Genomic DNA, 49,670 nt, shown 5'->3' with positions numbered 1-49,670 from the left:
GCCGGGCCGATCGGCGGGCGGCCGCAGCGGCTGTTCGTCCAACCGCTGCGGCCTTGGTCCGGCGACGCCCGGGCGTCGTCTTGGACCCGTCGTGGGTGGTTGTGCGCGGGGGCGGATCGGTGCGACCAGCGGGCTGCGGGCAGGTTAGCCTGTCGGCGCTGCTCCCGGATCGTGCCTCACCGCGTGGGGGTGGTGCGGTCACGGGTGGGGTTTGCGTCCGACAGCGCGGCGCCCGGTGTGCAGAACGCTGCACACCGGTGTCGTCGTCGTGGAGGTCGGGCATGGACACATCGGGTGGGAGCGCCGCGCCGCCTGATGGCCGTCGCGACGGACGTGACGTCGCACTGGAGCTGCAGGTGCTGCTGCTCGGTGCGCCCGGGGTCGAAGCGTTCCTGGTCGAGGTCACCCGCCTCGCCGCCGGGGCGGTGCAGCGCGCGCAGTCCTGCGGCGTGACCGTGCAGCGCACCTCGCACTCGCGGATGCTGGCCGCCACCAGCGACGAGTTCGCGACGCGGATGGACGAGGTGCAGTACGCCGTCGACGACGGCCCCTGCCTGCACTGCCTCCGGGAGGGCGAGACGGTCCTCGTCGACGACATCGCCTCGGACGGCCGGTGGCCCTCCTTCAGCCGGCGCGGCGTGGCCGTGGGAGCGGGCTCCTCGCTGTCCGTGCTCCTGCTGGTGGAGGGTGCCCCCGTCGGGGCGTTGAACCTCTACAGCCGCCTGGCCCGCGGTCTCGACCACGCGGACCAGGCGCGTGCGCGGCAGTTCGCCGACCAGGCGGCAGGGGCGGTGGCGCTCGCGGCGCGGCTGGCCGAGCAGGAGCGCCGCGAGCAGCACCTGGAGACCGCGCTGACCTCGAGGTCGATCATCGACCAGCCATCGGGGTGGTCATGGCCAGGGCCGGGGTGGCAGCGGACGAAGCCTTCGCGATCCTGCGTCGGCGCTCGCAGCACTCCAACGTGAAGCTGCGCGACGTCGCGGCGGCCCTGCTGGCCGAGTTCGACCGGGGCGGACCGGCCGGCCCGCGGTGATCGCGCCGCGGTCGGGTCCCGGCGTGGTCGCAGCACCGGGCTGCGCCGGAGGGGGACGGCCTGTAGGCTCGACGACGGTTGGACTTACAGCCGCCGCGTCGAGGCGCGTGCAGGCACCAGCCCTCCCGCCCGCTCCTGACGCGCAGGCATTCCGCCCGTCGCCCGCAGGAGCACCCATGTCGGCATCGAACCCGGAGCCCGCGCCCCGTCCCGACGACGAGGCGCGGCGCAGGGCCGTCCTCGACCGTCCCGCGCCGCCTCCGCACACGATGTTGCTGACCGCCTCCCCATGCGAGGACCGCCACGCCGTCGACCTGTGGGTCACCGCCGCCCTGCGGCGGGGCGAGCGGGCGGTGTGCCTGTTCGACCCCGCCGCCACCTCGGTCGAGCAGCTGTCGACCGAGCTGGCCGGCGCGGCGATCGGGGCCGGGAGGGTGCTGCTCCTCGACGCCGCGGCAGTGGCCGCCGACACCGGCGGCTCGAGCGATGGGTTGTGGGAGTGCCTGGCCGAGCTGGCGGCGCGGTCCGGCACCGGCGAGGGCCGGCCGGTGAACGTCACGGCCGACGAGGCGGCGCTGCGCAGGTGCCTCGGCGGTGGCGACGATCAGCTGGACGAGTTCGAGCGGACCCTGGACCGGCTGACCGAGGGGCCGTCGGTGCGGGTGCTGTGCCGGTACCCGGAGCGGGACGGGGCCGGCCGGCTGCGCGACTCGGCCGTGGCCCACCACCGGGCCGTGCTCGACCACATGGCCGCGATCGAGCGGACCGGGGACACCCTGCGGCTCAGCGGGGCGGTCGACCTGCGGAACCTGGCCAGGGTGCGGGCGCTGCTCGACACCGCCCACGCCGCGGGTGTGCGCCGGGTGGACCTGTCCGGCCTGCGGTTCTGCTGCGCGGCCGGGGTGGCTGCCCTCGCCGGGATCGATTCGAGGTCGGCCGGGGCGGAGGACGGCCCGGGGGAGCCGGACGGCGTCGTGCTGATCGAGCCCACGCCCGCCGTGCGCCGGGTCCTCGCGGTGGTCCGGCGGGGCTGACCCGGGCTGATAGGGCTGACGGGGGCCCCTACCGGCTCCCGCGGGCGATGAGGTGGATGGCGGCGTCGACCGTGTCGGTGAGGATGACGGTGTCGGCGAGCCCGGTGATCGCCAGGACCCGCCCGACGAGCGACCCGGCGCCGGCGAGCGCCAGCGGCGCTCCGGCGCGGGTGAGCCGGTCGCGCAGCTCGGCCAGCTCGCGCGCTCCCGCCGCGGACATCAGTTGCACCCCCGACAGCTCCATGACGGTGCTGTCGCCGGGCAGGGCCCGCAGGTGGTCGCGCAGCGTCACGACGGATGCGATGTCGATGTCGCCGGCCACGGTGACCACCGTCGGCGGTGCCTGCGTGAAGGAGGACCGGACCTGCAGGGGGAACACGGACCACCTCGGCCACTTCTCGGGGCATGGATCGGAGGTGGCCGCGCTGCGGGACCGTCCACGAGAATACGGCAGCCGACCGGCCGCCACCACGGTCCGGGTGTGCGACCCTGGCGGGGTCGGAGGCATTCCGCGCCCGTCAACCCTGTGGCGAGCCGTCTTTGATTCGCCGCAACCCGCAGCCCGGCTCCCACGGGCCGGCTGCCGGATCGGTCGTGTTCCGTGTCCGACCAGACGCCTCCCGGCACGCCCGGACCCGAGCCGGATCCCGGCGGCCCCGCGCCGATCGAGGCCGGCCAGGCGGTCGCCGAGCTGCAGCAGCTGCTGCTGGCGACCGAGAACATCACGGGCTTCCTCGAGCAGGTCGCCGCGCTCGCGGTCAAGATGCTGCCCGGTGACGTGTCGTGCGGCATCACCCTGCGCCGCGACCGCGGCACGACCACCGTGGCCAGCAGCGACAGCCGGGCCAGCCAGGTCGACGAGGTCCAGTACGGCCACGGCGACGGCCCGTGCCTGCGCTCCCTCGTCACCGGGCAGGTGGTGGTGGTCGAGGACCTCGTCGACGACGACCGGTGGGGCGGCTACCGGGTACCGGCGCTGGGCCACGGCGTCCGGTCGTCGTTGTCGCTGCCGCTGCACGCCGGCGACGCGGTGATCGGAGCGCTCAACCTCTACGCGGCACAGCCGCGGGCGTTCGGGCCGGCCGAGCAGCTCGTCGCCCAGCGCTTCGCCGGTGAGGCGTCCCGGGCGCTGGAGCTGGCGGTGCGGATGGCCGAGCGCAGCGAGATGTCGGCCCACCTGCAGGCCGCGCTGGCGTCCCGGGCGGTGATCGACCAGGCGCTGGGCGTCATCATGGGGCAGAACAGGTGCACCGCGCACGAGGCGTTCGAGCTGCTGCGCGGCATCTCGCAGAACCGCAACGTCAAGCTCCGCGACATCGCCACGGAGATCGTCACCGCGGTCAGCGGGCAGGCCCCCTCCGACCGGCCCCGCTTCCCCTGAACGCGACCGACCTCCCCGTGCGGTCCCCCGGCGCGGCGAGGAAGCTTGCTCCTGGTCCAGCGGGGTAGCCACCAGCGCGTGGGCTGTCGACGCGATGGGCGGAGGGGGATGAGCGACGAGATCCGGGAGCCGTCCCACCGCGCGCAACGGCTGGATCTCGTGTTCGACGCGGACCCCACCGAGCTGGCGTCCCTGCGCGCCCGCGTGACCGACTGGCTGCGGGAACACCGGTGGCCGGAGCCGCGCATCGACGACGTGGTCCTCGCGCTGAACGAGGCCGTCACCAACAGCGTCGAGCACGCCTACGCCGGCACCGGTGGCCGGATCGTCGTGACCGCTGAGGTCGCGGTTCCGTTCCCGGGGCTGGGGACGGCGACCTTCGCCGTCCGGGACCGGGGACGGTGGCGGCACCGGCCCCCCGAGGAGTCGGGGCACGGCCTGGCCGTCATGCGCGACGTGATGGACGAGGTGCGCATCGAGACCGGTGCGGCCGGCACGACCGTCACGCTGTCCACCCCGGTCGTCGCGTTGCGGACGTGACCAGCTCACGGTGTTCGTCCAGGCGGATCGGGTACTGATGGGCATGGACCGAGACCGCACCGTCGAGCTGATCCGGACCGGCTACCCGTGGGCGGCCCGGCTGCGCCGCGGCGCGGCGGCCGTGCCCACCCGGCTGCTGGGCCGCCGCGCGGTGGTGGTGGGTGGGCCGGAGGGGGTGCGCCGCTTCTACGACCCCCGGTTGCGCCGGCGGGGTGCGTTCCCGGCGCCGGTGAAGCTGGTGCTGTTCGGTCCGGGCACGGTGCACGGTCTGGACGACGGCGAGCACCACCTGCGCAAGGCGCTGTTCCTCGGGGTGATCACCCCGGAGACCGTCGCCGACCTGGGTGAGCGGGCCGGGCGAGAGTGGGCGTCGCGGATCGAGCGCTGGGCCGACCGGGATCGCGTCGTGCTGTTCGACGAGGCGGTCGAGGTGCTCACCGCGTCCGTGCTGCCGTGGGCGGGGGTCCCGGTGGACGCGCAGGAGCTGCCCCGGTTGGCGCAGCAGCTGGCGACGGTGCTCGACGGGTTCGCCCGCCCGGGCCCGGCCTACGCCCGGGCCGTGCGGGCCCGTCTGCAGGTGGGGCGGTGGGCCAAGGGGCTGGTGCGCGGCACCCGTGCCGGGCGGATCCAGCCCCCGCCGGGCACCGCGCTGCACGCCGCGGCCGCGGCGCGGGACCCGAAGGGGAAGCTGCTGCCCGAGCGGGTCGCGGCGACGACACTGCTCAACGTGGTGCGCCCGACGGTGGCCGTGGCCTGGTTCGTGGCGTTCGCCGGCAAGGCGCTCGACGAGCACCCCGAATGGCGCGAGCGCATCGCGGGCGGGGACGAGGCCGCGCTGGACGCCTTCGCCCAGGAGGTGCGCAGGCTCTACCCCTTCGTCCCGGTGCTGGCAGCCCGGGCACGCGCCGCGCAGGACGTGCTCGGCGTGCCGCTGCCGCGCGGCGGGCTGGTGGTCCTCGACGTGCACGGCACCGACCACGATCCCGCCCACTGGCCCGACCCCGACCGCTTCGACCCGACCCGGTTCCTGCGGGGCGCCGTCGAGCCCGACGCGCTCGTCCCGCAGGGCGGTGGCGACGTCGCCACCGGACACCGCTGCCCCGGCGAGGGGGTCACCCTGACGATGATCGCTGTCGCGGCCCGCGCGCTGGCCGCGCTCCCGGCCCGGTTCCCGTCCCAGGACCTCGACTACGACCTGTCCCGGATCCCGACCCGGCCGCGCGGCGGTGTGGTCCTCCGCCACCCCGGCACAATGCGTCGGTGGTCCATCTGACCGGCAGGTACTGGCAACTCCGCGTAGGGCACCGGGGCCTCGCCGTCCTGGCACCGGAGAGGATCCCGGGCGGCGACCCCGAGGGAAGGGAGCGGCACCTGCCCAATCCGTTGCGGGAGCGCGGGTCCTGGGGGTGGGCGGAGATCGACCGGATGTTCTTCGACCGGCCCGACGGCGTCTGGCGGCTGTACGTCCGGCCGGCGTCGGGCCTCGCCCCCACGCCGACCGCGTCGTTCCTGGACCGACCCGTCTACTTGCCCCATGTCAACGCCTGGATGGTCTGCCACCGCGGCAACTTCACCTGGGTCGGTTGGCGGCGGGTGGCGCGGGCGATCGACCGCTACAGCGTCGGCGAGGTGGCGTTCGACTCCTCGGCCCTGCCCCTCGTCGCGCGACGGCTGATCGGCGACGGCCGCAGGAACTCCGTGTGGGACCGGTCGCGCGGGCGTGCCGGGCAGGACTGACTACGACCCCGGGCCGTTCGCGTGGGCGTCTATCTCGGCGAGGATCCGCGACTTCACGGTGTCCTCGGCGAACGAGGCGCGGACCGCGGCGCGGGCGAGCTCGGCGAGCCCGGCCTCGTCGAGGTCGAGCAGCTCGGCGGCGATCTCGTACTCGCGGTTCAGGGTGGTGCCGAACATCGGCGGGTCGTCGGAGTTGACCGTCACCGTCACGCCCGCGTCGCGGAACACCCGAAGCGGGTGCTCCGCGAGCGCCGCGACCGCCCGGGTGGCGAGGTTGGAGGACGGGCACACTTCAAGCGGCACGCCGGTGGCGGCCAGGTGGGCCAGCAGTTCGGGGTCCCGCGCGGCGGAGGTGCCGTGGCCGATCCGCTCCGCGCCGAGCACGCGCAGGGCGTCCCAGACGGTCTGCGGCCCGGTGGTCTCGCCGGCGTGGGGCACGCAGTGCAGGCCGGCCGCCCGCGCGGCGTCGAAGTGCGGCTGGAACTGCGGGCGCGCCACCCCGATCTCGGGACCGCCGAGGCCGAACGCGACCAGCCCGTCGGGCCGGTGGTTCAGGGCGTAGTCGAGGGTGGCGTCGGCCGCCGGCAGGCCGGACTCGCCCGGGATGTCGTAGATCCAGCGCAGCACCAGCCCGAAGTCGCGCTCGGCCGCGACCCTGGCATCCTCCAGCGCTTCGGTGTAGGCCTCGATCGGCATGCCGACGCCGTCCTCGTGCGGGCGCACCGAGGTGTAGGGCGTGCAGGTCAGCTCGGCGTAGCGCAGCCGCTGGTCCACCGCCATCTCCCGGGCCACCTCGTAGGTGAGGTAGTGGATGTCCTCCGGCGTGCGGATGAGCGCGACCACGGCGAGGTACACCTCGATGAAGTGGGCGAAGTCGCGGAACTCGTAGAAGCGCCGCAGCTCGACGGGATCGCTGGGCACGATGCCGGGGTGGCGGGCGGCCAGCTCGCCGACGATCCGCGGCGAGGCGGATCCGACGTGGTGGACGTGCAGCTCGGCCTTGGGCAGACCGGCGATGAAAGCGGACATCCTCGCCCTCCACTGGTTCGGACTCGGGTGCGGCACGCGGATCATCGTGCCCGGCCGACGCGGCGGCCGCCCCACCGCGGTGCACCGCACTGACATGATCGGGCCATGACCCGCTACGAGACGATCCGCGACGGCTTCGACGGCTACCTGGCGGTCCCCGAGTCCGGTGGCGGGCCCGGGGTGGTCGTCTTCCAGGAGATCTTCGGGATCAACGACAACATCCGCGGGATCTGCGACCGGCTGGCCGGCGAGGGCTACGTCGCGCTGGCCCCGGACGTCTTCTGGCGGCTGGAGCGGCGCTTCGAGCGCAAGGACGAGTCGGGCATGCCGGACGGCATGGCGCTGGTGCAGAAGCTCGACTTCGGGCTCGCCGCGCAGGACGCGGCGGCCGCGGTCGCGCACCTGCGCGGCCTCCCCGAGACGACCGGGCGGGTAGGGGCCATCGGGTTCTGCCTCGGCGGCACCCTGACCTACCTGTGCGCCACCTCGACCGACGTCGATGCCGCCGTCCCGTACTACGGCTCGGGCATCCACGGGATGCTCGACCGCGCCGACCGGCTCACCTGCCCGACCCTGTTCCACTACGGCGACCACGACCCGTACATCCCGGCCGAGCAGATCGAGCAGGTCGAGAAGGCGATGGCGGACAAGGCGAACGTCACGGTCCAGCGCCACGACGCCGGGCACGCCTTCTCCAACTGGGACGCCCCGTCGATGTACGACGAGCGCGCCGCCGCCGAGGCGTGGGAGCAGACCCGGGCCTTCCTGGCGCGGAACCTGGCCTGACGGGACACCGGCCACGCCGCCCACGTCGACGGGTGGTTCCGACACGACCGCTCGGGTACCGCTGAGCCGGGTGGACATCCGTCCGACCCGGGGAAGAGGAGCGGAGCACCGCATGGCCGTCGACGACACCGCGCTCGCATCGAGCCTGGTCGCCCTGCTCGTCGGGGCGGACGTCCCGTTCGCCACCGGTGCGGAGGGGGTGCGGGCCCGGCTCGCGGACGTGCTCTCGGCGGCCGCCGACGTGCTCGGCGTCGACGGTGTCGGGCTGATGATGCTGGGCGACGACGACGAGCTGCGGGTGGTCGGGGCGACCGACGACGCCGCGGCCGCGCTGGAGACCGCGCAGCGGCGCTCGCAGGTCGGCCCCGGAATCGACTGCGTGCGATTCGGGCGGACGGTCACCGTCGACGACCTGTCCCGGGCGGCGGAGTACGCCGTCGTCTGGCAGCGTGTCCGGGATGCGCCGGGGCGGTCGTCGGGGAGCGGGGCGGAGGTGGGGGCGGTGATCTCGGCGCCGGTCCGCATCCGGGGCGACACGGTCGGCACGCTCAACGCGCTGCACCACGCCCCGTGGCGCTGGCACGCGAGCCAGGTCCGCGCCATCGAGGCGTACGCCGCCGTCATCGCGATCCTGTTGCGGTTGGAGGCCCGTTCGCTGAGCGACGGCGGCCCTCGCGCCCAACCCGGCCCACCCGAGGAGCGTTGAGATGCCCAACATCGATCCGCAGAACCTGGCGGCGAGCCTGCGGCGCATCGGCGCGACCGATGACGACTTCACCGGGGCCATCGACCGCGCGGTCGAGACGTGCGTGGAGCTGTTCGGCGTCGACGGCAGCGGCTTGATGATCGCCGACGAGCAGAACACCCTGCACTACGTGGCCTCCAGCGACGGGCCCAGCCGGGCGCTCGAGGAGGTGCAGTCCGAGACGGGCCAGGGGCCGTGCGTCGACACCTTCGTGCACGGCGCGCCGGTGCTGACCATCGACCTGGCCCGGGAGACGCGGTGGCCGGCCAGCCGGGACGCCATCGTCGCGCACGGCGTGCGCTCCGTGCTGGGCGTGCCGGTCCACCTGGGCGGGATCGTGGTGGGGTCGCTGGACGCCTACCGCGCCCACCCCCACGAGTGGGACGAGTCCGAGAAGGAGGCGCTGGTCAGCTACAGCACCGTGGTGGAGGCCATCCTGCGCGCGGCGCTCGCCGGGCACCACGCCACCCGGCTGACCGGCCAGCTCCAGTACGCACTGGACAACCGGGTGCTCATCGAGCGCGCCGTCGGCTTCGTCATGGGCCGCACCGGCACGGACGCCGTCACCGCCTTCAACACCCTGCGCTCGACCGCGCGCACCCAGCGGCGCAAGGTCGCCGACGTCGCCCGCGAGGTGCTCGGCGGCGGGAACGGGCAGCCGGTGCGGCGCGACTAGCCCGTCAGCTCGCTGCGCAGCCGCGCCAGCGTGGCGGAGAGCAACCGCGAGACGTGCATCTGGGAGATCCCCAGCGCCTTGGCGATCTCGGACTGGGTCTGGTTGCCGAAGAAGCGCAGGAGCACGATCCGGCGTTCGCGTTCGGGTAGCGCGTCGAGCAGCGGGGCGAGCGACTCGCGGTCGTCGACCATGCCCAGGGCGGGCTCCTCGACGCTCAGCGCGCCGGCGTGGCGGGCGGAGCCGTCCGCGCCGTCCTGCTCGCCGGGGAACGGCTCGTCGAGGAAGGAGCACGATGCGCGGTGGTTGGCCTCCAGCGCTTCGAGGACCTCGGCGACGTCGATCCCGAGCCGCCGGGCGATGTCGGTGGGCCGCGGCGCGGCGCCACCGGGGCGGTGCAGCTCCTCGACCGCGCGGGTGACCTCGGCCTGCAGCTGCCGGATGCGCCGCGGCACCCGGATCGTGGAGGTGCGGTCGCGGTAGTGGCGCTGCACCTCGCCGGTGATGGTGGGCACGGCGAAGGCCAGGAAGCCGGTGCCGCGCTCGGGCTCGAACCGGTCGACGGCGTTGATCAGGCCGACCGCGGCGACCTGCTCCAGGTCGCCGAGGTTCTCCCCGCGGCGGCGGAACCGGCGGGCGATGTGCTGGGCGACCGGCAGGTAGCCGGTGATCAGCGCGGCGCGCACGGCCGGCCGCCGGGGGTCGTCGGCGGGCAGCCGGGCGTGCTCGGCCAGCAGTGGTTCGAGGTGCTCGTACTCCGACGGGGTCTCGTCGCGGCCGGCCGGTGGCGCGGGGCGCGGCGTCGGCACGAGCTCGATCGCGCCCGAACCGGCGGTGACGTCCGTCCGGTCGCCGAGGAGCGCGACGATCTCGCGGACGGCCACACCGGTGAGCAGGCGCAGGTGCACGCCGCGCGCCGAGGCCAGCTCGGCGGCGCGCGCGAGGACCCGGACGCTGCCGGCGTCCGTGAAGGTCACCTCGCGGAGGTCGACCTCCAGCTCGGCCGGGCCGGTGCGGTCGTCGGGGTCGGCGGCCGCCGCGATGGCCGCGGTGAGGGCGTCGGAGAACCGGGACCGGCCGGCGAGGTCGAGCTCGCCACTGGCCCGCAGCAGCCGCGGGCGGTCCCCCTCGGCGGCCTCGACCTGGATCCGCAGCAGGCCCGGGAACGCGGTCCCTGGTGGAGCGGCGTCGGCGGTACGACGGGTGCGCGTCGGGTGCATGGGTCCCCTTGAAGGTCGGTGGTGCACCGCGGGGACAGGGCGGCCGGTGAGGCCATGCTATCCGCGCCTCGCACGGTCGGTCACCCCTGAGCCACGAGAGCGGTCACGAACTCCGCCGTTGCGGTACCCGGTCGGGCCCGATCCGGAAACCCGTCGTGGCGGTGATCCGCAGGCGCGGCCGTTTCGCCCCCACGCCGATGGGGACCCCGACCGCACGTCCCGCTCGACGACCCGACTCCCGGAGGAGCACGTCATGGACGCCACCACCCGTCGCGCCGGAGCTCGCCGCGACCCCGTGCAGACCGCCGCCGCCGTCGTGGGCGCGGTGTTCCTGCTGGTCGGGATCCTCGGCTTCATCCCGGGCGTCACCACGAACTACGACCAGCTCGACGGCCTCGGGCACGACTCCGGCGCCCTGCTGCTGGGCGTCTTCCAGGTGTCGGTCCTGCACAACCTCGTGCACGCCGCCTTCGGCGTCGCCGGGCTGCTGCTGGCGCGCACGCGGGCCGGGGCCCGCGCGTTCCTGATCTGGGGCGGCGTCGTCTACGCGGTGCTGTGGCTCTACGGCCTGCTGATCGACCACGACAGCGACTACAACTTCGTCCCGGTCAACAACGCCGACAACTGGCTGCACCTGGTGCTGGCCGTGGGCATGATCGCCCTCGGCCTGCTGCTGGGCCGGTCGCCCGCCCGGCACTCCTCGGACCGGACGGTCTGACCGGGGGTCGTCCCACCGCGCGTCGGGCGCCGCGCAGCCAACCGCGGACCGCGCAGGTTCCGTCCTGCGTCCGTGACGACTACGGCCATCGCGACGACGATCCGGGCGCTCGTGGCCCCACTGGTCCTGGTGCTGCTCGGGCTGCCGGGATGCGCGGGAGCCGCGGCGGGGGAGGGCGAGCTCGTCGCCTTCGAGGCACTGGGCACGCCGTTCCCCGGCGGGGCGGGGTTCGACGAGCTCGGCGACGGCCTCGACCCCGGGTTCGCCGGTCCGCTGACCGCCTACCCGACGGCGGCCGCCGCTCTGCGCCGTCCCGTGCCGGCCGGTGCCCGGACCTTCGCGTTCGTGCTGGTCGGCTGCCAGGACACGACGGCCGTGCTGCACGTCCGGCCAGATCGGATCTCCGCCGAGGCCACCGGCCCCGACGAGGTCGACTGCGGCGCCCCGGAGTTCTTCTTCGCCGCCTTCGACGTCCCGGCCGACCGCGTTCCCCCGGGCGCGGTCCTGGGTTGGTGAGCGGAACGGCGCCCGGCGCTCAGCGACCCCGGTAGGTGGCCTTGCCCGGGCCGTCGGCGAGGAAGGAGTCGACGGCGCCGCGCAGGTCCTCGGTGGCGAACAGCGCCCCCGAGACCTGGGCGACGATCGCGTCGGCGGCCCGGACGCCGTCGCGCACCGCGGTGCCGACCAGCTGCTTGGTGGCGCTGTGCGCGGCGGTCGGGCCGGTGGCCAGGCGGTGGGTGAACGCGCGTGCGGCCCCGGCGAAGCCGTCCTCGGGCAGCACGCGGTTGACCACGCCCCACTCGTGCAGCGCGGCGGCGGGGTAGCGCTCGCCGGTGTAGATCAGCTCCTTGGCCCGGGCGGGGCCGGCGCGTTCGGCCAGCCGCTGCGGGCCGCCCATGGACGGGGTGAGGCCGACGACGGTCTCGACCAGGCCGAAGGTGGCGCGCTCGGTGGCCAGCAGCAGGTCGCAGGCCAGCGCGAGCTCGAAGGCCGCGGTGAGGGTGAGGCCGTGGGCGGCGAACACGGTGGGGACCGGGAGGTCCTCGATGGTCTGCGCGAGGCGGATCAGCCGGCTCCACAGCGCGGTGCCGCGCCCGACCGGGTCGGGCCCGTGGGCGATGTCGTGGAAGGCGTGCACGTCGACACCGGCGGAGACGACCTTCCCGCGGGCTTCGAGCAGGACGGCGCGGGCGCGGTCGGGCCGACCCGGTGCGGTGATCTCGACCAGCCGGGCCAGTGCCCGCTCGTAGCCGGCGAAGACGTCCTCGTCGAACAGGTTCAGCGGGGGACGGTCCAGGACGAGCACGGCGATGTCGCCGTCCCGCTCGACACCGACGGGGCCGCCACCCGCACTGCCGATCACACTGCCACTTGCACTGCCACTCGCACTGCCACTGCCTGCGCTCATCCGGCCATCCTCGTCGACCCCGGCCGGGACCCGCTGTGAGCTTGGCCCCTGCACCGGCCCGCGCGAGGGGCCGCCAGGTGCCGATGGCGCCGGCCGGTGGCCGGCCGGTCACCGTGCCGTTGACCGCATGAGCGTTGCCCCTCGTCTCCTATCGTTACCGCTTCGTCGCCGACCGCTGATCGTCGTGCCACTGTGCCGCCGCAAGGTCTTCGTCACACGGTCGGGGGATTCGGCGTGACCAGGAGTAGCAGTGGGGAGCCCTCCTTAGGGCGCTACAACCCCTCGAACTGGCCTTTGGCTGGCAAGCTCGTGGCGATCGGGCTACTTCCGGCGCTGTTCATCGTTGCTCTGGGTGTGCTCCGCGTGAGCGACCAGATGGGGGCCACCGCCGATCTGGGCGCGGCGAACCGGTTGCTGCAGGTCCGCCAGCACGTCGCGGACGCGGCCACCGCGCTGCGCGAGGAGCGCGACCGCGCCACCCTCTTCGTCGCCGGTCGCCGCCGCGGTGACCGGGATCCGCTGGACGAGGCGGTCCGGCGCACGGACGCGGCCGTCGCCCGGGCCCGGGCCGGCATCGCCGAGGTCGACGACATCATCGACGCCCCCACCCGGGCGGCGCTGCGGCAGGCCGACAGCAGGTTCGGCCAGCTCTCGGCGATCCGCACCAGCGTGACCGGCACCGCGCTGCTGCTGCCCGGTCAGGTCCTGCAGCGCTACACGTTCATCGTCAACCGCGCGGACGGGCTCGACCGCGCGGTGGTGCAGCAGGTGCAGCAGGCCCGGGAGCCGACGACCGTCGGGCTCGCCGACGCGCTCGTCGCGGTCTCCAGCGCGGCCGAGGCGATCGAGCTCGAGCACACCGTCGTCGGTATCCCGTTGATCGCCGACGCGGTCACCCCGGACGACCGCAACGCGGCCGCCGCCGCGGACAGCACCTTCATCGCCGCCTACGTCAGCTACGAGATCGCCCTGCCCGAGGGCGTGGAGCCGGTCAACTTCGTCACGGCGGACGCGAACTCCGCGCGGGGCGCGGTCAGGTCCGCCGTGCTGCTCGGGCCGACCGACGGTCCCATCACCGTCTCGCCGGCGGAGTGGGACGAGGCGAGCTACGGGGCGCGGGACGTCGTCCTCGACGCGGAGCGACGGGTGGTGGCCGCGCTCGCCGACGCCGGCGCCGCCGCGGAGAGCCGCTCGACCGGCCTCGCCTGGCTCAACTCGGCGGTCCTGCTGCTCGGCCTCCTGCTCACCGCGACGGTCGTCGCGGTCGTGACGCGGTCGCTGACCGGCTCGTTGCGGCTGCTGCGCGCGTCCGCCCTCGACATCGCCTACGAACGCCTGCCGCGGGCGGTGAACACCATGCGGGCCGAGGGCACGTCGGACGCCACCGTCGAGCCGGTGCCGCTGCGCAGCACCGACGAGGTGGGGCAGGTGGCCCGCGCGTTCGACGTGGTGCACGGGGAGGCCGTGCGGCTGGCCGGGGAGGCCGTCCGGCTGGCCGCCGACCAGGCCGCCCTGCAGGCCAGCGTCAACGACATGTTCGCGAACCTGTCGCGGCGCAGCACGGGCCTGGTCGACCGGCAGCTGCGGCTCATCGAGCAGCTGGAGGACCACGAGGAGGACCCCGACCAGCTCGCGGACCTGGTCCAGCTCGACCACCTGGCCGTGCGCATGCGGCGCACCAGCCAGAACCTGCTGGTGCTGGCCGGCACGGACACCGCGAGACCGAGCACGGCGCCGACGCCGCTGGCGGACGTGCTGCGCGCCGCGGTGTCGGAGGTGGAGCGCGACGACCGGATCCGGCTGGAGGCGGCCCCGGGGGCCACCGTGCTCGGCCACGTGATCAACGACCTCGTCCACGTCCTCGCCGAACTGCTCGACAACGCGACGAACTTCTCACCGCCCGACACTCCCGTGGTGGTGCGCAGCAGCCGGGCGGCGGACGGCTCGGTCCTCATCCGGATCGTCGACCTCGGCGTGGGGATGAAGGCGGGCGAGCTCGCCGACGCCAACCGGCGGGTGTCCACGCCGTCCGCGGTGGACGTGGCGACGTCGCGGCGGATGGGCCTGTTCGTCGTCGGGCGGCTCGCCGGGCGGCACGGCATCACCGTCGGTCTCGACAGCGCGCGGACCGACGGGGACGGCGACGGCCTGACGGCCTCGGTGACGCTGCCCGCGCGGTTCGTCGCGTCGGACGACGACCTCGACCACCCCGACCGGCAACCGGCGTGGCCGGCCAGGCCGGCCGGGGGAGCGGACCCCGACGCCGGCGATCCGGACGTCGCCCCGCTCTTCGACCCCGGCGACGAGAGCGGATCCGCGACCGCGGGATGGACGGAGCCCGACGAGTGGGTGGCCGAACCGGTCGCCGTCGTGGAGGCGTCCGCCGACCGCGCCACGCCGGCCACCGACCCGTTCCCCGTCGTCGTGGACCACCGGTCGCCGCGGACCACCGTCGAGGAGCGGACGAGCACGCCGATCCTCCCCTCGGCGGTGTCGGCCTGGTTCGAGGCGCAGCACCCGGCACCGGCGGAACTCCCGCCGGACGAGCCGCCCGATCCGCCCGCCGAGCCGGTGCAACACGGCCCACCGACCGGGGAGGACCCGGACCGGCCGCTGCCCACCCGGGTGTTCGCCACCGCGGCGGACGCGGGATGGCGGGCGTCGGCCGGCGCCGCCGCACCGCGCGACCGGGTCGAGACGACCGCGGCCGGGCTCCCGAAGCGGCGCCCGCACGCCCGGCTCGTGCCCGGCAGCGCGGGAACCGCGGTGCGGACGGCGGAGCCGCCGCCCAGGCGCGACGCCGACGACGTCCGCGACCGGCTCGCCAGCCACCAGCAGGGCATCCGGCAGGGGCGCCGGACCCCCGTCCGCGACGACCCGGAGGGCCAGGGCGGCCACCCGGGGACCAGCGAGGAGGGCACGTGACAGCACTGCAGACCCAGCGCAGCCGGTTCGGCTGGCTGATCTCGAACTTCGCCGAGCGGGTGTCGGGGGTCGCCCACGCCGTCGTGGTCTCCGCGGACGGCCTGCTCCTGACCAGCTCGGCCAAGCTGCCGCCGGACAGCGCCGAGCAGCTCGCGGCCCTGTCGTCCGGGATCGTCAGCCTGGTCCACGGCGGGGCGCGCTTCTTCGACTCGGGCGAGGTCGTGCGGACCGTGGTGGAGATGAAGCGCGGCATCGTGCTGCTGATGGCCATCAGCGACGGCTCCTGCCTGGCCGTGATGGCCTCGCCGAAGTGCGACATCGGGGTGGTCGGCTACGAGATGACCCTGTTGGTCGAACGGGCCGGCGAGCTGCTCACCCCGGAGCTGCGGTCGGAGCTGCAGGGCTCCTTCGTGTCATGACGGCATCCGCGAGCGGGGTGGGCGATGCGGGCGGTGCGCCGCACCGGATCGCGACGGCGGCGACGATCTCGGCCAAGATCGTCGTGGCGGGCGGCTTCGGGGTCGGCAAGACCACGTTCGTCGGAGCGGTCTCCGAGATCGTGCCGCTGACCACCGAGGCCGTCATGACCGAGGCGAGCGCCGGGCACGACGACCTGTCGGCCACCCCGGACAAGGTCACCACCACGGTCGCCATGGACTTCGGCCGGGTCTCGCTGGACTCCGAGCTGGTCCTCTACGTGTTCGGCACGCCGGGCCAGCACCGGTTCTGGTTCATGTGGGACGACCTGGTGCGCGGCGCCATCGGTGCCGTCGTGCTGGTCGACACCCGCCGACTGGCCGACTCGTTCGCCGCCATCGACTTCTTCGAGGACCGCGGTCTGCCCTACGTCGTCGGCCTCAACCGCTTCCACGGGCAGCTCCAGCACCGCGTCGAGGACGTCCGCGAGGCGATGTCGATCGACGAGTCGGTGCCGATCGCCGTCTGCGACGCCCGCGACCGGGAGTCGGTCAAGCAGACCCTGATCGACCTGGTCGAGCTGGCGATCCGGGAACGGCGCCGGTCGGCGTCGAACGGGACCGACCGCGATGGGTGAGGGGGACGTGGTGCTCCGACGGGGATGGCGTTCGGCCCGCCTGACGGCGGGAGCGCTCGCGTTCGCCCTGGTCGCGGCCGGGTGCGCCGGCGCGGACGGCGTCGACGACGGGGCGGGGGAGGACCGGGAGCTGACCGTTCTCATGGTCGACAACCCGCAGATGCAGGACATCCAGAAGCTGACCGCGGCCAACTTCACCGCCCGCACCGGGATCGAGGTCAACTTCACGATCCTGCCGGAGAACGAGCTGCGCTCGAAGGTCACCCAGGACATCGCCACCGGCACGGGCCAGTACGACGTCGCCACCATCGGCGCCTACGAGGTGCCGATCTGGGCCAGCAACGGCTGGCTGCACGAGGTGAGCAGCTACGCGGAGGCCGACGAGGGCTTCGACTCGGCCGACCTGCTGCCGTCCATGACAGAGCTGCTGTCCAGCGACGACGGCCTGATGTACGGCATGCCGTTCTACGGCGAGTCGTCGATGCTGATGTACCGCAAGGACGTCTTCGAGCAACGGGGCCTGACGATGCCGGAGCGCCCGACCTGGGACCAGGTCGCGCAGCTCGCGACGCAGGTCGACGGCGCCCAGCCGGGCATGCGGGGCATCTGCCTGCGCGGCCTGCCGGGCTGGGGCGAGATGTTCGCGCCGCTGACCACGGTGATCAACACCTACGGCGGCACCTGGTACACCGAGGACTGGCGGGCGCAGGTCAACTCGCCGGAGTTCGCCCAGGCCACCCAGTTCTACGTCGACCTGGTCCGCGCCCACGGCGAGCCGGACGCCGCGACCTCCGGGTTCACCGAGTGCCTCGACGCGATGAGCACCGGCAAGGTCGCCATGTGGTACGACGCGACCTCGGGCGCCGGCACGCTGGAGGACCCGGCGGCGAGCCAGGTCGCCGGCCGCATCGGCTACGCCTACGCGCCGGTCAGCCGGACCGAGTCGGCCGGCTGGCTGTGGGCCTGGTCGTGGGGCATGCCGGCGGACTCCAAGAACGCCGACAACGCCGCGAAGTTCATCCTGTGGGCCTCCAGCAAGGAGTACGAGAACCTCGTCGGCGAGCAGCTCGGGTGGTCGCGGGTCCCCGCGGGCAAGCGCGCCTCGACCTACGAGAACCCCGACTACCAGGCGGCGGCCTCGGCGTTCGCCGACATCACCCTGGAGTCCATCCAGCGGGCCGACCCGGTCAGCCCCGGCCTGCAGCCGCGCCCGACGGTGGGCATCCAGTACGTCGCCGTCCCCGAGTTCGCCGACCTGGCCACCACGATCTCCCAGGACATCAGCGCGGCGATCGCCGGCGACGGCAACATCGGCCCGGCCCTGGAGAACGGCCAGAAGCTGGCCCAGCAGACGGGCGACAAGTACCAGGGCTTCTGACGCGGTCCGCACCGGGGTGCGGTGTTGCGCCCGCCCCGGCAGCGGCCCCGGGCCCACCTCGCAGCCCTGAGCGTGTTCTCGCAACCCGCCGGCCCGCTGCGACAACACCCCCCGCGCTGCGCGCCCCATTCCGCGCTGCGCGCCCCACTCCGCGCTGCGCGCCCCACTCCGCGCTGCGCGCCCCGCCCGCGCTGCGCGCCCGCCCCAGCGCGTCCTCGCAGACTCAGCTGCGCCTCGCAGCGCACGGTGGGTCGTCGCAGCCCGCCGGCGGGCTGCGACAACCCACCTGAAGCTGCGCGACGCACCCAGGGTTGCGAGGACGCACCCGGGCGGCTCGCAGCGCTGGATGTGCCTCGCAGCTCGGGCGGTGTGGTCGCAGCCGGCCGGCGGGCTGCGACGACTCACGGGAGGCTGCGCGACGCACCCAGGGTTGCGAGGGTCCGCGTCGGGCGCACCGGGGTGGTTCGCAGCGCTGAGCGCGTCTCGCAGCGCGGGCTGTGTGGTCGCAGCCGGCCGGCGGGCTGCGAGAACCCGCATGACGCTGCGGGGACGCCAGCACCTCTGCGAGTCACCGTGCACACGTTGCGGCCGGCGCGGCAGGCGCACGCCGTTCACCTGCGCTGAGTAACGTCCTGGCTACCGCACCGAGGTCTTGGCGTGGATCATCCGGTTCTGGTCAAGGGCGCCAACATCTCGCTGCTCCCGGAGTCGGAGGTCGCGGGGGCCCAGCTGCAGGTCGTGGTGGAGTGGGCCGACCCGAAGTCGGCGGCCGACGTGGACGTCTCCGCGCTGCTGCTCGGCGGTGACGGCCGGGTCCGGTCGGACGAGGACTTCGTCTTCTACAACGCGCCGGTCGGTGGCGAGGGCGCGGTGCGGTTGGTGGGCAAGCGGTCCGCCGACGACCGGGGTGACGACCGGGTGGCGGTGGACCTCGAAGCGCTGCCCGACGCAGTGTCGACAGTGGTCATCGCGGCCAGCCTGGACGCGGAGCCGGGACTGGGGTTCGGCACGCTCGCACAGCTGAGCCTCACCGTGACCGACTCCGCCGGCGCGACGCGGCTGAGCTACGACGTCACCGACGCCGGTCCGGAGACCGCGATGGTCATCGGCGAGCTGTACCTGCGCGCGGGGCACTGGAAGTTCCGCGCGATCGGCCAGGGTTGGGCCTCTGGCCTGGCCGGGCTGGCCACCGACTACGGGATCACCGTCGACAACGAGCCCGACGTCGACGCCGAGCCGGCGCCCGACCACGAGCCGGCACCCGCCGCGTTGACGGCCACCGTCGCGTCGGAACCCCACACGGTGGCCGCCGAGCCCGGTCCCGGTGGTGAGCCGACGGGGATCGTCGGCGTCGCGGCGGACGAGCCGGCCGGCCCGGACGACATCGTCGTGGTCGCCGCCGAGCAGCTCCCGGACGGGGACGCGGCGTCCGGGCAGATCGTCGACGCCGGGGTACCGGACGTCGCCGTCGTGCCGCCCGGCGCCGATGCGGTGCCCGACCCCCGTGGCGCGGGGCGGAGCAGGGCACCCAGGCGCGGGGTCGCGACGCGCAAGCGCCGGACGACAGCAGCGACCCTGGCGAGACCGACGCTGGCGGAGCAGGACACGTGGCAGCCCGCGCGGCTGTTCTCGATATCCGGCGTCGGCGCGGCCGCGGAGCAGGAGAAGAGGGCGACCTCGACGCTGCTGTCGACGATGGTGGCCGTCCGCGACTTCGGTCGGGCTCTGGTGTCCCGGTTCGGCGGCCCGGCCGGCACGATCGAGACCTACCTGGAGGTCCAGTACAAGCTCGACGACCGCACGGTCATCCCGGACGGGGTGATCCGGGTGGCCCGGGCCGGTCGGATCTGGACCGCGCTGCTGGAGGTCAAGACCGGGACGAGTTCGTTGCGCACCGAGCAGGTCGAGCAGTACCTCGACGTCGCGCAGCGCCGCAAGTACGACGCGGTGATCACGCTGTCCAACGACATCGCGCCGGTGGGCGGGGCGCACCCGGTCGCCGTCGACGGCCGCAAGCTCCGCAAGGTCGCGCTGCACCACATCTCGTGGTCCGAGGTGCTGCACGAGGCCCAGATGCAACTGGCGCACCGCGGCCTCGACGACCGGCTGCAGGCGTGGGTGCTGGCCGAGCTGATCCGCTACCTGGAGCACCCCAAGTCCGGCGCCGCCGGGTTCGACGACATGGGCACCGCCTGGGTGGCGGTCCGTGAAGCGGTGGTGGCCCGCACGCTACGCGCGACCGACCGCAAGACGGAGTCCGTGGCGGCTGCCTGGGAGAAGCTCGTCCGCCACCTGAGCATGCGACTGACCAGCCAGCTCGGCGTCGCCGTCGGGCTGGCGCTGCCGCGCAAGCAGGCCACGGACCACAACGCCCGGCTGCAGGAGGCCATCAACGGTCTGGCCGCGGACGGGGTCCTGCGCACGACCTTGCGGATCCCGGACGCCGTCGGCCCGGTGACCGTGATCGCCGACCTGCGCACCAGCCAGATCCGGACCAGCATCGAGATCGACGCGCCCCGGGAGGGGACCGCGAAGCGCCGCGTCGCCTGGCTGCTGCGCCAGCTCGGCGAGGCACCCGACCAGCTCAGCGTCGAGGTGCTCTTCGCCCGGCGGGACCAGACCTCCTGCGAGCTGCTCAAGGACGTCCGCACCGACGAGGTGACGCTGCTGCCCGACCCGTCCGCGGAGGTCCGCGCCTTCCGGCTCACGCTGTCCGCTCCGATGGGCACCAAGCGCAACGGCCTGAGCAAGGCCTTCATCCCCAGCGTGCACGCCGCCGTGGACACCTTCTACGCCCACGTCGTCCAGGGGCTGCGTCCCTGGCCGGCCGTGGCGCCGAAGCTGCCGACCGCGGTCGCGGACGAGGCCGCGGAAGTGGTCGAGGACCTCGCCCGCTCTGCCGCCGGCCAGCCGTAGGCGCCGGTTCGGGCCCGCGTCCCCGGCGGGCCGTTCCACCCGGGTACCACCACATCCGGTCGCGTCGGCGGCAACTGCGCGACCACCCCCGACGTCGCCGACGTGGCGGGCGCGCGTTCGCGGGGTGCGGAGATCGGCGAGAATGCCGCGGTGGTGAGCCAGCGGGAGCGCAGCGAGCGCACGATCGCCGCGATCCTCGGGGCGGGGCGGGAGTTGATGACCGACGGCGGGTACGCCGCGGTGACCATCGACGACGTGGTGGCGCGGGCGCGGGTGGCCAAGGGCGCCTTCTACCACCACTTCCCCTCCAAGAAGGCGCTGCTCGACGCGGTGGTGGACCGGTTGCAGGGGGAGATCGCCGACGAGCTGCGGGCCGACCGGCGTCCGGCGCCGCTGTCGAGCGATGACCTGGCCGCCGCGCTGGAGGGCTACCTGAGGCGGGCGGCGCATCCCGCGCGTCGGCGGCTGGTGCTCGTCGAGGGCCCGGAGGTGCTGGGCTGGGAGCGCTGGCGCGAGATCGACGACGCCCACTTCGCCGGCATGACGCGCGCCGCCCTGGAGGCCATCCTGCCGGCGGGCACCGATCCGCGGCGGGTGGCGTCGGCGACGCGCCTGCTGCTGGGTGCGGTGATGGAGGCCGCGCTGGCCACCGGGCGCGCGCCGGAGCCGGATCGTGCGGCGTCCGAGTACGGCGAGGTGCTGCGGGACCTCCTCTCCGGGCTCGTCGCCAAAACCGACTCGTAGTCGGTAAGCTTCCCGGGACGGTCCACCCAGGTCCAGGAGGTCCCGATGTCCGCAGTGCTGGCCCAGCCCGAGGTCGCCGTGCAGCGCGAGGTGCTGCAGCGGGTGTTCGACCGGTACCACGCGGCGTGGGAGGCGAAGGACCCCGACGCGATCGTCGCGCTGCACACCGAGGACTCCACCTTCGCCCTGCGCGGCGGTGGCGACCGGGTCCGGGGTCGGGCCGCGCTGCGGCAGCGCTTCGCCCAGGTCTTCCTGGACTTCCCGGGTTACCGGGCCGAGGTCGACCGGTTGCTGCTCGGCGACGGCCACTGGGTCCTGGAGTGGACCATGGTGGTCGATCTGCCCGCCGTCGACGGTGGCGCGTTCACCGCCCGCATCGCCCTGGTCGACGTGGTCGACGTCGACGCGGCCGGGCTGGTCACCCGCAAGGACGTCTGGGTCGACGGCGCCCAGCAGGCCGCCGCCTACCGGCGCGCGGGGCGGACCCCGTAGTCCCCCTCGGTCCCTTCACTACCGACTGACAGTCGGTACCTTGTCCCTCATGCCGTTCGCCACCCTCGCCACGCTGGTGCACGACCGCGCGGACGCCTCCCCGGTGGGCCTCGCCCTGCGCCACCGCGAGGGCGGCGCCTGGACCGACGTGACCTGGGCGCAGCTGCGGGACCGCGTCGACCGCGTCGCCGCCGGGCTGCTGACCGGTCCGGCGCCCCTGCGGCCCGGCGACCGGGTCGGCCTGTTGGCCGAGACGTCCGCGGCGTGGATCGCCTGCGACTTCGCGGCGCTGTCGATCGCGGCCCGGACCGTGCCGATCTACACCAGCCTGCTGGCGCCCGAGATCGGCTACGCGCACGTGGACACCGGGATCCGCGTCCTGGTCGTCGGCGACGCCGCGCTCTACCGGAAGGCCGTCGCCATCCGGGAGGGCTTCCGGTTCTTCGGCCGCGACCACGAGCCGTCCGAGCTCCTCCTGGAGCACGTGGTCGTCATCGACCCGACCGGTCTGGAACCCGGCGACGACTGGGAGTCGCTGAGCGCGCTGGAGGAGCGCGGGCGGGCGCACCTGGAGTCCGTCCGCGCCGACCTCGCGGCGCGGCGCACCTCGGTCTCGGCGGAGGACCTCGCGACGTTCACCTACACCTCGGGCACCACCGGGCCCCCGAAGGCGGTCACCCAGACCAGCGCCAACCACCTGGCGATCGTCGCCGGGACCGCCGAGGTCGGCATCCTGACCGACTCGATGCGCGGGGCCGGGCTGTTCCTGTTCCTGCCGCTGGCCCATTCGTTCGGGCGGCTCGTCCAGTTCGCCGCCCCGGTGCACGACCTGCCACTGGTGCTGTCGTCGGTGCCGACGCTGGTCGCCGACCTCGTCGAGACCCGGCCGGGCTTCGTCCCGGCTGCCCCCCGCGTCTACGAGAAGCTGCGGGCCGGGGTGCTGCGTCGCGTCGAGGGATCGCCCGCTCCCCGGCGCGCACTGGCGAGGTGGGCGCTGGGCGTGGGGGAGGAGATCGCGGCGACGCGGCTGCGGGGTGGGGCGCCGTCGGGGTTCGCGCGCGTGCGTTGGGCGGTGGCCGACCGCGTGGTCCTCGCCCGGATCCGCGCCGGCCTCGGGCTGGACCGGGCGGACGGTCTGCTCAGCGGGTCCGCGCCGCTGCAGCCGGACGTCCTGCTGTTCCTGTGGTCGCTGGGGCTGCGGGTCTACGAGGCCTACGGCCTCACCGAGACCTGCCCGGGGCTGACCGCCAACCGCCCGGGCCGGGTGCGCCCGGGGACCGTGGGGCAGGCGCTGCCGGGCGTGGAGCTGCGGATCGCCGCGGACGGGGAGGTCCTCGCCCGAGGTCGGAACATCACCGCCGGCTACCACGGCCGGGAGGAGGAGACCCGCGCCGCGATCGACGGGGACGGCTGGTTCCACACCGGCGACCTGGGCAGCCTGGACGACGAGGGCTACCTCACGATCACCGGGCGCAAGAAGGAGCTGATCAAGACCTCGGGCGGCAAGTACGTCGCCCCGGCCAAGATCGAGGGGGCGCTGAAGCTCTCGCCCCTCGTCTCCGAGGCGGTGGTCGTCGGCGACGGGCGGCCGTACTGCGTGGCGCTGCTGGCGCTCGACCCCGACTCGGTCGCCGACCACCTGGCCCGCGCGGACGGCCCTACCCGCGAGGACGCCGTCGTCGACGCGCTCGACGCCCACGTCCGCGCGACGAACGCCGAGCTGGCGTCCTTCGAGACCGTGAAGCACTGGCGGACGATCGACCCGCCCGCCGTCGAGTCCGGCGAGCTGACCGCCTCGCTCAAGATCCGGCGCGACAAGGTCGAGCAGCGCTGGGCGGAGCGGATCGAGGACATGTACGCCGCCGTCCGGCGGCCCTGACCCGACCGGCAGCGCTCACCCGCGCGGCCTGACCTCGCGGGGCGCGCAGCCGTAGCGGGCCCGGAAGGCGCGGCTGAAGTGCGAGGCGTCGACGAAGCCCCACCCGAACGCCAGGTCGCTGATCGTGCGGTGGCGCAGGGCGGGGTCGCACAGGTCGGCGCGCACGGCCTCCAGCCGCCGGGCCCAGATCCACTCGGCGATCGTGTACGGCTCACCCGCGAACGCGCGGTGCAGCGTGCTGACCGACGTGTGCAGTTGCGCGGCGATCGCGGCGACGGTCAGCCCCGGGTCCCGCAGTCGGGCCCGCGCACAGGCCTTCACCTGCTCGCGGCGGGCCGCCGCGGACGGTTCCGGGACGGCGCCGACCAGGGAGCTGAGCCCTGCGACGACGATGTGTTCGACGCCGTGGGCCACCGCGGCGGCGGCCGCCGGCTCCAGCACGGCGGCGTCCGCCGCCAGCGTCCGGATCATCTCGATCATCAGGTGGCCGGCGCCGCGGGAACCGTGCACGCCGCGCGCGGTCAGCTCCGGTGCCGCGCGCAGCCGGGAGCGCAGCGCGGGACCGGGCAGCATCAGCACGTACTGCTGGAAGCCGCCGGTGAAGTCGAGCTCGTAGGGGCGGGTGGAGTCGTAGAGCGCGAAGTCGCCGGGGTGCAGGACCGCGGTGCGCCCGTCCTGGGTGACCCGCCCGGTCCCCCGGGTCTGGATCGACACCAGGAAGTAGTCCTCGGCGGCGCGGGCGATCAGCGACGGGGTCCGGGTGACCCGCTGCGCCGTGGCGGTCACCCGGGACAGCGCCAGGGTGGCCAGCGAGTCGACGTGGATGTCGCCGACGACGTCGTCGGCGGGGGCCGTGCAGGACAGCTGGACGTAGGCGTCGGACACCGCCTCGTTCCAGTAGGCGAGCCGCTCGCGCGGCCCGACCGCGTCGGTGGTGAGCACCCGCGCCATGCGATGACGGTAGGGACGCCGCGCTGACCCGGCAAGACTTCTGCACGGCAGCGGCGGGCGGTGACGCGCAGAGTCAACAAGCCCGCCACTCACAGACCAGCGGCGCGCCGCCGGCGCCGTCACGCTCCTCCCATGAGCATCGAGCACCCCCGGTTCCGCGCCGCGGTGGTCCAGGCCGCCCCGGAGTTCCTCGACCTCGACGCCGGGGTGGACAAGGCGGTCGCGCTGATCGCCGAGGCCGCGGGCAACGGGGCCTCGCTGATCGGCTTCCCGGAGACCTGGCTGCCGGGCTACCCGTGGTTCATCTGGCTCGACTCCCCGGCGTGGGGCCTGCAGTTCTTCGGCCGCTACCACGACAACTCCCTGGTGTACGGCTCGCCGCAGGCCGAGCGGCTGGCCGCGGCCGCCCGCGAGCACGCGATCACCGTGGTGCTGGGCATCTCCGAGCGCCAGGCCGGCAGCCTCTACATCGCGCAGTGGATCATCGGTCCGGACGGGGCGACGATCGCCCGGCGCCGCAAGCTCAAGCCGACCCACGTCGAGCGCACCGTGTTCGGCGAGGGCGACGGCTCCGACCTGTCGGTGTACCAGACGCCGCTGGGCCGGCTCGGCGGGCTGTGCTGCTGGGAGCACCTGCAGCCGCTGTCGAAGTACGCGATGTACGCCCAGGACGAGCAGGTCCACGTCGGCGCGTGGCCGAGCTTCTCGCTCTACAAGGGTGGCGCCTACGCCCTCGGTCCGGAGGTGAACACGGCCGCCAGCCGCGTCTACGCGGTCGAGGGGCAGTGCTTCGTGCTCGCGCCGTGCGCCACCGTGTCGGCGGAGATGGTGGAGCTGCTGTGCACCGACGACACCAAGCGCGCGCTGCTGCAGCCCGGCGGCGGGTACGCGGGCATCTACGCCCCCGACGGGCAGCTGCTGACCGAGCCGCTGCCCGAGGACGTCGAGGGCCTGCTCTACGCCGAGATCGACCTCGGCCTCATCTCGCTGGCCAAGGCCGCGGCCGACCCGTCGGGCCACTACTCCCGCCCGGACGTCACCCGGCTGCTGCTCAACAAGACCCCGGGCGACCGGGTGGTGTCGTTCGCCGCCCCGGGGGTCGAGGTGGGGGGAGACGCGGGGCCCGTCGCGCCCGAGCGGGCGGACGTGCTCACCTGAGCGGGTCCGGTTCCGAACCGGCCGACGGCGGGCGGCTCACCGCTTCCAGAGCGCGGCGTACTTCTTGCGGTACTTGACGTCCGACTCGCTGTCGATCAGCTGCTCGGCCGTCGCGCGCAGGGTCTCGTCGCCGGTGGCGTCGTAGGCGTTGCGCAGGCTCTGGGCGATGTCGTGGCGGATGAGCGACCAGTTCTTCTCCTCGCGGCAGTCCGCGAAGCGGGCGACGAGCCCGTCGCGGTACGCGGCGCGCTGCGGCGCTCCGGCGGCACCGACCTTCCACAGCGCCTGCAAGCAGTGCCGGGCGGTGACGAAGCGGGGGTCGCGGGTGAGGTCCAGCAGGGCCGGGAGGGCGGTGAGGATGCGCTGCTCGGGGTCGCTCTTCGCGAGGTTGCACAGCAGTTGGGCGGCGATGGAGCGGACGTGGTTGTCCGCGTGCCCGAGATCGGCGACGACGTCGTCCCACACGTCGTAGGCCCACTCCACGGGGGTGTCGGTGGCCTCGATGACGGCCCGGTAGGCCTCGTTGCGCTCGTCGCGGTCGGATGAGCGCACCGCGTCGACGAGTGCGCGGCCGGTGGTCTGCATGGGGTGTCCGTCCCTGTCGTGGATCGGCGGACATGGTCGCACGACGGCCGTCACGGTCCGTGCGCGCCCCGACCGTGTGACTTGTCGCCCCCGCGAAATTGCCGGAACCTTTCGGGGCGGCCGGAAGTCATTCCGGCCCGCTTTCCGACTCCGTTGTGCACAATTCTGGAGAGGATTCCGCGATGCGCAATTCCGTTCGGGCGACCGTGCTCGGCGTCGTGTCCGTGGCCGCTCTCACGCTGGGCGCCGGTGCCGCCTCGGCGGAGGCGCGGGCCGGCACCCCCGGCGACGACACCTTCTCCGGGACCCCGGACAACGACTACTACCTCGGCCTCGCGGGCAACGACACGCTGATCGGCGAGGCCGGCAACGACCTCCTCAACGGTGGCATCGGCGACGACGTCCTGCGGGGGCGGGCCGGCAACGACTACCTCGACGGCGGCGACGGGGACGACGCGCTGCGCGCCGGGCAGGGCAACGACCTGCTCCACGGCGGCGCCGGGAACGACCTGCTGCGCGGCCAGGACGGCGTCGACATCATGGACGGCGGTCCGGGCAACGACGACCTCCGCTCCAACGACGGCGCGGCGGGCGACTGGGTGGTCTGCGGGGCGGGGGTCGACACGGTGCGCAAGGACGCGGGCGACTTCATCGCCGCGGACTGCGAGGTCGTCCTGGAGACCGCCCCGGAGACCGGGGACTGATCGCACGCGTGGCGGCCTCATGCGGTGACCGGGGCCGTCGCGTAGCCGTCGTCGATGCCGACGAAGCGGCGCCACGGCCCGGCGTGCGCGAGCGCCGGGCAGCGCCCGGCCAGCGCGGTCACCGCGGCCTCGGCGACCGCGCGGGCGTGCCGCACCCCGCCGCAGGTGTGGTAGCCCGAGCCCCAGCCGAGGTGCGCGGACGCGTCGCGGGTCGGGTCGAAGCGGTCCAGGGGCTCGCGGTGCACCCCGGGGAGGCCGCGGTTGGCCGCCGTCAACCACATCAGCACCTGGTCGCCGGGCTCGACGGGGACGTCCCCGAGGGTGAACGGCTCGCGGACGAACCGGCTGGACTGCGGGAAAGGGCTGCCCAGGCGGACGGCCTCCTCGATCGCGCCGGCGGCGAACGCGTCGTCGGCCATGCGGGACCACGAGCCGTGCTCGACGCCCAGCCCGGCGGCTAACGTGATCGAGGTGGCGGTGGCCACGGCGCTGACCGCGAGCGCGTAGACGACGGCCCACGCCTCCCGCTCGGTGAGCACCCCGCGGTCGCGCAGGTCGCGGGCGGCACCGGCGACGCCGCCGAGGCCCGGTCGGGCCATCAGGTCCCGGTAGTGCGCGTCGAGCTCGTCGGTGCTCGGGGGTGGCCAGGCCGCGAACATCTCGCCCGCGGCCAGCTGGTCGGCGACGGCGAACCGGACGTCGGCCTCCTCGACGCCGAGCCACGCGGCCAGGTACTCGACGACGACAGGCTCGGCGTAGTCCGCGTACAGGTCGAAGGACCGGCCGGACAGCCCCTCGGCGCGTCGCAGGGCGGTGGCGCGGGCGTCGGGTCGCCGCTGCTCGACCGCCTCCGGGCCCAGCCACGGGGCCATCGTCGAGCGCAGCGCCGCGTGCCGGCCGGGGCAGCCCCCGATCGTCCTGCGGTCGGTCGCCCAGACGAACGCGGCGACCGGGTGGACGCGCTGATCCGGGCCCACCAGGTCGCTCACGTCCGCGGTCACCCGGACCGGGTCGCGCAGCAGCGCCCGGATGGTGGCGTGGTCGTGCACGTGGACGACGCCGTCCTCGCGGTACGGGGCGAGCGTCGGGTCGTAGCTGCGCGCCGGCCGCGGCGCCGGGTCGCTGAGCACGGCCCACCTCCTCCGAGAGCGTCCCCACCCTAGAACGCTGTCCTGTCCGGCCCGCGCCGGCGCGGCTCAGTCGCGCGGCTCCAGGACCACGAGCGGGATCTCGCGCTCGGTGCGCTCCTGGTAGCCGGCGTAGTTGCGGTAGCGGCCGGCGATCCGCGGCCACATCTCGGCCCGCTCCTCGGCGGAGACGACCCGGGCGCGCATGGGTCGCCGCTCGCCGCCCTTGACCGCCACCTCGACCTCGGGCCGGTCGCGCAGGTTCAGGAACCACGCGGGGTGCTGGTCGTCGCCGCCGCGGGAGGCGACGACCACGTAGCCGTCGCCCTCGCGCAGCGGGGCGGTGAGCAGCACGGTGCGGGGCTTGCCGGTGCGCCGCCCGATCGTGGTCAGCTCGACGACCGGCATGCCGCCGAACTCGTAGCCTGCGCGTCCCCGGGTCAGCGCCACCAGCAGCCGGTGCACCGAGTTCATGGTCTTCAACGCGAAGTCGCTGGGCACCAGCAGAGGCTACTTCCGGTCACGTCGCGGTGACGGGGGGAGCCTGCGGCGCCGAGCCGCCCTGCGGCGCCGTCCCGGTCATCAGCGCCACGATGTGCTGCCGGTCGGCCGCGGAGGGCAGGCCCCACCCGGGGTCGTAGCCGTAGACCTCGTGCAGCGGCGTGCCGACGGTCTGCCCGGTGAGGATCTCGATGTCGTCGGTGGTGACGAGCCCGGGGTGCTCGACGCCGATGGTCTCGCTGATCTTGAGCAGGTCGCGGCGCAGGGTCTTGACGTAGGTGGCCGCGCGCACCGACTTCAGCGCGGGGTCGAGCCCGTGGGCCAGCCAGCGGTTCTGGGTGGCGACGCCGGTGGGGCAGCTGTCGGTGTGGCACTTCTGGGCCTGGATGCACCCGATGGACAGCATCGCCTCGCGCCCGACGCCGACCATGTCGGCGCCCAGGGCGAAGGCCACCGCGGCGTTGTCGGGCAGCCCCAGCTTGCCGGAGCCGACGAAGACGACCCGCTCGTGCAGGCCGCGGCGGGCGAACTCGCGGTAGACCCGGCTGAAGCCGAGCCGGAACGGCAGCGCGACCGAGTCGGTGAACACCAGCGGTGAGGCGCCGGTGCCGCCCTCACCGCCGTCGATCGTCACGAAGTCGACGCCGCGGTCGGTCCCGGCCATCAGGTCCGCGAGTTCCTCCCAGAAGCCCAGGTGGCCGACGGCGGACTTGATGCCCACGGGCAGCCCGGTCTCGTCGGCGAGCATCTCGACCCAGTCGAGCAAGGCGTCGGGGCTGTCGAACTCGGCGTGCCGCGACGGGCTGATGCAGTCGCGGCCCTGCGGCACCCCGCGCGTCGCGGCGATCTCCGCGGACACCTTCGCGCCGGGCAGCACCCCGCCGAGGCCGGGTTTCGCGCCCTGGCTGAGCTTGACCTCCAGCGCTCGGACCGGGGCGGCGGCGACGGCGTCCTTGAGCCGGGCGAGGTCGAAGCGGCCCCGCTCGTCGCGGCAGCCGAAGTAGCCGGTGCCGATCTGCCAGATCAGCTCGCCGCCCTTGCGGTGGTGCGGCGAGATGCTGCCCTCGCCGGTGTTCTGCAGGCAGCCGGCCAGCGCGGCGCCGCGGTTGAGCGCCTCGACCGCGTTGCCCGACAGCGAGCCGAAGCTCATCCCGGAGATGCCGACCACCGAGTCGGGGCGGAAGGCGTGACGGCGCCCTCGCGGGCCGCCGAGCACCTTCGCGCACGGCAGCCACGCCTCCTCGCCCGCGTGCGGGTGGCTGGTGGGCACGGCGCGGCCGAACGCGCGGTGCTTGATGATCACGTAGCCGGGGGTGTGCTCGATGTCGTTGTCGGTGCCGAAGCCGAAGTAGTTGTTCTCGCCCTTGGCCGAGGCGTAGACCCAGCGCCGCTGGTCGCGGCTGAACGGGCGCTCCTCGTCGTTGGCGGCGACGACGTACTGGCGCAGTTCGGGGCCGATGGCCTCGATCAGGTAGCGGCCGTGCCCGAGCACGGGGAAGTTGCGCAGCAGGGCGCGGCGGCGCTGCAGCAGGTCGTGCGCGGCGACGCCCACGGCCGCGACCACGGGGAGCAGTCGGCTCAGCTTCACGGGCGCAGTCTGCGCCCGGCCACCCGCGTCCGCAGGGTCGGGCCGGCGCGATCGGGTCGCCGTTGCCCGGCGCCTATCGTCGGCGTATCGGAAACCGGATACGCGCCGACAACACCGCGCCCCCTTGACTGGGGCCATGAACCGCAGCGAACGGGCCCGCCCGGCCGGCGGCACCCGATTGTCGGAACCTCCGCCGTTACCGGAAGTCGGGACGACGGGAATCACGGTGTACGGCTGCGCGCCGGATGAAGCCGCGTTGTTCCGGGAAACCGCGCCCGGTATCGGCATCGTGCCGACGATCGTCGCGGAAGCGGTCTGCGAGACGAACGCGGCACTCGCGGCCGGGAACCGCTGCATCAGCGTCGACCACCGCACCCCGATCGCCGAGCCCGTCCTGCGTGCGCTGAGCCGGGCGGGGGTCCGCCACATCGGCACGAGGAGCATCGGCCACGACCACATCGACGTGGAGCGCGCCCGGAGCATGGGCATCGCCGTCGAAGGCGTCGCCTACTCGCCCGACAGCGTCGCCGACTACGCGCTGATGCTGATGCTCATGGCGGTGCGCGACGCCGGGTCGACCATCCGGCGCGTCGACGCCCACGACTACCGGCTGGGCGAGGTCCGGGGCCGGGAGCTGCGCGACCTGACCGTCGGCGTGGTCGGGACGGGGCGCATCGGCGCGGCGGTCCTGGACCGGCTGCGCGGGTTCGGCTGCCGGGTGCTCGCCCACGACCGCGTCCCCGGAGCCACCGCCGAGTACGTCGCGCTCGACGAGCTGCTGGAGTGCAGCGACATCGTGACGCTGCACGTCCCACTGCAGGCCGGCACCCGCCACCTGCTCGACCGCCGGCGCATCGCGCGGATGAAGCGGGGCGCGGTCGTCGTCAACACCGGGCGCGGCGCGCTCGTGGACACCGAGGGCCTGCTCGTCGCGCTGGAGGACGGCCGGTTGGGCGGAGCGGCGCTGGACGTGGTCGAGGGCGAGGAGGGGATCTTCGCCACCGACCGCCGGAGCCGGCCCGTCGAGAACGCGATGCTGCTGCGATTGCAGGAACTGCCGAACGTGCTCATCACTCCGCATTCCGCCTATTACACCGACCACGCCCTGCGTGACACCGTGCGCAACTCCCTCACCAACTGCCTGAATTTCGAGAGCGGGAATCGCCATGGGTAAGCTCCGCATCGGGATCATCTTCGGGGGCCGCGGGGAGGAGCACCCGGTCTCGGTCAGATCCGCCCGGGAGGTCGCCGCCCACCTCGACGCGCGCAAGTACGAGCCGTTCTTCATCGGGATCACGAAGAACGGCGCGTGGCGGCTGTGCGAGGGCCCGGATTCGCCGTGGCAGGACGGCGGCGGCCGGCCGGTCGTGCTGTCGCCCGACCCGACCGTGCGGGGGCTGGTCGTGCTGGACGAGCCGGGGCGCCACGAGGTCGTCGACCTGGACGTCGTGCTGCCCGTCCTGCACGGCAAGCAGGGCGAGGACGGCGCGGTGCAGGGCCTGCTGGAGCTCTCCGGCATCCCCTACGTGGGCTGCGACGTGCCGAGTTCCGCGCTGTGCATGGACAAGTCGCTCGCCTACCTCGTCGTCGCCGCGGCGGGGATCGCCACGCCGGAGTTCCGGGTCGTCCTGGCCGGCGAGAGCGTCGATCCGGACGGGCTCACCTACCCCGTCTTCGTCAAGCCGGCGCGCTCGGGATCGTCGTTCGGCGTCAGCAAGGTGGCCCACCAGGGGGAACTGGCCGCCGCGCTGGACCTCGCACGGCAGTTCGACTCGAAGGTGCTGGTCGAGCGGGCGGTCGTCGGCAGCGAGGTCGGGTGCGCCGTCCTGGGCGAGGGCCCCGACCTGGTCGTCGGCGAGGTGGACCGCATCGCGCTGTCGCACGGCTTCTTCCGGATCCACCAGGAGGACGCGCCGGAGAGCGGCTCGCAGAACTCCGTGCCGATCGTGCCCGCCGACATCCCGGCGCAGTCGCGCTCGCGCGTGCGGCGCACGGCGGAGGCGATCTACCGCGCCCTCGGGTGCCGGGGGCTCTCGCGGGTGGACATGTTCCTCACCGAGGACGGCGAGGTGGTCCTCAACGAGGTCAACACCCTGCCCGGGCTGACGTCCTACAGCCGCTTCCCGAGGATGATGGCGGCCGCCGGCACCCCGCTCGGCGAGGTGATCGACCAGGTGGTGGCGCTGGCGCTGGCGGGCGCGGTCGATGGACGCTTCGATGGACGCTGACTTCGCCTTCGTCGACGAGGTCGTGCCCGGGGTCCGCTGGGACGCCAAGTACGCGACCTGGGACAACTTCACCGGCAAGCCGGTGGACGGGTACGCCGTCAACCGCATCGTCGGGTCCCGGGCCCTGTGCGCCGCGCTGGGCCGGGCCCAGCGGGAGGCCGCGGCACTGGGCTTCGGGCTGCTGCTCTGGGACGCCTACCGCCCGCAGCGCGCGGTGGACAGCTTCCTGCGCTGGTCGCGCGAGCCAGAGGACGGGCGCACCAAGCCGCGGCACCACCCGAACATCGACCGGGCCGCGATGGTCGCCGACGGGTACGTGGCCGCGAGGTCGGGCCACAGCCGCGGCGGCGCGGTCGACCTGACGCTCTACCACCTGGCCACGGGCGAGATCGCGGAGATGGGCGGCGGCCACGACCTGATGGACCCGATCTCGCACCACGGCGCGGCCGGGACCACCCCGGCCGAGGCGGAGAACCGCCGGGTGCTGCGCGCGGTCATGGCGGCCTGCGGCTTCCTGGCGTACCGGTGCGAATGGTGGCACTACACGCTGAAGCACGAGCCCCACCCGGACACCTACTTCGACTTCCCGGTCGCCTGAGCCGCTCAGCCGGGGACGGGGTCGTCGGCGCGCCAGAGCCGCGGGGCGGCCGGGTCGGGGCCGGCGAGGAGGTAGACCGATCCGCCGACGCGCACGGCGGCGGACACCGTTCCGGTGGGTCCGTCGACGGGCCGCACGACCGTGCCGTCCGCGTCCGCGGTGACCACCGCCAGCCGGCCGGCGTCGGGGACGAACTGGTCCCACCGCTGCCCGCTCCGCAGCGGCGCGGGCAGCGGCTCGGCGTCGCCGATCCCGATCGGGGGCACGCCCGGCAGCCGGGTCCACGCGCCCGCGCTCCAGCGCCAGAGCGCGACCTCGCCGTCGACGCGCCCGGCGACCAGGCAGTCGTCCCCGGCGCAGCCGGCCGCGACCGCCGCCCCCGCACCACCGGCGTCGGGCAGCGCCGCCCTGGTCCAGGCGCCGGCGGCGTCGGAGCGCCAGACGACCGGCTGCTCGTGCGGTTCGGCGTCGAGCGCGTACTGCCAGCCGGCCACCAGGATCCCCGGGCCCGATCCGGTGGCGGCCGTCGGGAAGCCGAGCAGGGTGCGGGTGCTGGCCAGCGGGGTGCCCGTCGGATCGTGGCGGGTCCAGGTGTCGGCGTCGGCGGTCCACAGCGCCACGTCGAGCCCGGCCCCGGCGCTCTGCCAGGTGCCGACCAGCGCCGGGCCGGACGGGGTCAGCACAGCGTCGACGAGGTCGCCCGCGCTCCAGCCGCCGAACGTGCTGAACGCCTGGGCCTGCTCGCCGACCCCGGCGGGCCCACCGGACCAGACGCTCCACCGGACGTTGCCGTGCGCCCCGCCGCGGTCGCCGCCGACGCCCACCACCCGCTCGCCGTCGGTGGTGAGCGAGTACCAGTCGGCGGTGCGGCCGTACGGGCTCGCCGCCTCCGTCGGGATCTGGGTGACCCGGCCGTCCGCCGTGCGGCGCAACACCGCGGGTGGCGTGGACCGGTCGTCGGGGCGGACGCCGATCAGCAGGTCGTCGCCGGCCACCGCGAGCACCTGCGGCCGCGCGGCACCCGGCAGGTCGACCTCCACGAACCGCAGCGGCTCCGGTGCGGCCGGGCCGCCGTCCGGTGCGCACCCGGCCGCGCCGACCAGCACCAGCGCGGCCAGCGCGGATACCGCCGACCGTCGCGCCATGGCTCCACCCCGCCGTGTCGTCGGGCGACGGGGTGCTCGCCCGTCGCGGTGTCGATCAGCATGGCGGATGCCGGTCGACGGGGGCAGCCCGGTTCACCGCTCCGCCCGGGCCGACGGCCACGCCCCCGACCCCACCAGGTCCCGCGCGACGCGGGCCAGGCACGTGGCCACCGCCTCCACCGGCGCGGGCGTGCGGTGGCCGCGCAGCTGGCCGAGCACGACCGATCGCTCCACGACGGGCGCGGTCAGCGGAGCGCCGCTGAGGCGCCCGGTGGCCACGTCCGCGGCGACGCCGGCCGCGGGCAGCACGGTCCAGCCGTGGCCGGCGAGGACGAACTGCTTCTGCAGGGCCATGGAGTTGGTCTGGACGCTGACCCGGGGCTGCACCGGGACAGCGGAGCGGGCCCGGTCGATCAGCACCCGCAGGCCGTGCCCGCTGACCGGCAGCACGAGCGGTTCGGCCAGCACCCGCTCCCACGCGACCGGGGCGTCGGCGGTCAGCCCGGCGGACGGCGGGGCCACCGCCCACAGGTGCTCGCGCAGCAGCGGGAGCACCGACAGCGACGGGGTGTCGTCGAGGTCGTAGAGCAGGGAGATGTCGACCTCGCCGGAGTCGAGCCACTGCCGCAGGTGCCCGGAGTACGCGGTCAGCAGCCGCAGCTCGATCCCCGGGTGGATCTCGGCGACGGCCTCGACGAGCGGTCGGGCCAGCAGGTCAAGGACGCTCTCCAGCAGACCGACGCTGACGATGCCGGTCACCGGCCCCCGCTCGGGGCGCAGCTCCGCCCGCGCCCGCTCCAGCTCACCCAGCGCCCGGCGGGCCCGCGCGATGAGCACCTCGGCGGCCGGGGTCGGGACCATGCCCTGCCGGGTGCGCTCGAACAGCACGACCCCGAGTTCCTCCTCCAGGGTGCGGATCTGGCGCGTGACGGCGGGCTGCACCACGCGCAGCAGCCGCGCGGCCTTGGTGACGCTGCCCACCTCGGCCACGGTCACCAGCGCGGTCAGCTGCCTGAGCTCCACGGCCGGGACCTCCATAGCCGGAGCGGATCGGGGGTATCACGAGATGTTAGTTCACCTGCCCCGCCATGCCGGCGCATGATGAGGTCGAGTGCAGCGGCGCAACGACCCGGAGGGCACCACCATGACCGTGCTGAGCGCCGAGGAGCGCGCCATCGTCGACGTCGTCCGCGAGTTCGTCGACGACCAGGTGCGCCCCGCCGTCCGCGACATGGAGCACGCGAACGAGTACCCGGAGAAGTTCATCGACCAGATGAAGGGGCTGGGCATCTACGGGCTGGCCGTGCCCGAGCCGTGGGGCGAGGTCCCGGTCTCGATGCCGTGCTACGCCCTGGTCACCGCCGAGCTGGCCCGCGGCTGGATGAGCCTGGCCGGCGCGATGGGCGGGCACACGGTCGTCGCGAAGCTGCTCGTCGCGTTCGGCACGAAGGAGCAGCAGGACCGCTACCTGCCCCGGATGGCCACCGGGGAGGTCCGCGCGACGATGGCGCTCACCGAGCCGGGCGGCGGCTCGGACCTGCAGGCCATGACGACGCGCGCCCGGCCCGACGGGGACTCCTACGTCGTGGACGGCGCGAAGACCTGGATCACCAACGCGCGGCGCTCGCAGCTGATCGCGCTGCTGTGCAAGACCGACCCGACCGCCGAGCCCAAGCACAAGGGCGTGTCCATCCTCCTGGTCGAGCACGGCCCCGGGCTGACGGTGTCCAAGGACCTGCCCAAGCTCGGGTACAAGGGCGTGGAGTCCTGCGAGTTGGTGTTCGACGGCTACCGCGCGCCCGCCGACGCCGTCCTCGGCGGCGTCGAGGGCCGCGGGTTCGCGCAGATGATGAAGGGCTTGGAGACCGGGCGCATCCAGGTCGCCGCCCGGGCGCTGGGGGTCGCGCAGGCGGCGTTCGACGACGCGCTGCGCTACGCCCAGGAGCGCGAGAGCTTCGGCCGGCCGATCTGGAAGCACCAGTCGATCGGCAACTACCTCGCCGACATGGCCACCAAGATCACCGCGGCGAAGCAGCTGATCCTGCACGCCGCCGAGCGGTTCGACTCCGGCGAGCGCAGCGACATGGAGGCCGGGATGGCCAAGCTGTTCGCCTCCGAGGTCGCCATGGAGGTGGCGCTGAACGCGGTGCGCATCCACGGCGGCTACGGCTACTCCACCGAGTACGACGTGGAGCGCTACTTCCGCGACGCCCCGCTGATGATCGTCGGCGAGGGCACCAACGAGATCCAGCGCAACGTCATCGCCGCCCAGCTGGTCAAGCGCGGCGGACTCGACCCCGGCTGAACCCGGGCCGGCTCGGCGGGGGCGATCAGGCGAGCTCGGCGCGGCCGGTGACCGACGTCCGGCCGCCGCCCTCGGCCATCGCCGACAGCGCCAGCCTCCCGTCGTCGTGGCGGCCGTGCGCGCTGACCGTCGCGCCGCAGAACACCGGGCTCGACAGCCGGTAGTCGAACGCCCGCACGGGCCGGTCCAGGTGGCGGCGGGGGATCTCCAGCATCAGCAGCGCCAGCAGCGGTCCGTGCACGACGAGGCCGGGGTAGCCCTCGACGCCGGTGGCGTAGGGCTGGTCGTAGTGGATGCGGTGGGTGTTGTAGGTCAGCGCGCTGAACCGGAACAGCAGCTCGGGGGTGGTCGGCGTGGACAGCGCCCAGTCGTGCTCGGGCTCGGTGCCAGAACCGGTACCGGGCCCGGTCGTCGCCGCCCCGCCGCGCTGCCGGCCGGCGGGCTGCGAGCGGTAGACGGCGTCCTGCTCCTCGACGAGCAGGGTCTCGGCGGCGCGGCGGAACTCGTGGCGGGTGGTCACGAACGCCATCGGGCCGCTGCGGCCGTCCTTGACGGTCACCGAGGCCAGCTCGCTGCGCCGGGTGATGGTGTCACCGACGAGGATGGGGGAGCGCACCTTCAGCCGTCCGCCGGCGAGCATCCGCCTGCGGTCGGGGACGGGCGGCAGGAACCGGCCGGCCGCGGGGTGCCCGTCCTCGCCCAGCTCCGACATCCGGGTGGGCTCCGGGAAGTGGAACCACTGCCACATCGGCGGCAGCGGGTCGCCCTCGGCCGCGGCCGGCCCGGGCAGTTCCAGGATCGCCGAGAAGGCGGCGCTCGGCCAGGCGGTGATCACGTCGGTGGTCTCGACCGGTTCGGGGTGCCACCCCCGGACGGCGTCGGTCAGGTCGGCCGTCATCGGTGCGGTCCTTCCGTGCGGTTCACCGCGGGTCGTCCGGGAGCCCGTCGAGGAGGCGCCCGCGGTCGATCCCCCGATCCGGGACCGGGTGGCGGTCGCCTCGACCTGGTCGTCGACCAGTATCCCGCGGGCGGTACCGGGGTTCGCGGTGGCTCCTCCATGCAGCCGCCGCCCGCGTCACCCGTCGATGGCGTAGGTGATCTCGACGACCGCGGTCAGCTCCTGGCTGCCCACCTCGACCGGGACCGCGGCCCTGGCCGCGTCCGCGGCGTAGGGGGTGACGGGGTCGGCGACCACCTCGCTGATCGTGCGCACCACCCCCAGGTCCACCCCGGCGGCCTCGGCGAGCTGCCGCGCCCTGGCCTGCGCCTGGTGCACCGCGTCGGTCCGCGCCCGGGCGCGCGGCTCGCTGTCGTCGTCGACGGCGAAGGTGACGGCGCGGACGCGCAGGGCGTCGCCGGTGGCCTCGCCGGCCGCGTCGAGCAGGCCGCCGACCGCACCGGTGTCCCGGATCGTCGCGGTGATCTCGGTGGTCGCCTCGTAGCCGGAGGCGCGCCCGTCGTGGTCGAACGCGGGGTTGACGGTGAGCCCGCTGGTCCGCCGGTCGGCCGCGGCGATGCCGGCCTGATCGAGGGTCGCGAGCAGCGCGGTGGCGCCGGCTCCGGCGGCACCGAGCGCGGCGCCCGCGCTCGGGTGCCGCTCCTGCACCGCCAGGACGAGCGTCGCGGTGTCCGGCGTCGCGCTCGCCGTCCCCACGCCCCGGGCGGTGATGGTGGGCGGCGCCGGCGTGCCGCCGGGACCCGGTGCGGATGCGGTCGGCGCGGCACAGCCGCCCAGGACGAGCGCCCCCAGCGCGAGCACGCCCGCGGCGCGCAGTGGTACCCGGTTCATCGTCGATCTCCCTCGGTCGCTGCTGGGGGCAGGACGGCACGCGGGCCCCGCGCGGTTGGTCCGGCGGACCGGATGCACCCGGACGTGCACCTGCCTTCGGCACGACCGAAGGCTGGCTTCCGGACTCGCGCATTGTGTGGCGACCGGGGGCGGAGTGACCCTGGATCGGTGGCCGCGATCGATCCCGCCGACACCGCCCGGCTCGTCACCCGGGCGCGGCGGCGCGGAACGACCGTGCTCGTCGCGCTGGCGGTCGGGGCGGCGGCCGGTCGCGGCGCGGCGGTGGAAGCGGCGTCGCTGGCGCGCGGCGTCGAGGCGAGCGCCGCGCACGCCGCCGGCATGCAGCACGCCGGCGTGGCGCTGCTCCTCGGGCTGGTGGTGGTCCTGGTGGTGCACGCCGCGGTCGCGGCCTGGGCCCGCGGCCGGCTCGACGACCGGCTGGAGCGCGAGTGGGCCGAGGTGGAGCCGCACTGGAGCCACCGGCGCGCGGCCTAGCCGCCCGCCGTCATCGCGGTGATCAGCCTCCGCACCGGCCGTAGGCTCGGCGGATGCGCTACGACCTGGTCGACCTGCGGCTGTTCCTGCACGTGGTGGCCGAGGGCTCGATCACCGCGGGTGCCGCCCGGATGCACCTGAGCCTGCCCTCGGCCAGCGGCCGCGTCCGCGCGCTCGAACACCACTGCGGCGCGGAGCTGCTGGTCCGCGGCCGGCGCGGGGTGCGCCCGACCCCCGCCGGGGCGGCGCTGGCGCGGCACGCCCGCGAGGTGCTCGCCCGCGCCGCCCGCATGGAGAGCGCGGTGGCCAGCTACGCCCGTCCCGGCGCCGCCGCGCTGCGGCTGCTGGCCGGGAGCTCGGCGACGCACCGGCTGGTCCCCGAGGCGCTGGCCGGGTTCCTCGCCGCCCACCCCGATGTCGACGTCGTCGCGGCCGAGCGGCGCAGCGCGCGGATCGTCGAACTGCTGGCCGCGGGGGAGGCCGACCTGGGTGTGGTCCTCGACGAGGTCGCGCTCAGCGCCGGGGTCGAGGCCGAGCCGCTGGGCGACGACTCGCTGGTCGTCGTGGGGCAGGCCGGCGGACTGCTGCACGGGCGGGCGGCGCTGACCTTCGCCGAGGTCGCCGAGCACCCGCTGGTGGGGCTCGGCGCCGACGTCCCGCTGCAACGCTCCATCGAGGACCACCTGGGCCAGCACGCCCCGGCACCCCGCTACCGCGCCGTCACGGCCACCATCGGCACGGTCGTCGGGCTCGCGGCCGCCGGCGTCGGGCTGGCCGTGCTCCCCCGTCGCGCGGTCGAGGACGACCCTCGCCTGGACGTCTGCGAGCTGCACGAGCCGTGGGCGACGCGGGGGATGTCGCTGTGCCGGGGCGCCACCGACCGCGCGGTGTCACCGGCCGCCGAGGCGCTCGCCGAGAGCCTGCGCGCGGCGGCGCGGCCGCGAGCGTCGTGACGCGAGCTACGGGATGGCGCCGAGCTCGCGGGCGCGTTCGGCGGCCGCCTGGCGGGAGTGCACGCCGAGCTTGGCCATGGCGCTGCGCAGGTAGCTCTTCACGGTCTCGGCCGACAGGCCCAGGCTCGCGGCCACGTCCCCGTTGCGGGCGCCGACGGCGGTGTGCGCGAGGACGTCGATCTCCCGGGCGGTGAGGGTGCGGCTCGGGCCGGTGGGTGTCGGGGGCCGGCCGGTCAGCGCGAGGATGCGCGCCGCGAGCTCGGCGAGGCGTGCCCGCAGGTCGGGGTCGGCGGTGCCGCTCGACCGGCGCAGCACGGCGAACATGCGCCGGGCCTCCTCCCGCTCGGGGCCGGTGAGGGCGTCCGGGTCCGGTGCGCTCACGGCAGCAGTCCCTGGGCGCGGGCGGCGCTGACGGCCCCCTGGCGGGAGCGCGCGCCCAGGCCGCGCATGGCCCGCCGCAGGTGTGCCTTGACCGCGTCGGGCGTGGTGTCGAGCAGGTCGGCGATCAGGTCGTTGCCGCAGCCCGTGGCGGCCAGCGCGAGCACGTCGAGCTCGCGGGCGCTCAGCCGGGTCCGCGGGGAGCCGGCGCGCCGCCCCGGCCGGTCGGCCCGCAGGTGCGCGAAGCGCCGGCAGCCGTCCTCGATCTCGGTCCGGAGGGCCGGGTCGCCGACCCGGTCGGCGAGGCCGTGCAGCTCGTCGAACACCGCGGCCAGCCGGGACCGGGTGCCGGTCCCGGCCGGCGGTGCGGGCTCGGCGGTCATCCGGCGCGCGAGCCGGGCCGCCGCCGCGGTCAGGACGTCGACGGGCGCGTCGCCCATCGGGCCGGGGCGGCGCAGCGCCCCGTACAGGACCGCCCGCACCGTGCGGTCGACCAGCACGGGGACCGCCACCATCGAGACCAGGCCCTCGGCGGCGACCTCCCGGTCGTAGGCGTGGCTGATGACCGACGCGGTGCGGTAGTCGGTGACCGAGACGGGCCTGCGCACCTGCGCGGCGCGGCCGCCGAGGCCGTGGTCGCGGGCGACGAGCAGCCGGTCGAGCGAGGCGGTGCGCATCCCGGTCGAGGTGGTCAGCAGCAGGCCGTCGCGGGCGACCGGGCCGCCGAAGACGACGGGCAGGCCGCTCGCGGAGCTGACCTCGGAGATCGTGCGGCTGAGCAGTGCGTCGATCGCTGACGGCATCGCACCCCACTTCGTCGTGGACCCCGATCACGGTACGAATCTCGCTGACACCATGTCAACTGACCAGACGCCTGTGAGGTGAGCGGGTCACTGCCCCCGTTCGGGGCCGCCCGCGCGCAGCGCATGGCCCCACAGGTCGAGCAGCACGTCGAGGGCGACGTCGCGCTTGACCGGCCAGTGCCCGTCCACCCACAGCCGGGCGAAGTGGCTGAGCTGCAGGATGAGCAGTTGCACCCGCAGCCGTGCCGGCTCGCGCTCCGGCGCGGGCCAGCGGCCCAGGTGGCGGGGCATGCACTCGGTGATCCGGTCGAGCAGCCGGGCCGGCAGCAGCTGCTCGAACCCCGGGTCGGCGGAGACGGCCTCGTCGGCCAGGCGCAGCGCGTCGCGGTGGCGCTCGAAGAAGCCGAGCGCGTCGTCGAGCCAGCCGCGCAGGGCGGCGTCGTCGGGGCCGTCGAGGGAGTCGAGGCGCCGGTAGTACTCGAAGGTCTCCGGCATGATCGTGTCCTCGTACAGCTCGGCCACGATCCGCGCCTTGCCGTCGTAGTGCAGGTAGAACGTCGCCCGGCTGGCGCCGGCCACCGAGGTGATGTCGTCGATCGTGGTGGCGGCGTAGCCCTTCGCCGCGAACAGCCCGAGCGCGGCTTCGCGCAGCAGCCTGCGCGTCTGCTCCTTCTGCCTGAGCCGCATCGAGGGGCGCCTGCGCGGGCCGGCGGAATCCCGGTCGTCGGCGTGCATGGGGCGAGTGTAGGACCCCGCAATCGTCGCCGGACGCGCTCACTTTCGGGGGTACCGGGCGCTGACCGGGCGTTCCTACAGTCCGATCGGGCGCTGATCGGAGACCGGCGGCGCACCCGGTCGCGGTTCACGCCGATTCCCGGGGTCTTTCCCGCGCTTTTCCGGTCGGCGCACCGGATTCACGGACTGGAGGGTGTGCACATGGCGGAACCGGTTGTCGACGGCAGCGTCGCCGCGGGGTTCGAGGGGGTCCGCGACGAGTTCGTGGCCAACTTCGTCGAGCGCGGCGACGTCGGGGCGGCGCTGGCCGTCCACGTCGACGGCGAGATGGTGGTCGATCTCTGGGGCGGTGTCGTCGACCCGGCCACCGGCCGGAAGTGGGAGCGCGACACGCCGGGGTTGGTCTACTCGGTCACCAAGGGCGCCACCGCCGTCGTGGTCAACCTGCTGGCCGAGCGCGGCGAGCTCGACCTGGACTCCCCGGTCGCGAGCTACTGGCCCGAGTTCGGCGCCGGCGGCAAGGACCGGGTCACCGTCGCGCAGCTGCTCAGCCACCAGGCGGGGCTCCCGGTCCCGACCGAGCCGCTGACCCGCGCGGACCTGCTGGCCGGCACCCCCGTGGTGGAGGCGCTGGCGCGCCAGGAACCGCTCTGGGAGCCCGGCACCCGGCACGGCTACCACGCGCTGACCTTCGGCTGGCTCACCGGCGAGCTCGTCCGCCGGGCGACCGGTCGCTCGCTGGGCACCGTGTTCGCCGAGGAGGTCGCCGGGCCGCTGGGCCTGGACTTCTGGATCGGCCTGCCGCGCGACCGGGCGGCCGCGGTCGCGCCGCTGATCAACGGCGTGCCGGACCCCGCCGCGCTCGACGCGATCACCGATCCCGCCGCCCGGGAGCTCGTGCTCCGGGTCGTCGGCGCGCTGTCCGACCCGACCTCGCTGTTCGCCCGGACGCTGTCCACCAACGGCGCCCTGCCCACGCCCGACGCCGGGAGCTGGAACGACCCCGACGTCTACGCCATGGAGCAGCCCGCGGCCAATGGCATCACCACGGCGCGCTCGCTCTCGCGGCTCTACGCCGCCTGCGTCGGCGAGGTCGACGGCGTGCGGATCCTGTCCGAGAAGGCCCTCGACCGGGCCCGCGTCGAGCAGGTGCGCGGCCCGGACGAGGTGCTCATCGCCGAGAGCCGCTTCGGGATCGGCTTCCAGCTCGGCACGGCGGGCGCGCCGTTGCTGGGCGACGGCTCGTTCGGCCACGCCGGCGCCGGCGGCGCGCTGGGCTTCGGCGACGCGACCGCGCGCGTCGGCTTCGGCTACGTGCAGAACCAGCTGGGGGCCTCGCTGGTCGGCGAGCCCCGGACCGCGGCCCTGATCGCGGCGCTGTCGCAGGCGCTGCGCTGACCCCGACCCGGCCCGAACGCTCCCGGCGACCCGCCGGAGCACCCCGAACACCAGGAGGCGGAGCAGTGCCCGAAGCCAACACGGCGCCCGAACGGAACACGGCGGCAGAACGAAGCACAGTGCGCGTCGGAATGACGATGTTCTTCCAGAACTACGCGGACTGGGAGCGCTACGAGGCCAAGGAGGCCGGGCGGAGCGCCGAGCCGCTCGACCCGCAGACCGACATCAAGCGCTACGAGGAGGAGCTCGACACCGCCCTCGCCGCCGAGGACCAGGGCTGGGACTCGCTGTGGACGGTCGAGCACCACGTCAGCCCGTACACGATGATCCCCAACCCGGTGCAGCTGCTGTCGTTCATCGCCGGCGCCACCTCACGGATCGACGTCGGGACGATGGTCGTGGTCCTGCCGTGGCACCACCCGCTGCGGGTCGCCGAGGACATCACCACCCTGCAGTACCAGCTGCGGGGGCGGACCCCCTACATCGGCTTCGGCCGCGGCGCGGCCCGGCGCGAGTTCCGCCAGTTGGGGCTGGAGATGGGGGAGTCGCGCACCCGGTTCGACGAGGCGATCCAGGTGGTCAAGCTGGCGCTGACCCAGGAGTCGTTCAGCTTCAAGGGCGAGCACTACACGTTCGAGGACGTCACCATGCGCCCCCGACCGCGCGACCCGCAGGCGCTGATCGACAACTTCCACTTCTCCTGGGGCAGCCCCTCGTCGGCGCCCATCGGCGCCCGGTTCGGGCTCAAGCCGCTGATCATCCCGCAGCGCCCGTGGGACGACTACCACGCCGAGCTGGCGGAGTTCGGCCGCGCCCGCGCGGAGGCCGGGTTCGGGCCGGCCCGGCCGCGGATCCACATGAACGTGTTCTGCGGCGAGAACGAGCAGGAGGCCGCGGAGCACGCGCGCCGGTTCATCCCGCAGTACGCCGACAGCGCGCGGCGCAACTACGAGCTCGACAGCGGCCACTTCGCCACCACCAAGGGTTACGAGCACTACGCCGGCCAGTCCGAGGCGATGAACGCCGCCGGCGGGGCGGCGAAGCTCATGGGCGACGCCTACCTGGCCAACCACGTGTGGGGCACCCCCGACCAGTGCGTCGACAAGATGCGCCGGATCGCCGCGGCGTTCCGCCCGGAGGAGTTCATGCTGGTCATGCGCTACGGCGACATGCCGCGCGAGGTCGCCGCGAAGAGCACCGACCTGTTCGCCCGCGAGGTCATGCCGGCGATCCAGGCGCTGCCGCTGGAGGACCCGATCGACTACCGGGCCGCCGTCGACGCGTGACCGGCCGCGACCGCGGCGCCCGGCCGGTGGGCCGGTCGCCGCGGTCGCCGTCACCACCCGCCCGATCCCACCCGCCCGATCCCGACCGCCCATGAGGAGCCCGCACGTGGGGACCACGACGACCGATACCTACCGGCGCGCCCGCGACCTGCTGCGGGAGCTGTCGCGGGACTATGCGAGCGCCGTCGAGCGGTTCGCCTGGCCCGACCTCGGCGAGCGCTTCAACTGGGCGGTGGACTGGTTCGACGCCGTCGCCCGCGGCGTGGACCGCACCGCGCTGTGGATCGTGGAGGAGGACGGCAGCGAGGCCCGCTACTCCTTCGACGCGATGGCGCGCCGCTCTGACCAGGTCGCCGTGCACCTGGCCGCGCACGGGGTGGCGCGCGGCGACCGGGTGCTGCTCATGCTCGACAACCAGGTCGAGCTCTGGGAGTCGATGCTGGCGGTGATGAAGCTCGGCGCGGTCATCCTGCCCACGACCACGGCGCTGGGCCCCACCGACCTGGTGGACCGCATCGGGCGCGGCGGGGCCCGGCACGTCGTGGCCAACGCCGGGGACGCGGCCAAGTTCGACGCCGTCCCCGGTGCGTACACCCGGTTCGTCGTCGGGCAGCCGCGCCCGGGCTGGGTGACCTACCGCGACGCCTACGCCGCCGAGGTGCCGCCGGCCGCGCACCCGGGAACGGCGCCGTCGGACCCGCAGCTGCTGTACTTCACCTCCGGCACCACCAGCCGGCCCAAGCTGGTCGAGCACACCCAGGTGTCCTACCCGGTGGGGCACCTGGCCACGTCGTTCTGGGTGGCGGCGGCCCCGGGCGACGTGCACCTGAACATCAGCAGCCCCGGCTGGGCCAAGCACGCCTGGTCGTGCTTCTTCGCGCCGTGGATCGCCGAGGCGACGATCTTCGTCTACAACTACCGGCGCTTCGACGCCGCCGCGCTGCTCGGGCAGATCCGGCGGGCCGGGGTGAACACGTTCTGCGCCCCGCCGACGGTGTGGCGGATGCTGATCAAGGCCGACCTGTCCGGCGGGCCGGGCGCGCTGCGCGAGCTGCTCTCGGCGGGCGAGCCGCTCAACCCCGAGGTGATGGACCAGGTCAGGGCCGCGTGGGGGCTGACGATCCGGGACGGCTACGGCCAGACCGAGCTGCCGCTCGCGGTGGGCAATGTGCCCGGGATGCCGGTGAAGCCGGGCTCGATGGGGCTGCCGCTGCCCGGCGTGCCGATCGTGCTGGTCGACCCGCTGACCGGGCGCCCCGCCGAGGAGGGGGAGATCTGCGTCGACCTGTCGCGCCGGCCGATGAGCCTGATGACCGGCTACCGCGACGACCCGGAGCGCGACGCCGAGGCCATGGCCGGCGGCTACTACCACACCGGTGACGTGGCCTCCCGCGACGCGGACGGCTACATCTTCTACATCGGGCGCACCGACGACGTGTTCAAGGCCTCGGACTACAAGATCTCCCCGTTCGAGCTGGAGAGCGTGCTCATCGAGCACCCGGCCGTCGCCGAGGCCGCGGTCGTCCCGGCGCCCGACGAGCTGCGCCTGGCCGTCCCGAAGGCCTACGTCTCGCTCGCCGCCGGGCACGAGCCCTCGCCGGAGCTGGCCCTGGCGATCCTGCGCCACGCCCGCACGAAGCTGGCCCCGTACCAGCGGGTGCGCCGCATCGAGTTCGCCGAGCTGCCCAAGACGATCTCCGGGAAGATCCGCCGGGTCGACCTGCGCGGGCGCGAGGAACGCGCCGCGCGCGGCGAGGAGCAGGTCCAGGAGTGGCGCGACGACCAGTTCCCGGAGCTGCACCGGCGGTGAGGCACGCCTGGAAGGCCGCCGCGGCGGCCGTGTTCGCCTGCGGCTGGGGCGGCAACCAGTTCACCCCGTTGCTGGTGATGTACCGGGAGTCCGGGCTGTCGGTGCTGACCGTCGACGCCCTGCTCGGCGCGTACGTCGTCGGACTGGTCCCGGCGCTGCTGGTGGTCGGCGCGCTCTCGGAGCGGTACGGGCGCAAGCCGCTCATGGTCGTCGGCACGGCGTTGTCGGCGCTGGCCAGCGTGCTGATCGCGGCGGGGGAGGCGGGCACCGGGTGGATCGCGGCCGGGCGCTTCACCACCGGGATGGGGGTGGCCGTGGCGATGGCGGTCGGGTCGACGTGGGTGAGCGAGCTGTCCGTGCTCGGCGGGGCCGGGCGGGCCACCGGCGTCCGCCGCGCGGCGCTGTGGCTCACCCTGGGGTTCGGCCTCGGCGCCGGGGTCGCCGGGGTGCTCGCGCAGTGGGCGCCCGCGCCGATGGTGCTGCCCTACGCCGTGCACGCGGTGCTGGCCTCGGCCACGCTGGCGGCGATCGTGCGGCTGCCCGAGACCCGCGGCGCACCGGCCCCGCGCGCCACCGGACGGTTCGCCGGTGTCCGGCACCCGCGCTTCCGCTGGGTGATCACCCCGATGGCGCCGTGGATCTTCGGGTCGGCCGGGGTGGCCTACGCGATCATGCCCCAGGTGGTCGGCGACCGGCTGGGCCCGTGGGGGCTGGCCTACTCCACGCTGCTCACGGTCTGCACGCTCGGCGCCGGCGCGCTGGTCCAGCCGCTGGCCAAGCGACTGGACCGGCCGACGAGCGCGCGCGGCGCCCTGGTGTCGATGGTGATCATGTCGGCGGGGCTGGCGGTGAGCGCCGCCGCCGCGGCGGTGCGCTCGCCGGCCGCCGCCCTGGCCGCGGCGGTCGTGCTCGGCGCCGCCTACGGGATCGCGGTGGTCTCCGGGCTGCTGGAGCTGCAGCGGCTCGCCGGACCCGGCGAGCTGGCCGCGCTCACCGGGGTCTACTACGCGCTGGCCTACGCGGGCTTCCTGCTGCCCTCGGTGCTGGCCGTGCTCAGCGGCGTCGCCGGCTACCCGGTCATGCTGGCCGCGCTGGGCGTGCTCGCGCTGGGCTGCACCGCCGTCATCGGCCGCCGGTCGCGCGAGCACCTGCCGGACCCGCCGCGGCGCGGTAGCCTCCCGCGGGCCGTGATGGTCGACCGAGCGCCGCGGGGGCGTATCACCGCCGTCTCGTCGCTGCTCGTTCGTGGGCCGGCCCGTGCGGGCGGGACGGTGCGCGGCCCCGCGCGTCGGGGCCCCGGCGGGAGGTCGGTGGATGGACAGCCGTGCGGAGCAGGCCCTGTCGGGTGAGCTGGCCCGCCACGTCGTGGACCGGTTGGCGCCCGACGAGATGGCGGTGTTCGACCCGGTCGCCCAGGAGTACTTCGCCGACCCCCAGGCCGTGCTCAGCCCGGCGCGGCGCGCGGAGGCCGTCGGGTTCGGGCTCGACCTGGCCCTGCTCACCCCGTACGCGCTGGCCGTGGCGGGCTCGGTGGTGACCTGGCTGGTCACCACCGTGTCCACCGCCGCCCGCGAGGAGTCCGAGGCGCTGGTGACGTCCTGGGTGCGCGGGCTGTTCCGGCGCACCCGCGCGCCCGAGCCCGCCGCGGTCCCGCCGCTGACCGGCGAGCAGGCCGAGACGGTGCGCCGGATCGCCGTGCGGCAGGCCCGCGCCGTCGGCCTGCCCGACCAGCAGGCGGCGCTGGTGGCCGACGCGATCGTCGGCGCGATCCGGGTGCGCTGAGGCCCGGCCGTGGGCGCCGTCGCCGCCGGGGGCCGCACGTCCGCGGTCCGGCCCGACGTGCTGGCCTACCCCGCGCCGACGACCGGCCGCTACCTGGTGCTGCTGGCCGCCCTGCTGACCGCCGGGTTCTTCGTCGGGGAGTGGCTGCACAGCGAGGTGGCCCGGTCGGCGTACGAGGCGACCGAGCTCACCTGCTCGGTGTCCCCGCTGGTCCCGGTGGACGCCCCGACGGGCACCGGCCAGGCGGCGCTCGACGCCTGCCGCGCCGGTAGCGAGCACCTGCGGGCCGCGTTCGTCCTGGGCGGGGCGGCGGTCGTGGCGGTGGGCGGGTTCGGCGTGCTCCACCTCGTCCCGGCGCTGCTGCGCAGGCGGCGCCGCCCCGCTGCGCTGCCGGCAGGGCTGCAGCCGGCGGGGCGGCGCTTCGCCGAGCTGGCCGCGGCCGCCGGACTGCGCCGCTGCCCGACCCCGCTGCTCGGCTCGGCCCGCCAGCGCGACGCGTTCAGCTTCGGCGTCCCGGGTCGCTACGCGGTCGTGCTGCCGGTCGCGTTGGCGCTGAGGTGGCGCGACCCGCGGCTGTTCGACCCGGTGGTGCGCCACGAGCTGGCCCACATCGCGCACCGCGACGTCGCGTTCGCCTGGCTGGCCCGCTCGATCTGGTACGTGCTGGCCCCGGTGCTGGCGCTGCCGGCGGTGGCCGGCGCCGTCTCCGGCGACCTCTCGCTGCTGCCCGAGCACCTGTGGCGGGCCCTGCTGCTCGCCGGCACCGTGCAACTGGTCGGCGCGGCCCTGTTGCGCTCCCGGGAGCACGACGCCGACCTGCGAGCGGCCCGGTCACCGGCCGGGCCGGGTCCGATGCTCGGGGCCGTCGCGCTGATCCGCGCGGCCGAGGTGCCCCGCTACCGCCGTCCGCTGGCGCTGCACCCGAGCCCGGCCGAGCGGCGCGCGGTCCTGCAGCGCCCGGAGCTCGCCGCCCGGGTGGGCTTCCTGGACGGCTTCACCGCCGCGTTCCTGGCCGGGCTGGCCGGGCCGCTCGTGGTCGAGGCGGTGCTGTCGAGCGCGGTCGGGATCGCGCCCCCCTCGGTCGCCCAGCTCGCCGTGGCCCTGACGGTGGGCCCGCTGCTGGGGGGCTCGGTCGGGCTGGCGCTGTGGCGGGCATCGGCGGTGGCCCGCGCGGTCGGGGGCTCGGCGCCGCCGTGGCCGGCCGCGCTGGGGGTGGCGGTCGGGCTGGTCGCCGGGTACCCCACCTCGCTGGGCGCGACCGAGGCCGCCGACCCGCTGTGGGTGGCCGTGGTCGCGGCGGCCGGCGCGGGCGCCACCCTGATCGCCGCCGGAGCGGGCGAGGTGTGGGCGGACGCGCTCCCGGTGCTGCGGCGGGCCCGGTGGGCCTGGGTGCCGGCGGTGGTGGTGACCGGGGCGGTCTACGCCGCGGTGGTCTGGGCCGTCGGCCAGTTCGTCGTCCTGCTCGACGCCGGTGGCTGGTCGCTGGTCGGGCTCTGGCTGGTCGCCATGCCCGACCGCTGGCTGCCGCTGGCCGCGGTGCTCGTGCTGGCCGCTTCCGCCGCCGTCGCGCTCGGCGCGGCGCGGCCGAACGGCGCCGCCCCGGCCTGGCTCGTCGAGGCCGGTCCGCCGACGCACTGGCCCGCGGCGGCACCCCGGCTG

The 49,670-nt window shown here is 74.8% G+C and carries 50 protein-coding genes; 34 read left to right on the top strand and 16 right to left on the bottom strand.

Annotated features, from left to right (window positions below; translation table 11 throughout):
* Window positions 1–281: 281 nt before the first annotated feature.
* The 3 genes from KIK08_RS39770 (at window position 282) to KIK08_RS10060 (ending at window position 2,067) form a co-directional block, all read left to right on the top strand.
* Window positions 282–965 (top strand): GAF domain-containing protein, encoded by a 684-nt coding sequence (locus tag KIK08_RS39770; RefSeq protein WP_250556681.1) that lies wholly within the window; start codon window positions 282–284, stop codon window positions 963–965.
* Window positions 908–1,033, top strand: coding sequence for an ANTAR domain-containing protein (locus tag KIK08_RS42215; RefSeq protein ID WP_408004656.1), 126 nt, complete (start codon window positions 908–910; stop codon window positions 1,031–1,033). The genes KIK08_RS39770 and KIK08_RS42215 overlap by 58 nt, the downstream gene beginning before the upstream one ends.
* Before the next feature lie 176 nt (window positions 1,034–1,209).
* A complete protein-coding gene (locus tag KIK08_RS10060) occupies window positions 1,210–2,067 on the top strand; it encodes an STAS domain-containing protein (protein ID WP_214402779.1) in 858 nt (285 codons plus the stop codon).
* 28 nt (window positions 2,068–2,095) lie between these two features.
* On the opposite strand, the gene KIK08_RS10055 is transcribed toward KIK08_RS10060, so the two are convergent.
* Window positions 2,096–2,446 (bottom strand): STAS domain-containing protein, encoded by a 351-nt coding sequence (locus KIK08_RS10055; protein ID WP_214402778.1) that lies wholly within the window; start codon window positions 2,444–2,446, stop codon window positions 2,096–2,098.
* Between the two features lie 222 nt (window positions 2,447–2,668).
* Here KIK08_RS10055 and KIK08_RS10050 point away from each other — a divergent pair, with 222 nt between their 5' ends.
* The 4 genes from KIK08_RS10050 to KIK08_RS10035 all read left to right on the top strand — a co-directional run bounded on the left by KIK08_RS10050 (window position 2,669) and on the right by KIK08_RS10035 (window position 5,725).
* Window positions 2,669–3,448, top strand: coding sequence for a GAF and ANTAR domain-containing protein (locus KIK08_RS10050; RefSeq protein ID WP_214402777.1), 780 nt, complete (start codon window positions 2,669–2,671; stop codon window positions 3,446–3,448).
* A 108-nt stretch (window positions 3,449–3,556) separates the two neighbouring features.
* The gene (locus KIK08_RS10045; RefSeq protein ID WP_214402776.1) at window positions 3,557–3,988 is read left to right on the top strand and encodes an ATP-binding protein; all 432 of its coding nucleotides are present in this window, start codon (window positions 3,557–3,559) and stop codon (window positions 3,986–3,988) included.
* A gap of 43 nt (window positions 3,989–4,031) precedes the next feature.
* Window positions 4,032–5,261, top strand: coding sequence for a cytochrome P450 (locus KIK08_RS10040; RefSeq protein ID WP_214402775.1), 1,230 nt, complete (start codon window positions 4,032–4,034; stop codon window positions 5,259–5,261).
* A 152-nt stretch (window positions 5,262–5,413) separates the two neighbouring features.
* On the top strand, window positions 5,414–5,725 hold the full coding sequence (locus KIK08_RS10035) for a hypothetical protein (RefSeq protein WP_214402774.1): 312 nt from the start codon (window positions 5,414–5,416) through the stop codon (window positions 5,723–5,725).
* Here the strand turns inward: KIK08_RS10035 and KIK08_RS10030 are convergent, their stop codons facing one another.
* Window positions 5,726–6,754, bottom strand: a complete 1,029-nt coding sequence (locus KIK08_RS10030) for an adenosine deaminase (protein ID WP_214402773.1) — start codon at window positions 6,752–6,754, stop codon at window positions 5,726–5,728.
* Between the two features lie 105 nt (window positions 6,755–6,859).
* On the opposite strand from KIK08_RS10030, the gene KIK08_RS10025 reads away from it, so the two are divergent.
* The 3 genes from KIK08_RS10025 (at window position 6,860) to KIK08_RS10015 (ending at window position 8,961) form a co-directional block, all read left to right on the top strand.
* Complete coding sequence (locus KIK08_RS10025; RefSeq protein ID WP_214402772.1) at window positions 6,860–7,540, top strand: dienelactone hydrolase family protein; 681 nt, start codon at window positions 6,860–6,862, stop codon at window positions 7,538–7,540.
* 112 nt (window positions 7,541–7,652) lie between these two features.
* Window positions 7,653–8,246, top strand: a complete 594-nt coding sequence (locus KIK08_RS10020) for a GAF domain-containing protein (RefSeq protein WP_214402771.1) — start codon at window positions 7,653–7,655, stop codon at window positions 8,244–8,246.
* Between the two features lies 1 nt (window position 8,247).
* Window positions 8,248–8,961 (top strand): GAF and ANTAR domain-containing protein, encoded by a 714-nt coding sequence (locus KIK08_RS10015; RefSeq protein WP_214402770.1) that lies wholly within the window; start codon window positions 8,248–8,250, stop codon window positions 8,959–8,961.
* Here the strand turns inward: KIK08_RS10015 and KIK08_RS10010 are convergent.
* Entirely contained in the window at window positions 8,958–10,178 is a 1,221-nt protein-coding gene (locus KIK08_RS10010; RefSeq protein ID WP_214402769.1) for a SigB/SigF/SigG family RNA polymerase sigma factor, read from the bottom strand. The two genes, KIK08_RS10015 and KIK08_RS10010, sit on opposite strands and share 4 nt — an antisense overlap.
* A gap of 253 nt (window positions 10,179–10,431) precedes the next feature.
* Here KIK08_RS10010 and KIK08_RS10005 point away from each other — a divergent pair, with 253 nt between their 5' ends.
* Both KIK08_RS10005 and KIK08_RS10000 read left to right on the top strand, forming a co-directional pair.
* On the top strand, window positions 10,432–10,896 hold the full coding sequence (locus tag KIK08_RS10005; protein ID WP_214402768.1) for a DUF4383 domain-containing protein: 465 nt from the start codon (window positions 10,432–10,434) through the stop codon (window positions 10,894–10,896).
* Window positions 10,897–10,968: 72 nt separating this feature from the next.
* Window positions 10,969–11,412, top strand: a complete 444-nt coding sequence (locus tag KIK08_RS10000; protein ID WP_214402767.1) for a hypothetical protein — start codon at window positions 10,969–10,971, stop codon at window positions 11,410–11,412.
* A gap of 19 nt (window positions 11,413–11,431) precedes the next feature.
* Here KIK08_RS10000 and KIK08_RS09995 read toward each other — a convergent pair whose 3' ends face one another.
* On the bottom strand, window positions 11,432–12,259 hold the full coding sequence (locus KIK08_RS09995; protein WP_308257535.1) for an enoyl-CoA hydratase/isomerase family protein: 828 nt from the start codon (window positions 12,257–12,259) through the stop codon (window positions 11,432–11,434).
* A 408-nt stretch (window positions 12,260–12,667) separates the two neighbouring features.
* Between KIK08_RS09995 and KIK08_RS39765 the strand changes: the two genes are divergently transcribed.
* From KIK08_RS39765 to KIK08_RS09960, 8 genes are all read left to right on the top strand, one after another.
* Complete coding sequence (locus tag KIK08_RS39765) at window positions 12,668–15,229, top strand: nitrate- and nitrite sensing domain-containing protein (RefSeq protein ID WP_308257534.1); 2,562 nt, start codon at window positions 12,668–12,670, stop codon at window positions 15,227–15,229.
* Window positions 15,226–15,648 carry a roadblock/LC7 domain-containing protein gene (locus KIK08_RS39760; RefSeq protein ID WP_308257533.1) on the top strand — a complete coding sequence of 141 codons (423 nt, stop codon included), beginning with the start codon at window positions 15,226–15,228 and terminating at the stop codon, window positions 15,646–15,648. Before KIK08_RS39765 ends, KIK08_RS39760 begins: the two co-directional genes overlap by 4 nt.
* Window positions 15,645–16,283 (top strand): GTP-binding protein, encoded by a 639-nt coding sequence (locus tag KIK08_RS09985; RefSeq protein ID WP_214402764.1) that lies wholly within the window; start codon window positions 15,645–15,647, stop codon window positions 16,281–16,283. The genes KIK08_RS39760 and KIK08_RS09985 overlap by 4 nt, the downstream gene beginning before the upstream one ends.
* Complete coding sequence (locus tag KIK08_RS09980) at window positions 16,276–17,661, top strand: ABC transporter substrate-binding protein (RefSeq protein ID WP_214402763.1); 1,386 nt, start codon at window positions 16,276–16,278, stop codon at window positions 17,659–17,661. The genes KIK08_RS09985 and KIK08_RS09980 overlap by 8 nt, the downstream gene beginning before the upstream one ends.
* 657 nt (window positions 17,662–18,318) lie before the next feature.
* Window positions 18,319–20,577, top strand: coding sequence for a TerD family protein (locus tag KIK08_RS09975; RefSeq protein WP_214402762.1), 2,259 nt, complete (start codon window positions 18,319–18,321; stop codon window positions 20,575–20,577).
* Between the two features lie 150 nt (window positions 20,578–20,727).
* On the top strand, window positions 20,728–21,321 hold the full coding sequence (locus KIK08_RS09970; RefSeq protein WP_214402761.1) for a TetR/AcrR family transcriptional regulator: 594 nt from the start codon (window positions 20,728–20,730) through the stop codon (window positions 21,319–21,321).
* A gap of 45 nt (window positions 21,322–21,366) precedes the next feature.
* Window positions 21,367–21,813, top strand: a complete 447-nt coding sequence (locus KIK08_RS09965; RefSeq protein WP_214402760.1) for a nuclear transport factor 2 family protein — start codon at window positions 21,367–21,369, stop codon at window positions 21,811–21,813.
* A gap of 49 nt (window positions 21,814–21,862) precedes the next feature.
* Window positions 21,863–23,692 (top strand): AMP-dependent synthetase/ligase, encoded by a 1,830-nt coding sequence (locus KIK08_RS09960; RefSeq protein WP_214402759.1) that lies wholly within the window; start codon window positions 21,863–21,865, stop codon window positions 23,690–23,692.
* 15 nt (window positions 23,693–23,707) lie between these two features.
* On the opposite strand, the gene KIK08_RS09955 is transcribed toward KIK08_RS09960, so the two are convergent.
* Window positions 23,708–24,643, bottom strand: a complete 936-nt coding sequence (locus tag KIK08_RS09955; protein ID WP_214402758.1) for an AraC-like ligand-binding domain-containing protein — start codon at window positions 24,641–24,643, stop codon at window positions 23,708–23,710.
* A gap of 132 nt (window positions 24,644–24,775) precedes the next feature.
* Here KIK08_RS09955 and KIK08_RS09950 point away from each other — a divergent pair, with 132 nt between their 5' ends.
* Entirely contained in the window at window positions 24,776–25,801 is a 1,026-nt protein-coding gene (locus tag KIK08_RS09950; RefSeq protein WP_214402757.1) for a carbon-nitrogen hydrolase family protein, read from the top strand.
* 36 nt (window positions 25,802–25,837) lie between these two features.
* Here KIK08_RS09950 and KIK08_RS09945 read toward each other — a convergent pair whose 3' ends face one another.
* Entirely contained in the window at window positions 25,838–26,386 is a 549-nt protein-coding gene (locus KIK08_RS09945) for a hypothetical protein (protein WP_214402756.1), read from the bottom strand.
* A gap of 182 nt (window positions 26,387–26,568) precedes the next feature.
* Here KIK08_RS09945 and KIK08_RS40955 point away from each other — a divergent pair, with 182 nt between their 5' ends.
* Window positions 26,569–27,090, top strand: a complete 522-nt coding sequence (locus tag KIK08_RS40955; RefSeq protein WP_214402755.1) for a calcium-binding protein — start codon at window positions 26,569–26,571, stop codon at window positions 27,088–27,090.
* A gap of 17 nt (window positions 27,091–27,107) precedes the next feature.
* Here the strand turns inward: KIK08_RS40955 and KIK08_RS09935 are convergent, their stop codons facing one another.
* From KIK08_RS09935 to KIK08_RS09925, 3 genes are all read right to left on the bottom strand, one after another.
* Entirely contained in the window at window positions 27,108–28,220 is a 1,113-nt protein-coding gene (locus KIK08_RS09935) for a cytochrome P450 (protein WP_214402754.1), read from the bottom strand.
* Between the two features lie 66 nt (window positions 28,221–28,286).
* Window positions 28,287–28,718 carry a nitroreductase/quinone reductase family protein gene (locus KIK08_RS09930; protein ID WP_214402753.1) on the bottom strand — a complete coding sequence of 144 codons (432 nt, stop codon included), beginning with the start codon at window positions 28,716–28,718 and terminating at the stop codon, window positions 28,287–28,289.
* A gap of 19 nt (window positions 28,719–28,737) precedes the next feature.
* Window positions 28,738–30,306 (bottom strand): FMN-binding glutamate synthase family protein, encoded by a 1,569-nt coding sequence (locus KIK08_RS09925; RefSeq protein WP_214402752.1) that lies wholly within the window; start codon window positions 30,304–30,306, stop codon window positions 28,738–28,740.
* A 136-nt stretch (window positions 30,307–30,442) separates the two neighbouring features.
* Between KIK08_RS09925 and KIK08_RS09920 the strand changes: the two genes are divergently transcribed.
* From KIK08_RS09920 to vanX, 3 genes are read left to right on the top strand one after another with little or no spacing between them, the layout of a single operon-like run.
* Window positions 30,443–31,480 carry an NAD(P)-dependent oxidoreductase gene (locus KIK08_RS09920; RefSeq protein ID WP_214402751.1) on the top strand — a complete coding sequence of 346 codons (1,038 nt, stop codon included), beginning with the start codon at window positions 30,443–30,445 and terminating at the stop codon, window positions 31,478–31,480.
* Window positions 31,473–32,534, top strand: coding sequence for a D-alanine--(R)-lactate ligase (vanA, locus tag KIK08_RS09915; protein ID WP_214402750.1), 1,062 nt, complete (start codon window positions 31,473–31,475; stop codon window positions 32,532–32,534). Before KIK08_RS09920 ends, vanA begins: the two co-directional genes overlap by 8 nt.
* Window positions 32,524–33,132, top strand: coding sequence for a D-Ala-D-Ala dipeptidase VanX (gene vanX, locus KIK08_RS09910; protein ID WP_214402749.1), 609 nt, complete (start codon window positions 32,524–32,526; stop codon window positions 33,130–33,132). Before vanA ends, vanX begins: the two co-directional genes overlap by 11 nt.
* Before the next feature lie 5 nt (window positions 33,133–33,137).
* Here vanX and KIK08_RS09905 read toward each other — a convergent pair whose 3' ends face one another.
* Together KIK08_RS09905 and KIK08_RS09900 are read right to left on the bottom strand one after the other, a co-directional pair.
* A complete protein-coding gene (locus KIK08_RS09905) occupies window positions 33,138–34,277 on the bottom strand; it encodes a hypothetical protein (protein ID WP_214402748.1) in 1,140 nt (379 codons plus the stop codon).
* Between the two features lie 93 nt (window positions 34,278–34,370).
* The gene (locus KIK08_RS09900) at window positions 34,371–35,300 is read right to left on the bottom strand and encodes a LysR family transcriptional regulator (protein WP_214402747.1); all 930 of its coding nucleotides are present in this window, start codon (window positions 35,298–35,300) and stop codon (window positions 34,371–34,373) included.
* A gap of 121 nt (window positions 35,301–35,421) precedes the next feature.
* Here KIK08_RS09900 and KIK08_RS09895 point away from each other — a divergent pair, with 121 nt between their 5' ends.
* Window positions 35,422–36,582 carry an acyl-CoA dehydrogenase family protein gene (locus KIK08_RS09895; protein ID WP_214402781.1) on the top strand — a complete coding sequence of 387 codons (1,161 nt, stop codon included), beginning with the start codon at window positions 35,422–35,424 and terminating at the stop codon, window positions 36,580–36,582.
* 25 nt (window positions 36,583–36,607) lie between these two features.
* Here the strand turns inward: KIK08_RS09895 and KIK08_RS09890 are convergent, their stop codons facing one another.
* Both KIK08_RS09890 and KIK08_RS09885 read right to left on the bottom strand, forming a co-directional pair.
* Window positions 36,608–37,480, bottom strand: a complete 873-nt coding sequence (locus KIK08_RS09890; RefSeq protein ID WP_214402746.1) for an HTD2 family dehydratase — start codon at window positions 37,478–37,480, stop codon at window positions 36,608–36,610.
* A 177-nt stretch (window positions 37,481–37,657) separates the two neighbouring features.
* Window positions 37,658–38,371 carry an SIMPL domain-containing protein gene (locus KIK08_RS09885; RefSeq protein WP_214402745.1) on the bottom strand — a complete coding sequence of 238 codons (714 nt, stop codon included), beginning with the start codon at window positions 38,369–38,371 and terminating at the stop codon, window positions 37,658–37,660.
* Between the two features lie 168 nt (window positions 38,372–38,539).
* Here KIK08_RS09885 and KIK08_RS09880 point away from each other — a divergent pair, with 168 nt between their 5' ends.
* Both KIK08_RS09880 and KIK08_RS09875 read left to right on the top strand, forming a co-directional pair.
* The gene (locus KIK08_RS09880) at window positions 38,540–38,866 is read left to right on the top strand and encodes a hypothetical protein (protein ID WP_214402744.1); all 327 of its coding nucleotides are present in this window, start codon (window positions 38,540–38,542) and stop codon (window positions 38,864–38,866) included.
* Window positions 38,867–38,919: 53 nt separating this feature from the next.
* A complete protein-coding gene (locus KIK08_RS09875; RefSeq protein ID WP_214402743.1) occupies window positions 38,920–39,819 on the top strand; it encodes a LysR family transcriptional regulator in 900 nt (299 codons plus the stop codon).
* 6 nt (window positions 39,820–39,825) lie between these two features.
* Here KIK08_RS09875 and KIK08_RS09870 read toward each other — a convergent pair whose 3' ends face one another.
* The 3 genes from KIK08_RS09870 to KIK08_RS09860 all read right to left on the bottom strand — a co-directional run bounded on the left by KIK08_RS09870 (window position 39,826) and on the right by KIK08_RS09860 (window position 41,735).
* On the bottom strand, window positions 39,826–40,200 hold the full coding sequence (locus KIK08_RS09870) for a response regulator transcription factor (protein ID WP_214402742.1): 375 nt from the start codon (window positions 40,198–40,200) through the stop codon (window positions 39,826–39,828).
* On the bottom strand, window positions 40,197–41,000 hold the full coding sequence (locus KIK08_RS09865; protein ID WP_214402741.1) for a helix-turn-helix transcriptional regulator: 804 nt from the start codon (window positions 40,998–41,000) through the stop codon (window positions 40,197–40,199). Before KIK08_RS09865 ends, KIK08_RS09870 begins: the two co-directional genes overlap by 4 nt.
* 87 nt (window positions 41,001–41,087) lie before the next feature.
* Entirely contained in the window at window positions 41,088–41,735 is a 648-nt protein-coding gene (locus KIK08_RS09860; RefSeq protein WP_214402740.1) for a TetR/AcrR family transcriptional regulator, read from the bottom strand.
* A 201-nt stretch (window positions 41,736–41,936) separates the two neighbouring features.
* Between KIK08_RS09860 and KIK08_RS09855 the strand changes: the two genes are divergently transcribed.
* From KIK08_RS09855 to KIK08_RS09830, 6 genes are all read left to right on the top strand, one after another.
* On the top strand, window positions 41,937–43,133 hold the full coding sequence (locus KIK08_RS09855; RefSeq protein WP_214402739.1) for a serine hydrolase domain-containing protein: 1,197 nt from the start codon (window positions 41,937–41,939) through the stop codon (window positions 43,131–43,133).
* Between the two features lie 131 nt (window positions 43,134–43,264).
* A complete protein-coding gene (locus KIK08_RS09850; protein WP_214402738.1) occupies window positions 43,265–44,419 on the top strand; it encodes an LLM class flavin-dependent oxidoreductase in 1,155 nt (384 codons plus the stop codon).
* 91 nt (window positions 44,420–44,510) lie between these two features.
* Complete coding sequence (locus KIK08_RS09845) at window positions 44,511–46,229, top strand: AMP-binding protein (protein WP_214402737.1); 1,719 nt, start codon at window positions 44,511–44,513, stop codon at window positions 46,227–46,229.
* Entirely contained in the window at window positions 46,226–47,578 is a 1,353-nt protein-coding gene (locus KIK08_RS09840; RefSeq protein WP_214402736.1) for an MFS transporter, read from the top strand. Before KIK08_RS09845 ends, KIK08_RS09840 begins: the two co-directional genes overlap by 4 nt.
* Window positions 47,544–48,011, top strand: coding sequence for a hypothetical protein (locus KIK08_RS09835; protein ID WP_214402735.1), 468 nt, complete (start codon window positions 47,544–47,546; stop codon window positions 48,009–48,011). Before KIK08_RS09840 ends, KIK08_RS09835 begins: the two co-directional genes overlap by 35 nt.
* A gap of 9 nt (window positions 48,012–48,020) precedes the next feature.
* The coding region (locus KIK08_RS09830; protein WP_214402734.1) for a M48 family metalloprotease at window positions 48,021–49,670 on the top strand (1,650 nt) is incomplete at its 3' end.

This window comes from Pseudonocardia lacus, from assembly GCF_018531445.1.
Lineage (GTDB): Bacteria > Actinomycetota > Actinomycetes > Mycobacteriales > Pseudonocardiaceae > Pseudonocardia > Pseudonocardia lacus.
The sequence above is the reverse complement of the archived record's forward strand: the minus strand, read 5'-3'. Positions and strand labels throughout refer to the sequence as shown.

Coding starts and splice junctions, on each gene's coding strand:
- KIK08_RS39770 (WP_250556681.1), top strand. CDS start 282: ATGGACACATCGGGTGGGAGCGCCGCGCCGCCTGATGGCCGTCGCGAC.
- KIK08_RS10060 (WP_214402779.1), top strand. CDS start 1,210: ATGTCGGCATCGAACCCGGAGCCCGCGCCCCGTCCCGACGACGAGGCG.
- KIK08_RS10045 (WP_214402776.1), top strand. CDS start 3,557: ATGAGCGACGAGATCCGGGAGCCGTCCCACCGCGCGCAACGGCTGGAT.
- KIK08_RS10040 (WP_214402775.1), top strand. CDS start 4,032: ATGGACCGAGACCGCACCGTCGAGCTGATCCGGACCGGCTACCCGTGG.
- KIK08_RS10035 (WP_214402774.1), top strand. CDS start 5,414: ATGTTCTTCGACCGGCCCGACGGCGTCTGGCGGCTGTACGTCCGGCCG.
- KIK08_RS10030 (WP_214402773.1), bottom strand. CDS start 6,754: ATGTCCGCTTTCATCGCCGGTCTGCCCAAGGCCGAGCTGCACGTCCAC.
- KIK08_RS10025 (WP_214402772.1), top strand. CDS start 6,860: ATGACCCGCTACGAGACGATCCGCGACGGCTTCGACGGCTACCTGGCG.
- KIK08_RS10020 (WP_214402771.1), top strand. CDS start 7,653: ATGGCCGTCGACGACACCGCGCTCGCATCGAGCCTGGTCGCCCTGCTC.
- KIK08_RS10015 (WP_214402770.1), top strand. CDS start 8,248: ATGCCCAACATCGATCCGCAGAACCTGGCGGCGAGCCTGCGGCGCATC.
- KIK08_RS10010 (WP_214402769.1), bottom strand. CDS start 10,178: ATGCACCCGACGCGCACCCGTCGTACCGCCGACGCCGCTCCACCAGGG.
- KIK08_RS10005 (WP_214402768.1), top strand. CDS start 10,432: ATGGACGCCACCACCCGTCGCGCCGGAGCTCGCCGCGACCCCGTGCAG.
- KIK08_RS09985 (WP_214402764.1), top strand. CDS start 15,645: ATGACGGCATCCGCGAGCGGGGTGGGCGATGCGGGCGGTGCGCCGCAC.
- KIK08_RS09980 (WP_214402763.1), top strand. CDS start 16,276: ATGGGTGAGGGGGACGTGGTGCTCCGACGGGGATGGCGTTCGGCCCGC.
- KIK08_RS09965 (WP_214402760.1), top strand. CDS start 21,367: ATGTCCGCAGTGCTGGCCCAGCCCGAGGTCGCCGTGCAGCGCGAGGTG.
- KIK08_RS09960 (WP_214402759.1), top strand. CDS start 21,863: ATGCCGTTCGCCACCCTCGCCACGCTGGTGCACGACCGCGCGGACGCC.
- KIK08_RS09955 (WP_214402758.1), bottom strand. CDS start 24,643: ATGGCGCGGGTGCTCACCACCGACGCGGTCGGGCCGCGCGAGCGGCTC.
- KIK08_RS09950 (WP_214402757.1), top strand. CDS start 24,776: ATGAGCATCGAGCACCCCCGGTTCCGCGCCGCGGTGGTCCAGGCCGCC.
- KIK08_RS09945 (WP_214402756.1), bottom strand. CDS start 26,386: ATGCAGACCACCGGCCGCGCACTCGTCGACGCGGTGCGCTCATCCGAC.
- KIK08_RS40955 (WP_214402755.1), top strand. CDS start 26,569: ATGCGCAATTCCGTTCGGGCGACCGTGCTCGGCGTCGTGTCCGTGGCC.
- KIK08_RS09920 (WP_214402751.1), top strand. CDS start 30,443: ATGAACCGCAGCGAACGGGCCCGCCCGGCCGGCGGCACCCGATTGTCG.
- vanA (WP_214402750.1), top strand. CDS start 31,473: ATGGGTAAGCTCCGCATCGGGATCATCTTCGGGGGCCGCGGGGAGGAG.
- vanX (WP_214402749.1), top strand. CDS start 32,524: ATGGACGCTGACTTCGCCTTCGTCGACGAGGTCGTGCCCGGGGTCCGC.
- KIK08_RS09905 (WP_214402748.1), bottom strand. CDS start 34,277: ATGGCGCGACGGTCGGCGGTATCCGCGCTGGCCGCGCTGGTGCTGGTC.
- KIK08_RS09895 (WP_214402781.1), top strand. CDS start 35,422: ATGACCGTGCTGAGCGCCGAGGAGCGCGCCATCGTCGACGTCGTCCGC.
- KIK08_RS09890 (WP_214402746.1), bottom strand. CDS start 37,480: ATGACGGCCGACCTGACCGACGCCGTCCGGGGGTGGCACCCCGAACCG.
- KIK08_RS09885 (WP_214402745.1), bottom strand. CDS start 38,371: ATGAACCGGGTACCACTGCGCGCCGCGGGCGTGCTCGCGCTGGGGGCG.
- KIK08_RS09875 (WP_214402743.1), top strand. CDS start 38,920: ATGCGCTACGACCTGGTCGACCTGCGGCTGTTCCTGCACGTGGTGGCC.
- KIK08_RS09865 (WP_214402741.1), bottom strand. CDS start 41,000: ATGCCGTCAGCGATCGACGCACTGCTCAGCCGCACGATCTCCGAGGTC.
- KIK08_RS09860 (WP_214402740.1), bottom strand. CDS start 41,735: ATGCACGCCGACGACCGGGATTCCGCCGGCCCGCGCAGGCGCCCCTCG.
- KIK08_RS09855 (WP_214402739.1), top strand. CDS start 41,937: ATGGCGGAACCGGTTGTCGACGGCAGCGTCGCCGCGGGGTTCGAGGGG.
- KIK08_RS09850 (WP_214402738.1), top strand. CDS start 43,265: ATGACGATGTTCTTCCAGAACTACGCGGACTGGGAGCGCTACGAGGCC.
- KIK08_RS09845 (WP_214402737.1), top strand. CDS start 44,511: ATGAGGAGCCCGCACGTGGGGACCACGACGACCGATACCTACCGGCGC.
- KIK08_RS09835 (WP_214402735.1), top strand. CDS start 47,544: ATGGACAGCCGTGCGGAGCAGGCCCTGTCGGGTGAGCTGGCCCGCCAC.